Consider the following 55,739-nt stretch of genomic DNA (forward strand, 5'->3'; position numbering starts at 1 on the left):
TCTGAGCGTATCGAGCGCGTGAAACAACGAAAAGAGCACCACGCCGCAGGGTGTGGAACCTGCGACATCAAGAGGCCCACGACCATCCAAGCCATCGTCAGAGCGTGTCGGCGGTCCCGCCATGGGGCTGACCGGAGCAGATCGAAGACCCGGCTGAATAGAATGACGGCGTCCCCATCGGTGCGTTGTTCTTGTGTCATCGCAGCTCAAGAATGCCCCGACGGGGGCATTCTCATCTGTTTTGTCAGTCCCTCAGCCTCACAGCTTTTTCAGGCAACCCCTATAGTCGTGAGGATAAGGCAAATAAACTGGGAGACAGGAGTTGCCTTCTGTCTCCCCTAACAGCTCTCTAAGCTGCGTTCGATCAGCTCAGCCCTTCCGCTGTGCCAGCAACTCTTCCAACCTGTCCACGTACCCGGCCAACGTGCGGAAGGTGGCCTGCACCGGCTCTGGCGAGAGCATATCCACGCCCGCCGCTTTCAGGGCGTCGATGGGGTCGAGGCTGCCGCCGGATTTGAGGAAGGTCAGGTAACGCTCGCGGGCAGCGTCGGGGTCGGTATCGAACTGGCTGAGAAGCTGGTGGGCCGCGCTGATGCCTGTGGCGTACTGGTAGGCATAAAAGTTGGCGTACAGGTGCGTAGAAAACTGCGCCCAGAGTATGCCGCTGCGGTCACGGTCCATCGTCACGCCGTCGCCGTAGCCCTCGGCCAGCAGGTCGGCGGTGAGGGTGTTCAGATCGGGGGCGCTGAGGCTGCCGCCTGCTTCGACACGGCGGTAGGCTTCCAGTTCAAAGGCAGCCAGCGTGGGCATGATGAAAAAGTAGCGGTGGAAGTTGCCCAAGGCTTCCTCGATCAGGGCCACTTCCATCTGAGTATCACCTGCTGCACGGGCTTTTTCCAGCAGGTATTGGCGCACCATCGCCTGATTGAAGTTGCTGGCGACCTCGGCATGAAACAGCGTGTAGCGCGGCACGCTGAAGGGATGCTCGCGGGCCGAGAGCAGCGAGTGCATGGAGTGGCCGATTTCGTGGGCGAGGGTGGAATAGCTGGCGAGCGTGCCGTTCCAGGTCATGAAGATGTACGGCTTGACGCGCCCGCCGCCGTTGGAATACGCCCCCTGGCGTTTGCCGTCGTTCTCGGCGTAGTCCACCCAGCGCTCGGTGGTCAGGCCCGCCCGCATCTCGGTCACGTAGTCGGCTCCGAGCGGGGCCATGCCCTCGGCCAGCCATTCCACGGCCTGCGCGTAGTCCACAGGTACAGGCGGCACCAGGGAGGCTTTGACATCGTATTCGCGCAGTTCGGGCAGGTTCAGCCACTCGCGGCGCACCTTCCAGTAGCGGTGCCAGGTGGGGGTATGGGCGCGGTAGGTGTCCAGCAGGGTCGTGACCACATCGGTGGGAATGCGGTCTGGGGCGAGGGTGGCCGTGATCGCGTCGGGGTAGCGGCGGGCGCGGGCCAGGAACACGTTCTGGCGCACGTTGGTCGAGTAGGCAGCGGCCTGCGCGTGCTGCACTTCCAGATGTGCGTCGGCGTAGCCTTCCCACGCCTCACGGCGCACCTCGCGGTCAGGGTCGCTGGTCAGGCGGTCCACGTTGCCCTGAGTCACGGGCGTGCCCCCTGCCGTGCCGAAGCGCAGATCCATGTTTACCAGCGCCGGGTGAATGCCACGTTCGGAGGCGAAAGGAGCCTGCACTGCCCCCAGGAGTTCTTCGACCTCGGCACTCCGCACATGGGGTTGTTGGCGCAAAATCCGCTGAAGGCGAATGCGGAAGGGTTCCAGTTCAGGCTGCGTCATCCAGGTGGTCAACATCGCCTCATCCAGCGCCAACAGTTCCGGGCGGGCAAAAGCTGTGACGCTTCCGTAGCGGGCGGCAATGCCACTGGCGCGGTCACGGCGGGCGGCAGCTTCCGCGTCACGTCCGTCCACGCTGGCGTTCATGCTGGCATAGGAAAAAAAACGGGTCAGACGCAGTTCCAGTTCCGATTCGGCCTTCAGGTAGGCCAGCAGCGCACCTGCACTCTGTCCCAGGGTGCCCGCGTAACCTCCCAGCGCGTCTATATCAGCGGGCAGCGCAGCAGCGTCGGCCTCCCAGGCCTGGGGGGTGGCGTACATGGCCTCTATGTCCCAGGTCTGCTCGCGGGGCACTTCATGACGTTTGGGGAGGCTCTGGCCGGGCTGAATTGTGGTCATGGCGAGAAGGCTAACACGCGGGCCGGGCGCAGGTTGTTAAGGTTTGGGACAACTGAGCGGAGCTTGAGGAGCGGTCTGGGAGCCGAGCGGCTCAATGCTCAGGCAAGAGTGTTGCCCTGCTCGTCATGTTCTGCGGGCTGTTCCGTGACTGTAAGAAACCAAAGCAGCAAAAGCCTTGGGCAGGCGCTGGAACCTGTTCTGATCTGGACTGGCCCTGATTCCCGTTCATCCGGGAAACTGCCGAATGCCCAGCAAACGCCGTCACTCCTTCCGTCTTTTTTGCCACTCGCTTTGCCCTGCTCCTTGCGCTCTACAGGTGCAATGATGCTCGCGAATTACTGCCGTTCAGGGTTGGACCCCTCTGGCCCCTGAACGCCTTCCCCACTCACCGGAAGTCTCCCGGTTCGCTGACCAGCGCTTCGAGCAGGCGCACCGCTTCTTCCATACGGTGGCTCTGGACTCGGGCAGCGGCGCGGGCCTGACGCCATTCAAAGCGCACGCGGGCCAGGCTCAGTGGATCGCCGCCACTGGCATTGAGATGGACGGCGCGGGTTTCCAGGGATTCCACCGTGTGGGCCAACTGGCGCAGGGCCGATTGATGTGCGCGGGCGGCCTCCAGAGTGGTGTGGAGTTGTGCGCCTGCCTCGGCTTCGGCCTGGGCCAGATGGCGGCGGGCATCGGCAACGGCGGCGGCCTGGTTGGCCTGTTCTCCGGCCTGCCACTGGGCGTAATTCAGGCTGTAGCGGGCGCGGAGCACATTGGGATGCAGCGGCACACCCAGAGAGAACCGGGCGTTATCGAGGTTCATGTCCAGCATGGTCAGGGGCGTATCGGCGTCTTCTTCGGCCACCAGCGGGGCAAACGCATCAAGGAACGAGGTGGTCTGGGTCAGCATCAGGCGGCTGTGGGCCAGTTGCGCGGGCGTGGCCTGCTCACGCCCCTTGCCCGCCTCCAGTTCCGAGAGGCGCAAAAACAGCAGTTCGGCCTGAGCACGGGCGGCAGCCACCTGATCGGCCACCTCTATTCGCGCATGGTCAGCCCGCAAGTTGGTCAGCATGTCTTCGGTTTCCCAGCGGCGCACCTCGGCCTGGGTGGCCTGTACGTCCCATTCGGCGGCTGTTTCCAGGGCCGACAGATCTGGATTAGACCGGATCGCACCCAGGCTCCGCAGGGCAATTTCGGCGTGAGAACGGGCCAGAAGCAGGGCGAGGTCATGGGCGCGGCGGCCCCAGCGCAGGGCACGCGGCGCACTTTCGATAAAGGTGGGCGTGACAGTCGGCACAGGAACCGTTTCGGCCAGCCGGGCCAGATCGTTGGAGGCCACCTCCAGCCATTTGTCGGCACGGCCCTCTCCCATCTGATCGCGCATCACGCGGTACACGTCTTGCAGCACGGCCACCACGTCGCGGGGGCCGAGCGCCCGAACCGCCGTCCAGCCCCGGCGTTGCACCGCGCCCTGAATGGTCATTTCGGCCTCACGCACTCCCATTTCCTGGCCCAGCCGTTGCCGCAGCCAGTCGCGGTAGGGGTCACTCGAAGGGCCAGGGGTCGGGTGGGTCATGGCAATACCTCTGAAGGAGACGGTGAGGATGAAGCCTGGGACGAAATGCTGCGGCGCTGGCGCACACATTCGAACAGGACCAGTGCAGCGGCGATGGACACGTTCAGGCTATCGGCTCCGCCCGGCGCGGCGTGCATGGGAATCCCCACGCTGAGGCTGGACGGACTCTGGGCGCTGCGCCAACTGGCAGGCAGGCCTTCATGCTCGGTGCCCATCAGAAGGGCCACGCGTCCAGTCAGGGGGGCGTCCCAGTAGGCCTGGGGCGCGTCGGGCGTGCAGGCGACGGTGGTAAACCCGTAGGCAAGCAGCCAGTCCCAGGCTTCTTCTTCGCTCAGGACTGCGGTGGGCACGCGAAAGACACTGCCCTGAGAGGCGCGGATCACGTTGGGGCCATACGGGTCTGCGCCGCGCCCCAGCACCAGCACCGCGTGTGCCCCCGCTGCATCGGCGCTGCGGAGGATCGCGCCCACGTTGCCGGGCTTCTCCAGACCGTGCAGCACGATGACGACCGCGTGTTCGGGTGGGTCAGGCAGGACCGGTGTGGGCGTGGGCGCAAGCATCATCAGGCCGTCTGGATTCTCGCGGCCACTGACTTTTTCAAAGGCGGCGCGGGACAGTTCTACCCGCTCGCCGGGCAGGGTGTGCGCCACCGCCAGGGCTTCGGGGCTGTACAGGGCCGGACAGGTCACGATCAGGCTGGGATGCACGCCCGAGGCCAGCGCCCGCGTGGTTTCTCTGGCTCCCTCCAAGACCACGACGCCGTCCAACTCGCGCTCCCGGCGGGTACGGAGGCGAACCAACCGCTTGACAAGGGTATTTTGAAGGGAAGTGATTACGTCCGGCGCGGTCATCGGGGTTCATTATGCTCGCCGGGTGACTCACTTTGGCGGTGTTTCCGACCACACCCGTCGACACCGCCCCCGTACCCTCCTGCCGCACTTGCACTACCTTGACGCTATGCCGCTCGCCTATCCGCCGTTCAAGTCCTGTCCGTGCGGGTCGGGCCGCAGCTACGGCGCGTGCTGCGGGCCTGCCCACGACGGCACCCGGCCCCCCGCCACCCCCGAAACGCTGATGCGGGCGCGGTATACGGCCTACGCGCTGGGCAACGTGCCGTTCGTATTAAAAACCTGGCACGCCAGCACCCGTCCCAGCCACCTCGATCTGAACGACGGCACGCGCTACGTGGGCCTGCGCGTGCATGCAGCAGCGGGCGACACAGTGGACTTCACGGCCTCGCTGAAGTTGCCGGGCGGCGAACGCTACAGCTTCCGCGAGCGCAGCCACTTCGAGCAGGTGGGCGGGGCGTGGGTCTATGTGCAGGGCGAGGAAGTGGAGGGTTAGGCCAACCCCGGCAACTCTGCCCCGCCGGGCCGCGTACACAGGAATATGACCGACAACACCACGCCGGGCGATACGGCTGACAATGAGGCAAGCAGCGACACCAAGCGCACCCGGTCCTTTCCGAAGATCAGCAATGATCCGCCCATCCCACGCAGGCCCCCTTCAAGCCGCCTGCTGTGGACGATTGGCGGTGTGGTGGCCGCAGCCCTGCTGATCGGCCAGAGCATCAAGGTCGTTCCGGCAGGCTACGTGGGCGTGGTGTTCAGTGCCCTCAGCGGCGTCAAACCCAGTTCTCTTCAGGAAGGCGTGCATTTTGTGACGCCGTTCGTGGATCAGGTCAATCTGTATGACGCCAAACTGCAAGAAATTACGCTGGCCCATACCGAAGAAACCGGCGGCGAGGACGGGGCCATTCGCGCCCGCAGTCAGGAAGGGCTGGACATCACGGCAGACGTGACGGTGCAGTTCCGCATAGACCGCACCAAAGCGGCCATCTTACATAAAGAGTTGGGGCGGAATTACGTTCAGACCGTGATCAGCCCGCAGATTCGCTCCAAGGTGCGCGACGCGATCGGGCAGTTCAGCGCCGCCGACATCATCAGCACCAAGCGGCAACAGGTCGAAGCCAGCATCACGGGTGCCCTGCGCGAGGTGTTTACCAAAAATAACCTGCTGCTGGACGCCGTATTGCTGCGCGAACTGCGGATTCCCGACAGCATCGCCAAGGCCATCGAGCAAAAGCAGGCCGCCGAACAGCAGGTGGCCGTGGAGCGCAACCGCTTGCAGCAGGCCACCATCAGTGCCCAGCGTGAGGTCGTGGTGGCCGAGGGCGCGGCCAAATCCGCCATTGCCAAAGCACGCGGCGACGCCGAAGCCCTGACGCTGCGGGGGCGTGCCCTGCGCGAAAATCCGCAGCTCATTCAACTGACGGTGGCCGAGAAACTGGCTCCGGGCATCAATACCGTGATGCTGCCCGCCGACGGCAACTTCTTGCTGGACTTGAAGAGCCTGCAGACGGCGGCGAGCACGGCCAAACCCTGAGCAGCCCCACCTGAAGCTGAGAGGATGGGAGATTGGATAGGATGACCATATGATTGCCGTTTTGATTCTGATCGTGATCTTTGGGGGCATTGCCCTGATTACGTATGTAGACAACACGACCAAGGCGCAGCGGCGGGCCTGGCGTCTGGAAGATGCGGCGGCCAAGGCGGGTCAGGCCCTGCCCTCGGCGGCGGCCAAAGCGGTGGCGGCCCTGCCTCACGCCGCAGCCCCGGCCCCCGAAGGGCCAGAAACACTGATTCTGCGCCTGCCCGACGATGCCAGAGCACGGGCTTGGGCCTTGCTGTGTACGGTGGCCGACGCCCAGCAGGGCAAGGGAAATCCAGATACCCGCACGGCGTATCTGCTCCGGCAAACGCGGGAATCGTATCTCCCCGACACCCTGCGGGCCTACCTCGGCCTCACGGACGGAGCGCGGCGGGCGCTGGAGGCCCAGGGACAGTCGCCGGATACGCTGCTGACTGAACAGATCGCGCTGATGGAAGACGGCGTGCGCGAAGCCCTGCGCCACGACCACGCCGCGGCAGACCGCCTGCTGACCCAGGGCCGATTTCTGCGCGAACGCTTCGGCACCGCCGAAGGTGGCCTGAGCCTGAGCAAAGTGGAGGGCCTCTGAGAGCCGCATCACCTGAAGCTGCGAAGAAACTGAGTGCTGCTGCAAGTCCGGGTTGAATCCCGAACCCAACAGGATTCAATCCTGACTTAAATCTTGACTTAAAGGAAAAGGAAAGGACGGATTCCGTTCGTCTCCTGAAATCTTTAGGAAGCCACAAAAGTCTCTCTCAGACGGTAAATCCGCTCCAGCACTTCAGAGCCTCCCCCTTTTGTCTCTCCATCATCCCTCTACCCCAGAGTCCACTCCCCAATCTCAAACATTGAACCCAGTCCAGAAAGGCGGACAGCAGACGACAGAGCCGCTAGTCTGCCAGAATCTATGACTCTCACTACTGCTTTCTTGGGCCTCGGCGCGATGGGCACGCCGATGGCTGCACACCTGACCCGGCATGCACAGGCCACAGGCGGGCGTTCGTTGGTGTGGAACCGCACAGCGGCGCGGGCCGAAGCACACGCCCAAACATATGGCAGCGAAATTGCCACCTTAGACCAACTGGCCGAAGCCGACGTGCTGTTTTCCTGCCTGCCCACCAGTGCCGATCTGGATGAGGTGCTGGCCGCCCTGCCCGCCCTGAAACGCGGCGCGGTGTGGGTGGACTGTACCAGCGGGCACCCCGACGCCGCACCCCGGCAGGCGGCAGAATTGGCGGGGCGCGGCGTGGCTTTTCTGGATGCCCCCGTCAGCGGCGGCACGGGCGGCGCAGAGTCAGGCCAACTGACGGTGATGGTCGGCGGCGCGGAAGCTGATCTGGAGCGGGTGCGTTCCCTGCTGGACACCCTCGCCGGGCGGGTGATTCGGGTGGGCGACACAGGCGCGGGCTTCGCGGTGAAGGCCATCAACAATGCGCTGTTGGCGGTCACGCTGTGGGCCACGGGTGAGGGCCTGGCCGTGCTGGGGCGCAGCGGCGTGAATCTGGGTGCGGCGCTGGACGTGATCAATGCCAGCAGCGGGCGCAGCAATGCCAGCCAGAACCTGATTCCGGCGCGGGTGCTGACGCGGGAATTTCCGGCCACTTTCGGGCTGGGCCTGCTTGCCAAAGATGCGGGCATTGCGCTGGATATGGTGAATAGCACGCACAGCAGCGCCCCGGTGTTGGCGCAGACGGCGGCCATGATGCGAGCGGCGGCTAACGTGATCGGCAGCGACGTGGACCATACGGCGGCCCTCAAACTCATCGAGCAAATGAATAAGGTGGTGATCGAGTAATGACTGAGCAGACACAGACCAAAGCCGCACAGTTCGGAGTCGTGACCGATGGCGGGCTGGACGCCTACGCAGAGCTGAACAACAAGGTGCCCATCGCGCCGTTCAGCGTGAATTTCGGCAGCGTCAGCAGGCGCACGCATGAGATCAGCCGCGAAGACCTGCTGCGCGAGTTGGCGACCAACCCCGAACATCCGACCAGCAGCCAGCCCACGCCGCAGGACTGGGCCGACGCCTACCGGGCAGCGGGTACGCCGGAAGTCCTGGCCGTGACCATCAGCGCGGGCCTCAGCGGCAGCCGCAACGCCGCCGAGCAGGCCACCCAGGTGACGGACGGCGTGAAGGTCACGCTGCACGATTCACGGACACTCAGCGCAGCGCAGGCTTTTCAGGTTCACGCCGCTGTGACTGCTGCCCAGCGCGGCGAGAACATCCAGACCGCCATCGCCTGGATGAAGGCCGTCGAGCAGGAGACCGAACTGTATTTCACGATTGAGACGCTGGAATACCTGCGGCGTGGCGGGCGAATTGGGCGGGTGCAGGCCACGGTGGGCGGCCTGCTGAACCTCAAGCCTGTGATTACGGTGGACAAGGCCACGGGCGCGTATACCAATCTGGCCCGCGTGCGCTCTTACCGCTCGGCCATAGAAGCGATCGCCACGCAGATCACCACCCGTTACGGCGAGGGAACGCCGCTGCGGTTGGGCCTGCTGTACGGCAGCGAGCGGGCCGATGCGGACGCCCTGCTGAAGGCGGTGCAGGCGCGGCATCCGGTGGTGTGGGCGGGCTTTGCGGGCGTGAATCCGGTGCTCAATATCCACACGGGGCCAAGAACCGTGGGCATAGCTGTAGCACCGGGCGCGTGGCCCTGGGAACGATAGAGCCGGGGTCACTGGTTTCGGGGACAGAGAGCAGGCGAACAGACCTGAGAAGTGACGCAGGAGGGCGAGTACCGAAGAAGGTACGTCGCCCTCTGGACGTTCCCGCCCCTCAGCCGCGCATGTGGAAGTAGCGCACGAACTCTCTGAATCCCAGCCTTTCGTAGAAGGGAGCCACGTTCGTCCAGTCGATTGCCATCGCCTGTGCCCCCCGATTTTGCAGGTGGGTCATGGCGGCCACCATGAACGCGCTGCCGACGCCGCCCCCGCGCAATTCCGGGGCAATCCCGATGGGGCCGAGGCCGCCCACCAGCCCGCTGACACCCACGGCGTGGCGCAGGGCCTCTGGAAAAAAGAAGGATGGCAACACGGCGGCGTCGGTTTCCACGCCTGTCAGGGCGAATCCGGCCACCTGTGGGCCGTTCATCAGCACCAGCACCTGAGAGGGGTCGCGGGCGATGACAGCAGAGGCGTCATGGGTCCAGCGGGGGCCGAAGGTGGCCTCGGCAAAGGCCAGTAGTGGGGGCACTGTTCCCTCTTCGGCAGCGTTGGTCAGGCGCATTCCGGCGGGAATGACCGCCGCAGGCAGCGGCAAACGCAGATCACAGGCCATATCCGAACTTTCGCGGCCTGTACGGACAAAACCTAGGGCCTCAAAAAAGGGCACGCTTTGGGCAGTGGGAGCGGGTAAAAAGTGTCCGCGTTCCTCTCCCAAAGCCAGCACGACGGGGCCGAGGCGCTCGCGGGCTTCTGAGACGAGGGAGCGCCCCAACCCCTGACGCCGGGCCTGCGGATGCACCAGCACCAGGCGGATGTGGGCGTGGGCATAAGCTTCAGGCGGGCGCAGAGCAAGGGCTGCCAGCAGGGTGCCGTCGGGGGCGCGGCGATACAACAGGTGGGCCGGGTCGCCCAGGCGGTGGGCAAAGCCGCGTGGGTGCGGCACCAGTTCGGGCCAAGCCTGCGCCCAGAGTGCGTGCAGTTCGTCAGCGTTGGGCACGGCAACGGGGGCGGTCATGCGCTGACCTCGCCAAAGGGCAGGTGTCCGGACAGGGCACGCTGGCCGCCCAGCCAACCCACCAGAGCGGCGCGGGCCTCGGGGCGAAAGCCGAAGCTCACAACAGCAGGAGCGTCAATGTCCAGCACGGCATAGGGGTTGTAGAGGGCCAGATGTAGATCGGGCTGCACGCCGCGCAGGGCGCTCTGGCGGTGGCGGGTGGTGGTGGCGAGAATCACAGGAAGGCCGACAGCGCGAATGGCCGCCCAGTCCAGTTCTTCGGGGGTGTCGTAGGCGTGGAGTTGCACCGAATAGACACTGCCGAGTTCTTGGGCAAGCGTGTCGGCGTCCACGCTGGCCTCGCTGACGTTTTCGCGCTGTACTCGGCGTTGGGCGACCAGCAGGACTCGGGAACCGGGGGGCGGCGGGGTCGGAGTTTGGGTTGTACTGGGGGAATAGGCGCTCAGGCCGCGTGCCCAGGCTTCGGCCAACAGAGGCGCGTCGGCGGCTGGATTAAAGGGAGTGGCGGCAGACGGATAGGCGGCGGCCAATGCGTGTAGGCGGCGCAGGGAGGCATCGAGTTCGGTGGGGTTCAGGGTGGGCAAAGCCGTTTGCATGGCCTTCAGGGTGGCTTCCTGGGCTTCTCGGCGGCCCAGGGCCATGACCAGATCGGCTCCGGCGCGGAGTGCGAGGACGGCGGCTTCTCCACGGCCATAGTGGGAATCGATGGCCTGCATCCCCATACTATCTGTCAGAGTTATTCCTTCGTAACCCCACTCGGTGCGGAGCAGGTCGGTCAGGATCGGGCGCGAGAGGGTAGCGGGGTAAACAGAATCGAGGGCGTCATAGACGATATGCGCGGTCATGATGGCGGGTGTGACGGGCAGCAGATCGCGGAAGGGAGCAAACTCGGTGGCGTCCAGCTCGGTGCGGCTTTTGTTCACACGCGGCAGGGCTTTGTGGCTGTCGAGGTGGGTATCTCCGTGGCCCGGAAAATGCTTGACGCAGGCGGCGACTCCCTCAGCGGCATGTCCGGCCAGAGCTGCCCGCCCATGCCGGGTGACAAGGCCCGCGTCTGCGCCGTAGGCCCGCTCACCGATCACCGGGTTGGCCGGGTTCACGTTGACATCCAGCACCGGGGCAAAGTTCCAGTTGATGCCCACAGAGCGCAGTTGGCGGGCCAGTGCCGCGTTCACCGCTTCGGTCAGGGCCGGGTCGTCTGCCGCGCCGAGGCTCATGGCCGAGGGCGCGAACGGCCAGAAGGTGGGCCGCAGGATCGCGCCGCCTTCGTGGTCGAGGGCAATCAGGGCGTCGTCGCCCAGCACGTCCCGCAGATCGGCACACAGGCGGGCCAACTGCTCGGGCGATTCGATGTTTTTGCCGAACAGACAGACGCTACGGACGCCGTGCCTTGTCAGGTGCGCGGCAGTTTCTGCGTCTAGCACAGTTCCGGGAATGTCTACCATTGCCAGTGCGCCGTGCAGCGGGCGGGATGATTGTGTGGTCACGGGAGGTAGGGTAAAGGATCGGCGGCCCCTTGAGCTACCGGAAGCGTGGCCCGCGCCGATGCTTTGGCCTTCTATGCTCTAGCCTGCCGTCCATGACCGAACAGCTGAATCCTTCTGCTCTGCCCGCCGCCCTGACCCGCCTGCTTGGGCAACTGGTGGTGAGTGTGCAGGCCGACGACGGCAGCCCTCTGCGTGAGGTGGCGCATATCGTGGCAATGAGCCGAGCGGCGCTTCTGGGAGGGGCGGCGGGCCTGCGTCTGCGTTCGGCAGAGGATATTCGGGCGGTACGGGCCATCACGGGCGTTCCCATTATCGGGCTGACCAAGCAGGCGCACCCCGGAACCGACGTGTATATCACCGCCACGCCGCAGGAAGTTCACGAGGTGGCCGCCGCTGGAGCCGACATCGTGGCCTTCGACGGCACCGATCTGCCGCGTCCGCACAGCGTGGCAGAACTGGTGGCGGCAGCGCACGCGGCGGGCGCGTTGGCAATGGCCGACATCAGTACGCTGGCCGAGGCGCGGGCGGCCTACGCGGCGGGCGCAGACATCGTGGGCACCACCATGAGCGGCTACACGCCTCACAGCCCGCAGCAGGCGGGGCCGGATCTGGCCCTGATGGAAGCATTGGCGGCGGCTGGCCTGCCGTTTGTGGCCGAGGGGCGGATCAATTCGCCGGAACTGGCCGCCATCGCCCTTCAGACAGGGGCGCTGTGCGTGGTGGTGGGCAGCGCGATTACCCGGCCCGACCATGTGACGCGCTGGTTTGCCGAGGCTCTGGGAATCAGATGACCAGGCGCATGAGAGGCAGCGGCGCATTTCTCAGGTTGCCGTTAGATTCACACGCTACTCTGAGCGCAATCTCAACATGACCTCAAGGCCAGTCCGCTAGGATCAATGACCGGGCCAGCCGATCTCAAGGAGTCTTATGACATCAACCTACAAAAAAGCACTGCTGACCGCCGCCCTGATCCTCTCTTCGGGCGCAGGTGCACAGAAGACCCAACTGGAATTCTGGACCATCAGCCTGGCCCCACTGTTCAACGATGAGATGAACCGTCTGGTATCTCAATTTGAGAAAGAAAACCCCACGGTGGATCTGAAATGGGTAGACGTGCCCAGCAACGCCATAGAGCAGAAGCTGCTGGCCGCTGTCGCTTCTGGCCGCCCACCTGCCGCTGTGAACCTCAGCAGCGATATGGCCGTGAAACTGGTGCAGCAGGGCGCACTGGAAACCCTGACCCTCAGCGACGCGCAGAAGAAGAGCTACTTCGGCAGCCCGCTGAGCACTTTCACCTTCGAGGGCAAGACGATGGGCGTGCCGTGGTACTGGGCACCCAAAGTCGTGGCCTACAACACCGACATCTTCCGCAAGGCGGGCCTGGATCCGGCCAATCCTCCCCGCACCATTCAAACGCTGATCGCCGCCGCCAAGCAGATTAAAGATAAGACCGGCATGTACGGCTTCATGCCCAACATCAACAACATCAACATGCTGTTTATGTTTCAGGAAGCGGGCCTGCCCATCTTTGACAAGAGCGGTAAAAAGGCAGTCTTTAACAGCCCCGAGCATGTGAAGTTGCTGCAAACCTACGTGGATTTGTATAAGGGTGGCTACATTCCTGAAGACACCATGCGCCGGGGCTTTGTGGCCGCCACCGAGCTGTATTCCAGCGGCAAGCTTGCCATGTTGATTACCGGGCCGCAGTTTATTCTGCGCGTTGCCAACGACAACAAAGCCATCTATGACCTGACCAAAGTGGCCCCCTACCCCATCAATATCGCCGGAAATGTCATTCATACGCCGCTGATGGGCTTTACGGTGCCCAAAGGTGTGAAGGACAAGGCCCTTTCGCAGAAGCTGGCCCTGTTTCTGACCAACGATGTGAATCAGCTGCAATTCAGCAAGGTCACCAAAACGACCTTCCCCAGCACCGTGAAAGCCAGCACGGACAAATTCTTTAAGCAGGGCGGAGCCAATGCCGTTGATCAGGGCAAATTGGTGAGCAGCACCGAGCTGAAGAAGGCCAAGGACCTGACTCTGGTTTACCCGGATGCCAGCAAACTGAATAAGGTTTTTAAAGACAATGTAGAAGCGGCGATGGCAGGCCAGAAGAGTGCAAAACAGGCGCTCGACGACATCGTGAAGGCGTGGAACGCGAGCCTGTAAGGGTGAATTCACGGGCAGGCAGGGTCGTCTTGATGGCGGCCCTGTTGTTGTCTGGGACGGCGGGGGCAGACAAACCGCATAGGCCGCCCCCACCGTTCTCCATGCCCTATCAGCCTGCCTACCGCCCGGACGACCAACCAGAATTCCCACTGACTTCAGAGACCGACGAAACCCGGATTGCCCCCGACATCTGGGATACCCCACCGGACTTGATTGGAGAAACGCGAGTGGGGGTGTTTGCCGACGATGGGGTGAATCCGGGCTTCCTGTTTATCGGGGCCAACGAATCGCGCATTGGCGAGGATTATCTGGTGCTGCGCTGCGTGGCTGGGAGCGAGTACGAATTCCGGCTGGTGCTGGGGCAACCGCTGCTGCTGACGCAAGCGTACCGCCTGGAAGGGGCTTGGGCCGGACGCACACGCACGCTGAAGCCCGAGCCTGCCGACCCGGAAACCGCAGACGCTGTGCTGCTGGCAGAAGCTGACGCCGCTGCTCTGTTTGGAACTCTCTTACAAGGCCAGACCCTAAAACTGACCATGCGGCCTTTATCCGGCTCTGGCGCACTGCTGCTGGCCCTGACCTTTAACGGCACGGGCGCGGCGCAGGGCTGGGACAGGATCAAGCGGTGCCAGCCCTGAGCAGTTCAGACAGCATCGGATTCAGGTCAGGCCTTTGCATAAAGGTGATTGAAATGCGATTACAGGGGGGATTCGTCTCATTTAAACTAAAAATACTCGGCTACCAGTTTCCAGAGATGGGGTCTGATCCTTATGATTCCGAATGGCTCGACATCCAAATTTCTATCCGTCATTCAGAAGGACGTTGGCAGGATTGGGTGAACATTGACCCCTCTTTAGAGACGGTTGACGTGCAACATCTCATCGAATGGCTGCACGAAGTGGCTTCCCACAGCACCGTATTCAAACATTGGCGTTCTACACGCTTGGAGAGCCGGATCTTCTTTACTGAACCCAATCTGGGTTTTGAAGCCCATTCAGATGTATACGGAGAGCAAGAACTGGCGCTCCGAGTCTATCTGGCCGCCGAGAATCTTCCACCCTTCAAGAAAGACCTTCAGCATATTGAACTCGATAAGAGAGAAGAGATTTCGGAAGTCTGGATAGATTTCCCAGTTAATGCGAGTGATCTTGAGCAAGCTGCCCAATCGCTGACAGAACAACTGGCTTCCTTCCCCATACGAACCAACAGAAAGCGTCTTCCTATCATTTCAGATCAAGGAGTTTAAATGTCTATTTCCAAACTCATCTCTCTAAAAATGCTGCTTCTTGCTGGGGGATTACTCGCTGGCAACAGTCTGGCCGCCCCACTGCAACTCTCCCCCATCCCCGATGCCCGCGCCCTTGCGCCGTTGGGAACGCTGGTGCCTGCGCCCAAGCAGGCCAGTTTTCCGGCGGGAATGTTGCCCCTGACGGGCCTCGGCGTGCGCGTGGTGGGCACAGCCCCGGAACTGGGCTGGGCCGTGCGCGACCTGCGGGCCGAGTGGAGAACGCGGCTGGGCGCAGAGTTGCCGGATGCAGGCAAGGTCTTGATTACGGTGGGCACGCTGGCCGACGCTGGCCTGGCCGCCAAGGTGAAGGCAGCGGGCCTGACGGCGACGGGCGCGGAAGGCTACGCGCTGTGGGTGGAGGCGGGCGGCGCGTATGTGGTGGGCGCAGACGCACGCGGGACCTATCTGGGGGCGCAGACGCTCCGGCAACTGCTGACCACCACGGGCCTGAAATTTGCCCGCATCAGCGATTCGCCCGCGCTGCCGCAGCGGATCGCCATGATTTATCTGGATCAGTACAGCGCCGCCGTGAACGACAAACTCATTCCCATGCTGGCGGCCCTGAAATACAACAGCGTGCTGGTCATGAGCAACTACGTGCAGTGGGACGCGGCCAGGGCGGGCGGCTGGTCCCATCCGGGCGGGGCCACCAAAGCAGAGGCGGCGCGGGTGGCGGCTCTGGCCCGCTCCTACGGCCTGGAACCCATTCCGCTCATAGAAACGCTGGGGCATGTGGAATGGATGTACTACGGCGGCAAAAATCTGGACCTGCGCCAGGACCCAGATAGCCAGAATCCTTTTTCGTACGACACGCTGAACCCGGCCACCTATTCGCGGGTCGTCCTGCCGATCCTCAAAGAAGCCGTGGACGTGTTTAAGCCCAAAGTCATTCATATCGGGCACGACGAGATCAGAAACCGTGACCGCTTTCCGGCCCGCGAAAACGGCAAGGCGCTGGGCTTCGAGAAGCTGTTTGTAGGCGACGTGCTGAAGCTGCACGACTTCCTGAAAGAGCAGGGCGTGGCAACCATGATCTGGCATGACACGGCCTTTGCTGACTCCGTGATCGGTACGCTGCCCGCGCAACTGCCCAAAGATCTTCAGGTGGCGTACTGGAATTACGCCCCCGGCAACAGCTTTGGGCTGCTGGGCCGCATCAAGGCGCTGGGTTTTCCGGTGCTGGGCGCTTCCTGGGATGAGGTGGGCAATGCCGAGGGCTACGCCAGAGCCGCCGCGCAGGTGGACGCATCCGGCATGATCCAGACGCGCTGGACAGGCTATTTTGGCAACCCCAGCATCTGGGATGGAGCCGCCGAGCAGGGCGTCGCATTCGTGCGGGCCGCCAATTCATTCTGGAATCCAGCGGCGGGCAGCGTGCCCAACGCAGAGGGAATTTACCGCACCACCTATCAGCCCGACGCTTACCGGAGTGCGGCAGGCACGCTGGTCAATCTGGCCCCTCTGGTCACGCGCTCGCTGACCGACAACGATGAAAAAGGCTGGATTCTGAAGGGCGCAGACATTGATCTGCGGAATCTGAAGACGGGCATCAACCGCTTTGGGGCGTACAAATTCAACGTAACGGGCGCGGTGATGCTCAGAGGTTCACGGCCCGCCGCCAAAGACCTACCCGAACGGGTCACGGTGGAACTGGGGCGCAAGGCCAGCTCCATCGCCTTTCTGCACACCACTGGCTGGCCCGCCGCCACCGCCCGCGAGGTTATCGGGCGCTACGAGGTGCGCTACGCCGATGGCAGCATGGTCAGTCAGCCGCTGGAATACGGGCGGCACATCCGCGCCTGGACAGATACGCTGACCACCTCCATGATTCCGGCCCCCGCCTGGGCAGGCAAAACCAGAGATGGTCTGGAGGTGGCCGTGCCCGTGCTGGACTGGATCAACCCCAAACCCGACAAGGTGATTTCCTCGGTCACGCTGGTCAGTGAAGGCAAAAATGCCAACCTGACGCTGATCGGGCTGACGTTGATTGGGGAAGGGAAGTAAACTCAGAGCAGTAAATCAGGCGTTTGGGGACTGTAGGAAAAGGGCTATGGGTAGCTCTCAATCAGCTCCCCATAAGATGTCAGGATGCCAAAAGAGAAAACAGCAATCTTCTGGATTGTTTTTGAAGCGCGTCACGTCAGTGGATCTGTTGAGATTCGCGGCGTCCCCGATAGTGACGCGTCTTTTCTTTACATGGATGGTTTTGAGCGAACCGAGGACGGCTATAAGCTCCACTTCCGAAAGGGACTGAAAAAGCGGTGGGAAGACCGTGTGGCTAGCGAGGTACTCAACATTCTGCGGTCTGCGGTGGACATTTACGGCGTCACCCGCTGGTGGGCAGGAAATGATGAGGCATATACCGCAGCAGAACCTGATTTTCAAAGTCAGATGCGGCACTGGCACAGTGAGAATCAGTGACCTATCCTTTGCCCACACCCCATAGCACGCCCAAATAAAGATCATCTAGAGCCAACTTGCTCGGACGAATCCCACTCTACCCGCTGCCCACATCGCGCTTCACCGGGCTGCTTTCCTCGGCTTGCAGATATTCCTGTACGCTCATGGGTTGCGGGGCGGGGGCGCTCATGGCTCTATGCTGCCCCTGCACATGCAACAACAACCCACCCTCAGGCTGATGGCCGATTATCAATGTTTTCCGCTCTGGCAGCACGGCGGAGACAATATTGACCCCTCTGTGCTGGCCCTGCCCACCGAACTGGTGGCGCGGCTGGAGGCGTGGGCCGACGCGCTGGATTCCACCCTGAATCTGGCCGACCCGCTGTCGCCCGTGCCAATGCGGGCAACCTTTTTGCGGGACGGTGAGAATGAGGACGCCGCCTTCGAGCGAGAAGGCCATGCGCTGTGGTGGGCACTGCGGGCGGCCCTGCCGGGGTACAGCATCAGCTATTTCAGCACACTGCTGGGAAGGCTGGTTGACGCTGGCGACGATGAATTGCTGGATCAGTTGGACGGTACCGGAGAGGTCACGGGCGTGCTGTGGCGCTCGGTGTCGGACGGCGTGAGGGGCGTACGGGGCATCAACGCTTTCTTTCGGAATTGGGCGGGGCAACTGCTGTTTCCGCGCCGTGCCGCGCACAAAACCCGCTGGCCGGGGGCGCTGGATTTTAGCGTGGGCGGCTACACACTGGCGGGCGAATCCTTTGACGACTCGTTTGTGCGCGAGGCCCGTGAGGAACTGAACGTGGATTTAACCGCCCCCGCCGAACAGACACCGGGTTGGCGGGTGCTGGCCGATCTTTCGCCGTTTGAGACAGGCGTGAGCTGCTTTATGCGGATCTACGAGGTGGACGCCGACGACCTGCCCCACCTGAACCCCGACGACTTCAGCGGGGCAGAATGGCTGACGCCGCAGCAAGTGCGCGAGCGAGCGGCACAGGGCGAGTTACTCAAACCCGATCTTCTGAAGGTTATCAACCTTGTGTATGCAAGGCAGTAACAGTCTTTGACCATACATTTGTAAACAGGCGGGCCACTTGGCGGGGTGTTTTGTGCTGAACTGGGCAGCATGGCTTCATCTGATCAGGGCACTGGACATATCAACGCTGGGCAACTCAGCGTGGCAATCGTGGGCGGCAGCGGGTATGCGGGTGGAGAATTCCTGCGGCTGGCGCTGGGGCATCCGCATCTCAGGGTGACTCAGGTCACGAGCGAGCGTAGCGCGGGGCAGCCTGTGGCGCTGGTTCATCCCAATCTGCGCGGGCGCACCAATCTCAAGTTCCGCAAGGCCGCCGATCTGGAGGAAGCCGACATCATCGTGCTGGCGTTGCCACACGGCAGCGCAGCGGGCCGAATTGCCGAATTCGAGGGCAAGGGCCGCGTGATCGTGGATCTCAGCGCCGACTTCCGGCTCAAAGACCCCGAGGTCTTCCGGCAGGCTTACGGAGAGGCGCACCCGGCCCCCGACACCCTGAGCAGCTGGGTCTACGGCAATCCCGAACTGCACCGCGAGGAACTGAGAACCGCCACCCGGATCGCCTGCGCGGGATGCTTTGCCACCTCCGTGATTCTGGCGCTGTATCCGCTGCTGAAGCTGGGGGTGCTGCTACCCAAGGACATCATCGCCACCGGACTGGTGGGCAGCAGTGCGGCGGGCGCGAGCAGCTCGGATGCCTCGCACCACCCGGAGCGGGCCGGAAGCCTGCGCGTGTACAAACCCGTGGGCCACCGCCACACCGCCGAGGTGCAGCAGGAACTTCCCGGCCATTTCCCGATTCACCTGACCGCCATCAGCACGCCACGGGTACGCGGCATTCTATCTACCATTCAGGCGTGGATTCCCGACGGCTACAGTGACCGCGATGTCTGGAGCGCCTACCGCGAGGTGTACGCCGCCGAGCCGTTTATCCGCATCGTGAAGGTGGCACGCGGCATTCACCGTTACCCCGATCCGATGCTGTTGGACGGTACCAATTACTGCGATCTGGGCTTCGAGATGGACATGGATTCGGGCCGCGTGGTCCTGATGAGCGCCATCGACAATCTGGTGAAGGGCACGGCGGGGCACGCCATCCAGTGCCTGAATATCGCGCACGGCTGGGAAGAAACCACCGGGCTGGAATTCGCGGGGCTGCACCCGGCCTGAACTGAGGGACTACCCCGGCCCGGGCGAACGCACAATGCTGAGCATGTAGCGGCCCAGCGCATGAATGGCGGCGTAGAACGTATCGAACTCGATTGGTTTGACCACATAGCTGGCCGCGTGCGCCTGATAGGACCGCAAAATGTCCTCGTCGGCGGCGCTGGTGGTTAGCATGATGATGGGAATGGTCATCAGGTTGGGGTCGCGTTTGACAGCCGACAGGACTTCCAGGCCGTTCATACGGGGCATATTGATGTCCAGCAAAATCACGTCGGGGCGCGGAACCAGGCTATATGGCCCCTGACGGCGCAGAAATTCAAGGGCTTCGACGCCGTCGCGGGTCACGTGCAGATTGTTGGTCACTCCGACTTCGGCAAAAGCTTCTTGCGTCAGGATGATGTCGGGTTCACTGTCTTCGACCAACAGGATTTCTATGGGCGTGGTCGTAGACGCAAGGGGTTTTGGGTCGGACTGGGGGGTCATTTGGGCTTCTCCTGCCTACAGGTGGTCAGACGTTCTGACCGAGAGTTCTTCCTGAACTCCAGTGTGGCAAAGGGTTCTGCGTGCAGCATGACCGCAGCTTTACCGTCTGGAAAGCTGGCCTTGACACAGTCTTATGGCCGCGCTTGGGAGGTGTTTATGTGGGCCGTTCATCCACAGGCGCTAGCTTGACTCCATGAATCTGTTGCAGGCCTCATTGGGGGGAAGCGCCGCCTTCCGGGAACCAGACTACATTCTGGAGAATCTGACCTATGCCGGAGCAAGCACGGGCGTGCCGGGGCTGCCCTATACCATTGCCGATGTGCTGTACCACATCAGCGCCACCATGCGGGCCAGCCTGAATCTGGCTTCCGGTAGAGCCTCCGATTGGCCCGAAGGATTGGAAGTGTGGCCCGATACGCCGCCCTCTACCGAGGAATATGCAGGCATCCGGCTGGACATCGGGTTGGCCCTGGCCGAAGCGGTCATGCTGGCCGAGGACCCCTCCGAGCGGGCGCGTGAGGTTCTGACCGACCTGGCCGTACACAATGCCTACCACTGGGGGCAGGTCGCCCTGCTCCGGCGCTTGCAGGGCGACTGGAGCGGCGAAGACCCGGTGATCGGCGGATGAGGTGGGTCGTGGTGGGCAGCCGGAATCCGGCCAAAGTGCGCCCGGCACAGGAGGTCTTTGCCCAGTTGCAACCCAGCGCCACCGTCGTGGGCCGCGACGTGCCCAGCGGCGTACCCGATCAACCCCTGGGTGAGGAAGAGACGCGCCGGGGTGCGGTGAATCGGGCGTGGGCAGCTGTGCAGATCGCAACCATGCAGATTGCGGAAACCGGGCAGACCGGTGAAGCCTGGGGCATAGGGCTGGAGGGCGGCGTCAGGATAGACGGCGGCGGGGGCGGCTGGCTGTTTGGGATAGTCGCGGTGGCCCATGCAGGCCAACTGGAAACCGTTCGCACCGCCGAAATGAGGTTGCCGCCACCCGTGTTGGCCCGTGTACAGGCAGGCGAGGAGCTGGGCAGCGTGATGGACGACCTTCTGGGCACCGTGGATGTCAAGCGCGGCGTGGGGAGCGTAGGCATCCTGACCGCTGGGCTGGCTGACCGGGCTGATGTCTGGAGACTGGGACTGGCGCTGGCCCTGGCTCCGTTCCTGAATGCAGACCTTTACCGTGCTGGACCAGAATCCATAGGTTAAAAGTACTTAAAATCTTCCATGCTTTAAGCTCTGGCATGACTGCCAACGAACCCACACCACCCACCGAAGTCCACAACAACGAAGCCGAGCGGCGCTATGAACTGAAGCTGGCTGGGCGCGTAGTAGGCGTTGCCGAATACCGTCCGGCAGGAAAGTCGCTGATGTTTACGCACACCGAAATTGAGGAAGGACATGAGGGCCAGGGCCTGGGCAGCACGCTGGTTCGGGCCGCCCTGGATGATGCACGGGCGCGGAAGGTCGATGTTGTCCCCATGTGCCCATTCGTGGCCGCCTTTATCCGCGAACATCATGAATATTTGGAACTGGTACAGCCTCAGCAGCGCGGCATGTTTGGGCTTTAAGGCCAGCCAGAGGTAACAAAGAGCGACATCGGCATGAACTGCGTTGTCGCTCTTTCAGGTAGGCCACAGTTCATCTTGAGAATACCCAAGCGAAACAGGTTCCGAATAAAGGACATTGCACTGAGAATGGAGGGATTCCGGTCATCTCCCAGAAGCGCACAATGCGAGAGGCTTGGTCCAAGTAACACCCCTGATCAATACGGTAGGTGTGGTGTATTTGGATCAATTGACCAGCAATCCACTATCTTATGTTAGATCTGGAGCATTCGTGCGATATTGTACATTCATACTGACCAGCCAGAAACATATCGGCGGCAGAATAAAGTGATGAAGAGTGCCCTCGATATCCTTGCCAGCCTTTTTGTGGCCTGGCAGGTGGTCTGGAGTATTGCTGCCTTTTTTGCTATCTGGAACGATAAGAATTCAGCGATTGGACACCGGTGGCGCACACCGGAAGACAAGCTGCACAACTATGAACTGTGGGGCGGCTGGCTGGGATCAGGGCTGGCCCAGCGGATCTGGCGGCACAAGACATACAAACAGGCGTACCAACAGGTCTACAGACGCATTGCTCTGATCTGGTCGGTGGCATGTCTGCTGGTACTTTTCGTGTGGATAGTAGCTCGCCTGAATGCTTAACATGTGCTAGGTTTGCACGCATGATTGTTGTGAAGGTCGGCGGAAGTGCCGGAATAGATTACGACGCCGTCTGTGCGGATCTCGCTGCCCGCTGGAAGACCGGAGAACGGCTGATTCTGGTGCATGGTGGCAGCGGCGAAACCAACCGAGTGGCCGAGGCTCTGGGCCATCCCCCCAAGTTTGTGACCAGCCCCAGCGGTTATACCTCCCGCTTTACAGATCGCCAGACGCTTGAAATCTTCGAGATGGTGTACTGCGGCAAGATCAACAAGGGCATCGTGGAACGGCTGCAACGCCTCGGCGTGAACGCGGTGGGCCTGAGCGGGCTGGATGGCCGGATTTTTGAGGGACGGCACAAAGACAGCGTGCGGGCCGTGGAAAATGGCAAGGTCAAAGTCTTGCGTGGCGACCATACCGGCACCGTGGAGCGCGTCAACACCGGCCTGATTGACCTGCTGCTGAACGCGGGCTACCTGCCCGTGCTGACGCCGCCCGCCGCCAGTTATGAGGGCGTGGCAATCAATGTAGACGGCGACCGCGCCGCTGCTGCCCTCGCCGTGGCCCTGAAAGCCGACGCCCTGCTGCTCCTGAGCAATGTTCCGGGCCTGCTGCGCGAGTATCCCGACGAGGCCAGCCTGATCCGGGCGATTCCTGCCGCTGACGTGGAAAGCTACCTGGAATTTGCCCAGGACCGCATGAAAAAGAAGGTGTTGGGGGCCGCCGAAGCTGTACAGGGCGGCGTCAAGCGCGTGATCTTTGGGGATGCCCGCGCCGGAATGCCGATCAGTGCGGCGCTGGATGGGGCTGGAACGGTAGTGAGCTGAACTGGGTCGTGGGAAAGGCGTCTCGGGTTGAGGCAACGTACTGACCCAACCCCAGCACCCTCCCAACCTGCTATCTTTCCTGCTCCATGTCGGCCTCTGCCTCTGCCATTCAACCCATCACCGCCTCTGCGCTGCTGGACTTTCTGGCCCTGCGTGGTGGTCAGGAATTTCGGGTCACCGCCTGCGTTTCGCATGGCCGGGGCCGCCGCCAGGAGGTGCGTGAGGTGGGAGCCTACCGGTTCACGGTGCGCGGAGACGCGGTGCAGGCGTGCGGGCCAAGTGGACAAACCCGCCAACTTTCGCGGGCGGGGTATCTGGAAATCTTTGGTGGATATGGTTTCAGAGGCGCGGAGGCCACCGGGAACATGACCGATCTGGGGCCACTGTTCTCCTGAACGCCCAAATCAGTTTTATTCGGTGGTGGGCAGCGTGAAGGCCTGCAATTTCACAGTCACGTCGCGCTTCTGACCGTTCCGCTGCACTGTCAGTTTGATGCTGTCACCGATGCGCTTGCCGAGAATAAAGCGGCGCAGGTCCTCGCCCTCGGTAATCGTCTGATTGTCGATGGCCGTGATGATGTCTCCGTCTGTAGACACCGATTCTGCGGCCTGACCGGGAGTATTCAGGCTCAGGCTGTTGCCTGTTCCGGCCCTGAGGCCAGCGGCGGCAGCAGGACTGTTGGGGTACACGCGCTGAAGCAGTGCGCCGGTGGCGGGGAGCTTGGCCTGCTGGCGGTCTTCGGCACTCAGGACACTCAGATCGGTGAACTGGATGCCCAGCGTGGGCGTCTGCACGACCTTGCCGCCTGCCGCCTGAAGCTGGGGCAACAATTTGGTGACGGTATTGACCGGGATAGCAAAGCCGACGCCCGCGCTCTGGCCGCTGCCGCCCGTGAGGATCTGGGTATTCACGCCGATGAGTTGGCCTGCGCTGTTCAGAAGTGGGCCGCCGGAGTTGCCGGGATTGATAGCAGCGTCGGTCTGAATGACCTGCTGATAGACCTGCCGAGTTCCCACAGGTGCAGTACGTTCCAGGCTGCTGATGATGCCCTCGGACACACTGAAATCCAGACCGAAGGGTGCGCCCATCGCAATGGCTTTCAGGCCCACGTCCAGTTTGGTGCTGTCGCCCAGCGGAATCGGCTGGATGGCTCCGGCAGGCAGACCCTCAGCGCGGATCAGGGCCAGGTCGAAATCAGGAGCGCGGCCCACCACTTTGGCCTTGTAGGTCTGCTTGGAGCCGTGCAGCCGGATGGTGATCTCGCTGGCGCCCTCGACCACATGATTGTTGGTGATGATGTCGCCCGCCGCATTCACGAAAAATCCGCTGCCCGTGCCTGTTGTGGGCTGAGCACCACCGCCGCTGCCGCCCGGAAAGCCGAACTGATCTTGCAGGCGCTGGCGCATCTGGGCCTCGGCGCTGTTGTCGGCCTCTTCAGTCACGCTGATGTAAACCAGTCCATTCTGGCGCTGCTTCACGACCTGTACGGTATTCGCCTCGGCCTCGGTGCGGGCGCGTCCGTTGTCATAGGTGGTCGCAGAGGAATTGGTCAGGGAGGTTTGAACAGTGGTGGGAGTCGTGGCGGCCTGAGTGGTGGGGGCAGTCTGCGCGGTGCTGCGTTCATTCAGGCCGTAGCCCACGAACCCGCCCAGCGCAAGGGTTCCGGTGAGGGCCAGCAGGGAAAGGTTACGTTTCATAGGCAGAGCATGGCGTAAAGCGGTTATACGACGGTTAAAAGAAGAGTGCCTTCTCTTTAAAGGCTGGGGCGGTCAACTGGCAACCGGAAGGCATTAGCTTGACACTCTATCCCCGCACCCCTACCCTAAGCGCACGCTTGTATCTTTTATCCGCCATTCACGTTCGGACGTTCCCCTCAGGGGGCGGCGAAGGTGTGGCGGGATTTTTGGAGGTTTCATGAAGAAAGTACTCTTTAAGAACGTGCTTCTGACCGCAGCGCTGGCTCTCGTTCCTTCTGCCGGAGCCGCCACACTGGTCTTCGGGGCCAACGGCGATCCCGTATCGCTGGAAAGCGCCAACATCACCGACGGCATCAGCATTCTGGTGCAGCGCCAGATTTACGACACCCTCGTGGACTTCAAGAACGGCACTACCGACCCCGTACCCGGCCTCGCCACTTCCTGGAAGAGCAACGCCAACGCGACCCAGTGGACGTTTACGCTGCGCCGCAACGTGCGCTTCCATGACGGCACCCCTATGAACGCCGACGCCATCATCTTCAACCTCAGCCGCTGGTGGGACAAAGCACACCCCTACGGCTTCCGCGATCAGGGTCGCACCTTCGAAATTGTGGGCGAACTCTTGGGCGGCTACAAAGGTGATGCCAGCGCCGTCATCAAGAACATCGTGAAAGTCAACGATTACACGGTGCGCGTGGATCTGAACAAGTCCAGCAGCGTATTCCCCAACGTGATCGGCAGTGGCTACTTCGGCATTGCCAGCCCCACCGCCATTCGCAAGGACGGCGCGAAGTACGGCACGCCCGCCAGCAAAGCAGTGGGCACCGGCCCTTTCATTTTCCAGAGCTGGCGCACGGGTGACCGCGTGGTCTTGCTCCCCAACAAGCTGTACTGGGGCGAGAAAGCCAAGGTGGATCAACTCGTCATCCGCTCTATTAAGGACGCTTCGCAGCGCCTGAACGAGTTGAAGGCCGGAACCATCGACTTTACCAACGACCTGACGCCCGACGCCCTGCGGAGCGTGCAGAGCGACAAGAACCTGGTGGCCGTTAAGCGCCCCAGCTTCAACGTGGGCTTCATGAGCCTCAACAACCGCAACCAGTACCTCAAGGTTGCCAAGGTGCGTGAAGCGCTGAGCATGGCAATTAACAAGAAAGCCATTGCTGAAGCTTTCTGGAACGGCCTCGGCGTCAGCAATGCCAGCTTTGTGCCGCCTGTATTGGCCTGGGCCAACTCCAGCAAAGTGCCTTCCGACTACAAATTCGACCCCGCCGCCGCCAAAAAGATGCTGGCCGACGCAGGCTACCCCAACGGCTTCTCGCTTGACCTGTGGTACATGCCCGTTTCTCGTCCCTACTTCCCCACACCCAAGCCGATTGCTGAGGCCATTGCCGCCGACCTCAGCGCCATCGGCGTGAAGGTGAACCTGAAGACCGAAGACTGGGCCAAATATCTCGAAGACCGCAACAAGGAACCTGGCTTCGACATGTACATGATCGGCTGGACGGGCGACTACGGCGATCCCGACAACTTCTACAGCGCCTACTACGGCCCCAACGCCTCCGACGACATCAACTGGAATCCACCCGAACTTCAGAAACTGCTGGAGCAGGGCCGCGCCGCGACCTCGCAGGCCGACAAAGCCAAGGCCTACGCGCAGATTCACGAGATCACCTACAACGCCAACTACCGCATTCCGATGGTTCACAGCAACCCGCTGTCGGCGGCCCGTACCTACCTGAAGGGCTGGGTTCCCAGTCCACTGGGCAGCGAAGCGTACAACACGATTTCGCTGGTCGGCAAGAAGTAAGTCTGTTGCGGTAGCACGGCGATTTGCTGCGCTGCCCGAATAAAACGAGTGGACTGATGCTGTTCTAGAGGTCAGGACAGGCGTTCAAAATAAGTCGATGGGGGTGGGGCTGGCCTATACTGGCCGACTTCACCCCCTTTGGCGTGGCCGAATGAGCCGGACTCAATGATCCGGGGGAGAGCAGGGCGGTTAAACTGACCCTGGCCCCCATCCTGGCAAGCCATCCAACCGTTTCATCCGAGTTCTCTATTCTTTTCCAAGAGTTTTTACTTCTAGAGGGGGCTTTTCCTTGGGCAGTTACCTGATTCGCCGTATTCTGAGAACCCTGTTGGTTATGATTGGCATTAGCCTGCTGGTCTTCGTGTTCGTGCGCTCTATTCCCGGCGACCCGGCCACGGCCATGCTGGGCGAACGCGCCACACCGCAGGCCGTGAAAAACCTCCGCACCCAACTGGGACTGGATAAACCGTGGTTCTTCAATCCGGCCAATCCGCTGGACGCGCAATATCCGAAGTATGTGGCGGCGCTGGCAAAGGGCGACCTCGGCAGCGGCATCAAGAGCAATATTCCGGTGCGCGATGAACTCGGCTCGCGCTTTCCGGCCACCGCCGAACTGAGTTTGGCCGCGCTGTTTTTCGCGTTGGTGATCGGCCTTCCGGCAGGCATTCTGGCCGCCCTGCGCCGCAACAGCGTCTGGGACAACCTCGCCACCACCATCAGTCTGGTGGGCGTGAGTATGCCCGTGTTCTGGCTGGGGCTGCTGCTGTCCTACTTTTTTGCCGTAAAACTGGGCTGGCTGCCACCCAGTGCGCGGCTGGGCAACGAATCCACGCTGGAGCCGCTGACGGGATTTTATGTACTGGACGGCCTGCTGCGCGGCAAACCCGCCGAAGCCTGGGACGCCCTGCGCCACCTGATCCTGCCCGCCATCGCGCTGGGCAGCATTCCGCTCGCCATCATCGCCCGGATTACGCGCAGCAGCCTGCTGGATGTATTGGGCCAGGATTACGTGCGAACTGCCCGCGCCAAGGGACTGTCCCAGCGCACCATTACGCTCAAGCACGCGCTCAGGAATGCGCTTTTGCCCGTGGTCACGGTGATCGGCCTGCAAGCCGGAGCTTTGCTGGGCGGCGCAGTGCTGACCGAAACCATCTTTTCGTGGCCCGGAATCGGCTCGTGGGTCTACGAGGCCATCAGCCAGCGCGACTACCCGATTATTCAGGGCGGCGTGATTTTTGCGGCGCTGGTGGTCAGCGTGACCAATCTGCTGGTAGACCTCAGTTACGCCTCTCTTGATCCCCGGATTCAGTACAGGTGACCTCTGTGACGCTCTTTTCATTCACTGGGGGGAACTCATGACCACTGCTTCTCCCGCCGCCGCCAAAACCAAACGGCAGCCCAGCATTTTCTCGCGGCGCTTTCGGCGCAGTACCCCCGGCAAGGTCGGCGCGATCATTGTGGCGATCTTTGTTCTGCTGGCGATTCTGGCCCCAATTCTCAAGCCTTACGATGCCTCCAGTGACCGCAATTACCGCCTGAACCTCAAGCCGCCCAGCATCGCTGCCCTCTGGGACAAAGAGGTGGCCGAGGAATACCGCGACCCCGTAACTGGTCAGGTCAATCCCTGGTCACATCCATTCGGCACCGACAACCTGGGCCGCGACGTGCTGACCCGTGTATGGCACGGCACCGCCATCAGCCTGAAAGTGGGCGTGGTTAGTACGATACTGGCCCTCGTCATCGGCACCCTGGTCGGCGTGCTGGCCGGGTATTTTGGCGGCTGGTTCGATTCCATCACCGGTTACCTGTCGGACGTGATGCTGGCCTTCCCCAGTATTTTGCTGGCTATCGGCTTCGCCAGCATTTTCAGCTCGGACAATCCACCGTTGCTGATCAGTGCTATCAACAAATTATTTGTGCTGGGCAGTCCGCAACTGGTCACGGCAATGCTGGCCGTCTCGCTGGTGCAGATTCCGGTGTATATGCGCCTGTCCCGCGCCGTGGTGCTGGGCCTGCGCGAGCGCGAATTTGTGCAGGCATCGGGCGCACTGGGGGCCACCCAGATTCGCACCGTGTTCAAGCATGTGCTGCCCAACAGCCTATCGCCGCTGATCGTGCAGGGCGCACTGAGTATTGCCACCGCCACCATCGAGGTCGCCGCGCTGGGGTTCCTCGGCATCGGCGCTCAGCCCCCGCTGCCGGAATGGGGCACCATGATCAGCGATTCCCGGCAGTATTACGTGGATTCGCCGTGGACGATGATTTTCCCCGGCCTCGCCATCTTCCTGACCGTGCTGGGCTTCAACCTGCTGGGCGACGGCCTGCGGGATGTGCTGGACCCGCGCAGTACGCAGTAGAGCTGAAACTCTGAGAAACAAAAAGAAGGGACGCAGACTGAAACTGGTCTGCGTCCCTTCTGGTTTAAGTCTTTAGGTCTTCATGGCCCAGAGCTTCTGGCCCCTCAACCCCGCCCTTTCTGCCTGTCCCACGCGGCAAAGGTCTTGCTCTCGTCGGCCAAAGTTTTCAGCAGCGGCGCGGGCGTCTGGCCGTAGCGTTCCAGTGCGGCGGCCACGCTGGGCAGGCCCATCTCGTCGGCGTACTGCATGGGGCCACCCCGGTAGGCGGGGAAGCCGTAGCCGTAAATGTAGATCACGTCGATGTCTCCGGCACGCTGGGCAATGCCTTCTTCCAGAATCTTCGCGCCCTCGTTCACAAGGCTGTAGGCCAGCCGCTCGGTGATTTCCTGCGGGCTGATCTGGCGGGTCTGAAGCCCTTTCTGGGTGCGGTAGGTGGCAATCAGATCAGACATTTCGGCGCTGGGCACGGGCTTTCTGCCGTCGGGGTAATCGTAGATTCCGGCCTGCGTTTTCTGGCCCTTGCGCCCCTGCTGCACGATCCGGTCCAGCCAGCCGTCGGGGGCAGACTCGCCGCGCACCTTGGCCTGATGCTGCCGGATGGAATAGCCGATGTCCAGCCCGGCCATATCGGACATTTCAAATGGCCCCATCGCCAGCCCCAGCGCGTGCATGGCGGCGTCCACGTCCTGCGGGTTCGCACCTTCCTCAACCAGTTTGCGGGCCTCGTCGCCGTAGCGGTGAACCATGCGGTTGCCCACGAAGCCGTCACACACGCCCACCACCACGCCCACTTTCTTGATCCGGCGGGCCAGCGCCATGCTGGTTGCCAGCACCGACGCGCTGGTTTTCTCGGCCCGCACGATTTCCAGCAGTTTCATCACGTTGGCGGGGCTAAAAAAGTGCAGCCCGATCACGCTTTCTGGACGCGAGGTCACGCTGGCGATTTCGTTGACATCCAGAGTGCTGGTGTTGCTCGCCAGAATCGCTCCAGGTTTGGCAATTCCGTCCAGGCGCGTGAAAATCTCCTTCTTCACGTCCATATTCTCAAAGACCGCTTCGATGATGATGTCGGCGTCTTTGAGGTCGTTCATATCGAGTGTGGGGGTCAGCAGGGCCATTCTCGCCTCTACATCGTCCATGCTCAGGCGACCTTTTTTGGCGGTGTTCTCGTAGTTGCGCCGAATAATGCCGATGCCCCGGTCCAGGGCGTCCTGAGCCGTTTCGACGATGGTAACGGGAATGCCCACATTCAGGAAATTCATGGCAATGCCGCCGCCCATCGTGCCCGCCCCGATGATGCCCGCAGTGCGGATGTCGGTCAGGGGCGTGTCTTTGCCGATGCCAGACACGCGGGCGCTCTCGCGTTCGGCAAAGAAAATGTGACGCAGACCACGCGACTGGGGCGAATCTTTGGCCTGCAAAAACAGCCCGGCTTCAGCATTCCAGCCTTCCTCGAAGGGGCGGGTGGCAGCAGTTTCGGTCAGGTCTACGATCATGCTGGGCGACAATTGGCCCCGGTGGGTTTTGGTCAGACCGGCGCGGGCAGCAGCAAACAGCTCGGGGCTGGCTCCTTCCACGCCGCGCTCACTGACGCGGGGCAGCGGGCGGGCCTCGGCGCGGGCGCTGGCAAAGGCGACGGCAGCAGTCCGCAATTCGGCCTCGGTCTTGCCCTGCACCAGTTCGTCGATCAGGCCCAACTGTGCGCCCTCGGCGGCCCCGATGGGATTACCCGAAAGCATCATTTCCAGAGCTTTTTGTGCGCCCACCACGCGGGGAAGGCGCTGGGTACCGCCCGCACCGGGGAAAATGCCCAGCTTGACTTCGGGCAGACCCAACTGAGCGCCCGCCAGCGCCACGCGATAGGTGCAGGCCAGCGCCACTTCGAGGCCGCCGCCCAGCGCCGTGCCGTGAACAGCCGCCACGGTGGGCTTGGAAAAGCCGTCCAGCCGCGTGATGAAGCCTCGCAAGTCGGGGGCCTGCTCGCGGGGCAGATCGAAGGTTTTGATGTCAGCCCCGGCAATAAAGGTGCGCCCACCGCCGATGATGACCACGGCGGCGATACTTGCGTCTTGTTCGGCCACGTCCAGACCCGCGTGCAGGCCCTCGGGCACACCGGGCGAAAAGGCGTTGACAGGCGGATTGTTGATCGTGAGAACCAGAATGTCGCCGTCGCGGGATTGGTCAACCATTGGGGTGGAAGGGGTGGTCATGGGTAGGGCCTCCTCAAGAAAGAAGTCGGGACAGACTGCGGGGTTGGTGCGTCATGCTGTCACGCCTGACCCGCTCCGGTCAAATACGTCAACGTTCAGAATGTCCGTACACGTTCACTTTCAGGATTCAGTCAGGTATGCTCGGGGCATGAGCGATACAGCGCAAGGTGAGGCGGCAGCACAGACGATGAGGGCCATTGTGGTGGAAAAGCTGGGTGCGCCCGACGTGATGGAGGTGCGCGAAGGCGTGCCCGTGCCGCAGCCGGGGGCCGGACAGGTGCGCCTGAAGGTAGAAGCGGTAGGCATCAACTTTGCCGACGTGCTGAGCGTGGCGGGCGAATACCTGACGCGAACCCGCGTGCCCTACACCCCCGGTATGGAATTCGCCGGAACCGTGGACGCACTGGGCGAGGGCGTGACGGGCGTGCAGGTGGGCCAACTGGTGGCGTGTCTGGGCGGAAGCGGCAGCCTCGCGACCTACGCGGTAGCCAATGCGGCGGCCCTGATTCCGGTGCCTGCCAGCCTCACGGCGGCTCAGGCGGCGGCATTTCCGGTGTCGTATTTCACGGCCTACCACGGCCTGAAAACGTTGGGGTACGGCCAGCCGGGGCAGTGGGTCTGGGTACAGGCCGCAGCGGGCGCACTGGGCACGGCCAGCATTCAGCTTGCCAAGGCGATGGGCATGAACGTGGTCGCTACCGCCAGCACCGAAGAAAAACTGGAACTGGCCCGCAAGTTGGGCGCAGACGTGACCCTGCTGCAAGACGACCCCGAGCGTGTGCAGAAAATCCGCGCCGCCGCTGCGACGGACTCTAACCCCAAAGGCGGCGTAGACCTCGTGCTGGAAGTCGTGGGCGGGCCACGCTTTCAGGAGAGCCTCGACGTGGTGGTCAACCGGGGCCGCATCATCGTGATCGGCAACGCCAGCCGCGAACAGGCCAACCTGCGCCCCGTGGAACTCATGAAGCGCAACGTGACCGTCACGGGCCTGTGGCTGACCAGCCTGATGGGTGACGCCGAAGCCACCCGCGAAGCCGCGATGGCCCTGACGCCCCTGATCGCCAGCGGACAGGTGACGCCGCAGGTGGGGCCAACCTACGCGCTAGACGAAAGCGTGCGGGCCTTTCAGGACATTCTGGACCGCAAGACGACGGGGAAAGTGGTGATCGAACCGCAGAGGTAAAGGGCGCTTAGATCGTAGTGGGTGGATTGTGGAACGTGGGAAAAACGCAGGTGGGCATGAGCATCAGAGTCTTGGGCCTTGAACTTTGGCAACGGACCTAAAGATTCATTTCACAGCTCCCACGATCCACGGTCCACAGCTTTTAACTGAACAGCCGCAGCAGAGGCCGCCACCACGGAATAGACATCAGCAAGATCAGCAGCGTGACTCCGGTCCAGAGGGCGGCCACCCGGAACTTGGCCTGGTCGGTGGGGGCACGTTTGCTGCGTCCAGTGGCAAGGGCGGCGGTCACGGCAGCGATCAGACCCACCACAATGTGTTGCCACTGAAATCCCGCGCCTCTTTCCGCGAACGCTCTGGCTCCCTGCGATCCCAGAAAACCGAACAGCAGCAGACCGAGTACCACCTGCAGATGGACGCTGCCTGCAAAAATCACCACGGGGCGGCGGTCTGCGGCGGTGAAATTTCTGTTGCCGCCCAGCGCCGGAACCGTGCGGATCAGCGCCCACACGCCCGCGATCAGCACCAGCCAACGCGTGATGTTGTGAAGGGTGAGCAAAATGACATAGAGGGTCGCCATAGTGCAAGCGTAAGGGATTGGGGTGGGAGGGTTGGCCCGCCGAAGCCGAAGCTCTATGTAGGGGTCTATGCCCCCGTTACAGCACGTCTTCTTTGCTGCCCCGTTTTTTCAGGTTGTTCTGCGTTTTGCGCCAACGCAGGGCCTTCACGATGGCGGGGGCGGCGGCGTTCAGGTTCAGGTCGTAGGCGGGATACCAGACGCGCTGCTCGCTGAATTTCAGCTTCATCTTGAACACGCCGAACGAATGCTTTTCTTCGTCGAGCTGACGGGGAATGCCCCAGAAATCAAACAGTTCGTAACCGCGCTTCTTGGCGTCCAGCATGGCGTTCCAGTAAAAAGCGTCGGGGGCTTTGACATCCTTGCGGGGTTCGCCGGACTCGGTGGGGCGGTCATCGCGCACGCTGCCACCGAACAGGTAATACGCGCCCTTGCCCATGCCCAGAAAGAACCCGCCCGCCAGCGCCTTGCCCTCATGCCGCGACAACACGATGTAGGCTTCGCCGCCGTAGGCGTTGCCTTCACGCAGCATGGTTTCGTAGTAGGCACGGGGAAAAGCGCCCAGTTTGGCCCGCTCGTTGGTGGCTGTAAAAATCTCCCAGAAGGCTTCAAAGTCGTCGTCCCGGCCTGCGACCACACCCATTTTCTGGGCGGCACGCACGTTGCGGCGGGCCATGCTGTGCAGGTCAGCAAACATCTGGTCTTCGGTACGGGTCAGGTCGGCAATGATGGTGTGTTCGGGCTGCTCGGTTTCGGCGCGGTGAAAAGGGCCGTAAGCCTCGGGCACTGTCACGCTGTCGTCGGCGGGGATGGGCAGGGGCGGCTCTATTTTCAGCAGGGCGTCGGTGGGCTTGGCAACTTTGCGCAGGGCCTCGGCCACAGCAGGTAGCAAATCCAGTGATTCGAGGGCGGGGCCACGCGGCGCGTACAACGTGGAAAACCCCGGCACGAGGCGCTTGCGGAGCAGTTGCACCGCGCCCACCGTGCGGCCCTCAGACTTGATGAGGTAGCGCACGGGCGTTTGACCCAGCACGCGCCGCGCCTCACCGTAGCCCCAGCCCTGAAGGGCACTAGTGATAGGCAAATTGCTTACAGCATCGTCATAGACGCGGGCATCGGTGGTTTCTTCCAGAGTCAGGCGCACGGGGGGGATTGTACGACAGGCCGGGGTTCATGTGTCCCTCAGCGTGCTTGCCCGCCGGAACGCTAGAGTGGTGGACATGAAATTTGCTGGATATCCTGCGGCCCGCCTGACGATGCCCCTGCTCAAGAGAACAGTGCTCACGGGTACGCTGCTGATGGGCGCTGCTTTTGCCCAGACCACCCCTGCACCCACTCCAGCACCCACCCCCGTGCAGACCCCGGCCCAACCCGCTGCGCCCGCTGCGGCTCCGGCGACTCCTGCCGCCGACCCGTCCACCCTGGTCGCCACCATCGGCACCGAAAAAGTAACGCTGGGCGAGTTCGATCAGGCTTTCCGCATCGCCGTCGCCCGGTTGGTCAATTCTCAGGGCGTGCCGTTCGAGGCGTCCTACCTCACCGAATTTGCCGACGCCCGCCGCGACTTTCTGACCCAGTACGTGCGTGACCGCGCCGTGTACCAGATTGCCCGCGCCGCCAACAAGCCCGACGCCGTCGCCATCGACGCCCAGATTGCCAAAGCCCGCGAAAACTTCGCCACCGACGCCGAATTCAGCGAAGGACTGGCCCAGACGGGCTTTACGACTCCTGCCGAATTGCGGGCAGAGCTGGAACGGCAGGCCGTGGTCGCCGCCTACCTGGACAGCGTCAAAAAGCGTCTGACCTTTGGCAGCGCGGTGGTGGCCGGTTTTTATAACCTCAACAAAGCCTCGTTTACCCGTGAGGCCGAAGCCTGCGCCAAGCATATTCTGGTTAAGACCCAGCCCGAAGCGCAGCAGGTTCAGAAAGACCTGGTGGCAGGCGGCGACTTTGCAGCCATTGCCAAAGCCAAGAGCCAGGATCCCGGCAGCGCGGCTGACGGCGGCGATCTGGGCTGCTTCGGCCCAGGCCAGATGGTTGCCGCCTTCGATACCGCCAGCTTCAAGGGACCGCTGAACACACCCCAGTTGGTGCAGACCGAGTTCGGCTGGCACGTATTGCTCGTGACCGCACGCACTGATGCAGGCCTCGCGCCCCTGAGTGTGGCCGAGCCGCTGATCCGCGAGCAGTTGGCCCGCGACGCCTCGCAGAAATACGTGAATTCTCAGGTGGCCCGCCTGAAGGTAGAAAGCTTTGCCGATGTGGTGGGAGCCGCACCGACCAAGTAAGGGACAGGTGAAATGCAGGGCGGAGGCTACGGCTTCCGCCCTCTTCTTTTGGTGTGCTGGAGAGCGTGGGCAGCTTCTGAGGGTCGGTGCGCTGAGGAAAGGCAGTGGCCGCCCCGATTACACCGTCCTCTGCACCCGCTTTCCTACTGCTCCCATCAGGTCATCCAGCGTGCCGAACGAGCGCATCTGGGCGGCAGACAGCCACTCCTGAAGTGTGCCGTCCGGCTGCACCTCGAACGCAGCAGGCAGCGGCACACCGTCCAAGCCATATTCGGCGCGGAGTTCATCGCGGTGCAGGAAGCGTACGTTCGGCCCCAGTCGGCGCACGAAGTCGCGCCACTCGCGTTTCATTCCCAGCGGTCCGTAGGTGACGGCACACAGTTGGCAATCGTAGTCCTGTGGACGCACCGTTTTGACCCAGAGGTCTTTGAGGCCGTTCAGCAGGCCGCCATCGGCGTTGTACACAAAGATGAGGGGAGCAGGCCGGTTCATGACTTGAGGGTAGAGGAGCCAGCATAAATACACTGCATGCCGTGACCAGATTGTCATCAACCGTGCTTTAACACACGTTACTTACAGTGAACCCAGAAATCAGGAGCACACGAGGAGACCCCATGAACCAGCACCCGAATGTCAATCCCGCACCCGACGAAGACAACGATGATGAGATGGTGGGCACGCTGCTCAGCCGCAGGCGGGCGCTGAGGCTGCTCGGACTGGGTGGCGGCGCAGCATTGGCGGCAGGCAGCGTTCTGGCCCAGCGGAATCCGCCCCCCGGCGGGCAACCCGGAGGCATGGGGGCCAGCGGCACCAGCGCGGGAACCAGCGGCGCGACCAGCCTGCCCGGATGTGTGGTGCGCCCTGCCCAGACCGAAGGCCCGTACTTTATTGAAGAGAAGCTGAACCGCAGCGATATTCGCAAGGATTCCAAGACGGGCAAGGCTCGCCCCGGCATTCCGCTGACCATTGATTTCGTGGTGTCGAAGGTGACGGTGGGCAGTTGCACGCCGCGCAGCCGGGTCCTGATCGACATCTGGCAGTGTGACGCCCTCGGCGTGTATTCGGACGTGTCAGGCAATACCGACGATTTCCTGCGCGGCTCGCAGGTCACCAACGCTCAGGGCAGGGTCAGCTTTACCACCATCTATCCCGGCTGGTACACAGGCCGGGCCGTGCATATTCACTTCAAGCTGCGCCCGCTGGACGCCAGCGGCAAGGCCACCGGGGAATTTACCTCGCAACTGTTTTTCCCCGAAACCGTGACCGACGCGGCGCACGCCGTCGCCCCTTACAGCAGCAAGGGCAAACGCAACACCCTGAACAGCACCGACAGCATCTACCGCAACGGCGGCAATCAGTTGATGCTGAACCTGACGGGAACTCCACAGAAGGGCTACCGCGCCACCTTCGATGTGGGGCTGAATATCGGGTAACAGGAAGTTCGTCTGTCTCTTCAACTCCAGCCTGTGCCCGACCGCGTCAACGGAATCCTGACACCACGGGGATTCCGTTGAGATCTGGGCTGAATTGGCAAGCCCCTGATGCTTAAAGCTCCTGGCCCAGAGCCTTCTCAGCGTACACGCACTCCCTTCGTGGGCGGCTGCTTGCTGATCCAGGCCACAAAACGTTTCACGTCTTCATGGCCCAGCAGCGCGTCTACCGATGAATATTCTCCGGCCAGTTCGGCATTGGTAAACGTGCGGTGCAGAAATTTATGGCAGGGCGGGCACAGCAAGACCGTGGGCAGAGCGTGGATTTTCACGCCCTGCCGACGCCCCTGTGATTTGGGAATCAGGTGATGCTCGGTCAGGTGCGGCACGGCGCGGTCACACAGGCCGCAGCGGTCGGGGTCGCGGGCGGGAGGCGGCCAATCGGAGGCAGGCAGGCGGCGGGCCATCAGGTCAGTAGGCTAGGGGAAGGGGACACAATCAGCGTGAGGGGCGTGTTGCAGATTCATTGGCCGTCAACTGGGCTTGCGTCAATTGGGCTTGCAGGGCCGCCAGCACACCGGAGCGCAGATCGAGACTCAGGTTGGTTGCCAGATGGCGGGCCAACTTCAGGGCGGCGTGGCAGGCTTCCGCAGCGGTTCCGCTGGTGGTTCGGCTCAGGGCTGCCACGACTTCCGGTGGCAGATCGCGTTCAGCATTCCGTGCCGGAGCCTGGGGCTGAGGTGCACCGTGCAGGGTCCGGGCCAGGCGCAACAGGCCGCCTCTGACCCAGTTCAGCAACTCCCAGGCCCGCAGTTCCTCACCGCGCAGAGCGACAGCAGAGGCAAAGAGCAGCCAGTTCAGTGTGTTGTCGTATTCAGTCTGGGAGCCGGGCAACGTGGACGCGAACGGCGGCCCGGATGCCCAGGCTTCCAGCAGGGCTGCCAACCGCCCACCCTGATCCTTGATCCACATCTGCGCCGGGTGACCGCCTCCATTGGGCCAGCCGCGTACCTGATCCAGTGCCGATTCCGCCTCCACATGCAGCTCTACGCGCAACAGATCGGGCGTCACGATATTGGGTGTGCCGAACGGATTGACCACTTCCAGCGCCACAGGAGTCAGGGCACGCAGAAAACCGGACGCGTCCAGAGTCTGTCCAGAACGCACGAAGGCGTAATATTCAAGGTCGCTCCAGGCATCAGAGGCGGGCGAACCATCGGCGCGGGTCTGGGTACGGCTGCCATACGCCAGAGCGTAGGCCACACGGTCATCGGCCAGCAGCGCGGCGCGGATGCGGGTATCCAACGTGTCGGCAGCCATGAGGCGGGCAGCAGGATTCATGGGGCAAGCATAGAACCCTGATCTTCTGAACGGAGTTGCCCCGATCTGCCTCACGAGATCATTGCTGTGCGTCTTTACCCGCTTCCAGACCGTCTGAAGCGAACGACGATCACCGCAAGAGCCTTCCTCACCAGAGGCGGGCACCCCGTCAGATGAAGGCCCGTCAGACAATCAAAGTCGCCGCTCATGGACGGCGGTTAGCATAGGCATCATGCGCTTAACTTCCCTCTCCGCCCGTGCTCCGGGCCTGTTGCTGTTGCCTGCCCTGCTGCTATCTGGAATCGGTGCGGCCCAGACTGTTCCTGCACAGCCTGCCACTCCTGCGCCTGCCACGGCTCCGGCCACCGCCCCTGCACAGCCTGCCCGCGCTCCCCTGCCCGGCGCAGCTTCGGCAGCCACAGCCCGCACCGCAAGTGCCGTGGCGGTAGAGGTTGGCGGGGTCATCAAGGGCCAGATCGTGGCCTGCCCCGCCGCCCTGAAACTGAGCGTGCAGGCCGTGTGCCTGTATTCCAAAAGCAGCCCTGCCAGCCTGCGGCCCCTGATTCGCGGCAAGTTGGCGGGCAAGGCACTGGGAGACTGGAAGACCACCGGAACGAGTAGCACGCTGCTGGCCTCCGAAACCGTGAATGGCCCAGTGGGCGCGTTCGTGTTGCTGCGCGGACTTTCGACCACCGAATCGCTGGTGGCAGTTGACGCCGTGACCGCCGCCCCCAGCACCGCTCCCCGCCCTGCTACGCCCGCTGGAGTGGTCAAGGGGCAGCCGTACGTGCTGGGCCGCGACCTGATCGGTGTGGTGAACGTCACTGCGTTGGGAGGCAACAAGTACCGCCTGAACGCGGGCGATTCGGCCCTGACGGTCACAGTGGGAGCCAAAAACGCCCAGTTGAGCGGCGGCCAGACCACGGCAGGCAATGTAGAACTACCCTTCGTGCCTGCCAGCGACGGCAAGAACCTGATTTTCCCGCTGCTGGGCCTGCGCTCGCTGGGCTGCACGGTCACGCCTGCCGGAGCAACGGTCACAGTGGCCTGCGGTCAGGCCAGCATCGGTCTGCGCCCCATCGTGTTTTAACGGTCCACACGGCTTCTGCATTCTTTTCTGCTTGCCGCAATCATACTGAGCTCCAGAACTGCGGAATCCAACCAGAATCTTCATAAGTTTTAAACAACCCCATACAACAATTCTAGACCCGCCACAGCTTTGGTTGAACTGAATCAACCAGCTGATCCGGCGGGTTTATGTTATGCAGCAAAACTCAGAAAAAGTGGCACTGGCTTGACAACAGATCAGAATGATTAAATATAGACCAGTAAATTCCGGACGAATGAAATACAGAACCATAAGCGGAAAACTCAATATTGGCAGAGTTTAAAGAATTTCTCATGCTTAGGTGTATAGTCAGACACCAAAGTGAGTTTGTATCAGGCGGATGTAGGGCCGAAACCACGCTTGTCAGGGGTACGGGCGGAAACAGAAGCGATCCAGAAGATCATCAAAGGAGAAGCCTATGACTCATAGTGCCCGTCCCATGATTCCAGAGCCGTACCTTACTCAAGTGCTGTTTGCCAATCCGCGCCTCGCGCCGTTATGGGCCATTCTGCGTGTCTATGTGGGCTACGAATGGCTGACGGCAGGCTGGGCCAAGATCACCAATCCGGCAGGCGTCTGGGTCGGAGAAAAGGCAGGCACCGCCGTGACCGGATTCCTCAAGGGTGCACTCGCCAAAACCACTGGCGAGCATCCCGACGTGCCCGGCTGGTACGCCTGGTTTGTTCAGCATGTCGCGCTGCCCAACGCCACCGTGTTCTCGTATCTGGTGGCTTACGGAGAAGTGTTGGTGGGCATCGCCCTGATTCTGGGCCTGTTTACGGGCTTGGCGGCCTTTTTCGGGGGGTTCATGAATGCCAGCTACCTGTTGGCAGGCACGCTCAGCACCAATCCGCTGCTGTTTATTCTGGCAACGTGGCTGGTGCTGGGGTGGCGGGTAGCAGGCTACTGGGGGCTAGACCGCTGGGTGCTGCCCAGGGTAGGCGTCACTATTCCCACGGCCAGAACAGAAGGCGGAGAACGGCTCAAATCCACCTGAACAAATCACCCTAAACGACATCCGGCCAGCCCCAGCAAGAGGGTTGGCCGGATTTTTCATGCCCGTAGATGCTGGCTTTTCCCTTCAGCCTTACAGACCTTGCAGAACCAGGCAAGACAAGCAGGGGGGTGATGGTAAGGCTGCCCAGCAGAGGGGGACTTCGCTGTTCAGTCAGAGACTGTGTCTGATTCCGTATCAGACAATCCAGCCCTTCATCCTGCCGCTGCCGCCCGCACCTGCGGCTGCCGGGTGACACCCAGGGCCAGCCCCGCAGCCAGCACTGCCAGCACTCCGGCAGCCAGAAAAGCCGGGCCATATGTGCCCAGGGATTCACGGGCCAGACCGCCGAGCGCCGTGGCCGAAGCTGCGCCCAGTTGATGAGAAAAGAAGACCCAGCCGTACACCGTGCCCACGTTGGCGGTGCCGAAGGTCCGGGCCGTGAGGGCCACAGTTGGCGGAACGGTGGCAATGTAGTCCAGCCCGAACAGGACAGCGAAAAACACCAGCCCTGTACCGGGCGGCAACAGCGGCAGCGCCAGCAGACTCAGTCCCCGGAAGGCGTAGTAGCCCGCCAGCAACAGGCGCGGATCGACCCGGTCGGTGAGGTAGCCGCTGCCCAGGGTGCCCACGAAGTTGAAGGCTCCCATCAGGGCCAGCATTCCGGCGGCGTAGCCCGCAGTAAGGCCCAGATCGCCGCAGTAGGCGATGAAATGCGTGCCGATGATGCCGTTGCTGGTGGCTCCACAGACCAGAAAAGTAATGCTGAGCAGCCAGAAATCCCGCGAACGCAGCGCCCGGCGCATGACGCCCGCATCGGGTTTAGGGGGCACGACCACCGGGGCGGCAGGGTCCAGTGGGCGTCCATCCATGCCCAGACCCACTTCTGCCGGACGGTCGCGCAGCAAGGCCCAGAACAGGGGCGTCAGCAATAGCGCCAGCAGGCCGATGCCCGCACTGGCCCAGCGCCATCCAGCCCCCTGTGCAGCCAGCGTGAGCAGCGGAATGAACATCAGTTGTCCGGCGCTCGTGGCGGCCCCGAACACACCCGTAATCAGGCCGCGCCGCGCCTGAAACCAGCGGGCCGCCACCGTTGCCCCCAGCACACTGCCCACCAGACCCGTACCAAGGCCGCTCAGCACGCCCCACAACACAAACAGGTGAATTTCGGTGCGAATCAGGGCACTCAGGCCAAACGACAGGGCGACCAGCAGGAGGCCCACCGTCGCCACCCGGCGCGGGCCATGCCGGTCCATCAGAAAGCCGCTGAGGGGTGCGCCCAGGCCGAACATCAGCAGACCCACGCTGACAGCGGCGCTGAGGGTGGTCAGGCCAAAGCCGGTGCCCACTTCCATCGGCTTGAGAAACACGCCGGGGGCGGACCTGGCTCCGGCAGCGAGGAGGAGCGCGGCAATGGTGATAGCCACGACGACTCCAGCCCTGCTACCCATTCTTGGGCCTCCGGGTTTGTCCGCCCCTGCATTGGTGGTCATGCCTTGATTTTACCTTTATCTTCTGGCTCTATCTTCTGGACGCATGGTCAGCCCCGGAACCACGGGCGGCGCGGGTGCGTAATGATCACCGGGCCACGAATCAGTGTATAACTCGGCAATCAACCTTTGCCGCACGACCCTCAGGAGGCACCACCTATGACTATTCTTGACCGCCTGTCCCGCCTGCTCCGTTCCAACGTCAACGACCTGATCAGCAAGGCCGAAGACCCCACCAAAATCATCGAGCAGGCGTTGCAGGATATGCGGGCCGCCTACACCGACGCCCGCAGCGAAGTGGCCGGAGCCATGAGCCAGAATGCCAAACTGGAGCGTGAAGCCAGCACCAACCAGAAACTGGCCGCCGAGTACGAGAAGAAAGCAGAGGAAGCCCTGCGCGGCGGCAGCGAAGACTTGGCCCGTGAGGCCCTGCGCCGCGCCCAGAACCACAAAGATCTGGCCGCCGGATTTGGCGAGCAGGTGGCCGTACAGAGCAGCACCGTGGACGCTCTAAAAACCCAGTTGCGTGCGCTGGAAGCCAAGATCGACGAGATGGAATCCAAGAAGACGCTGCTGGCCGCCCGCCAGAGCACTGCGCAGGCCGGAGCGACGCTTGACCGCGTGTCGGGCTTCGACAAAGCTGGCGGCGCGATGGACGCCTTCGAGAGCATGGAAGAAAAAGTGGCGAGCATGGAAGACCGCAACAAGGCGATGGGCGACCTCCGCAAGGAAAACGACTTTGATGCCCAGTTGAAAGACCTGGGCCGCGACAAGGATCTGGACGACGCGATGTCGGCCCTGAAAGCCAAAGTGCAGGGCGGCCAGAACCTGAGCAAGACGAATCTGGAGTAAAGACAGAGCTGAAGGCACCACAGATGTAAAGGAGGCGGCGACGATGGAGGTTGCCGCCTCGTTTTGATTTTTGGTCAGGGTAGAAGGTCAATCCCCGGTGCTGTACAACGCCCGCCCTATAGGTGAGGAGACTGCTCCTTTCGCTGCCCTCTGGCGAGGGAACCTGAGGAGCGGCACGGGCAGACCGGGGGACACGGAACGCCACCAGACCTGCAAGCCAACCTGACCCGGCCTTCATGCTCTGGCGTGTGCAGCTTTTGAGGGACGCTTGACCCAACACAGGGGCAGACAATGTGGGTGACAAAGGACGGAACGTCATGAATGCTGACAGAATGCTGGTGATGCCGAGCTTTAGCTTGAAGGCCATGTCTGGCCATATGCCAATTCGTTCTTCTGCCGTGTGGAGTCTGACGGCCCTGACGCTGATGCTGGGAGCCTGTGCGCCCGCACCAGCACAGGTTTCCCCGCCAGTCCAGTCCAGCACCGTGCCCGCCAGCGTGTCCTTCTATCCGCAGGAAACGGGCCTGAACTGGACCTACGTGCCGGAAGGAGAAAGTACCGCCAGTGCGCCGTATCTGCTGCGGACCTTGGGGCCGACGGTTTTTGAGGGCCAGACCGCTCTGGCCTTTCAACTGACCGGGCGCGGGGCCGACCAGACGTGGTACAGGCTGATCAATAGTTCCGGCGTCAGGCTCCTGGGCTTCCGCAAACCCGGAGTCACGGTCACGCTCAGTCCGGCCTGGACCGAAGCGCCTGCCGAGGGGGCGTGGCGCGTGGGCCTGAGCTGGGAAGGCACGACCACCGCCCGTGTCAGCAGCGATGACGGCAAGGTTCAATCGGAAGGGACCCTGCGTTACCGCTACGACGTGCAAGACCGCCGCCGCGTGAATACGCCGGGCGGCAGCTTCGATGTGTGGGTGATCACGCGGCAAATTTCGGGCGAACTCGGCAGTCTGTTTCCGGCGGCGCAGCAGATCTGGTTCGCGCCGTTCGTGGGCGATGTCCGCACTCCCGAAGCCCTGCTGCTGACCGCCCGCAACTTTGCCAGTCCGGCACCTACTTCCACTGGAGGCCAGCCATGAGCCGCACGCCCGAACAATCTGCCCCCGCCACCACCGAGTTGGTTTCTGCACCCACTCTGACGCCGCTGCTGGACCGCGTGAACAGTCCTGCAGACCTGAAACGGCTATCGCGGGAGCAGTTGCCCACGCTGTCGCAGGAACTGCGCGACGAGATTACGCGGGTCTGCTCGGTGGGTGGGCTGCATCTGGCGAGCAGCCTGGGCGCAACCGATCTGATCGTGGCCCTGCATTACGTGCTGAACTCGCCGCGTGACCGCATTCTGTTCGATGTGGGGCATCAGGCTTACGCCCACAAGATGCTGACCGGGCGGCGCGATCAGATGCACACGGTGAAGAAGGAAGGCGGGCTGTCGGGCTTTACCAAGGTCAGTGAAAGCGAACACGACGCCATTACGGTGGGCCACGCCAGCACCAGCTTGGCCAACGCGCTGGGCATGGCAATGGCCCGCGACGCGCTGGGCGAGGATTACACGGTGGCCGCCGTGATCGGAGACGGCAGCCTGACCGGGGGCATGGCACTGGCCGCCCTGAACACCATCGGAGACGTGCAGCGCAAAATGCTGATCGTTCTGAACGACAACGAGATGAGCATCAGCGAAAACGTGGGGGCCATGAGCAAATTCATGCGCGGCCTTCAGGTGCAGAAGTGGTTTCAGGAGGGCGAGGGCGCAGGTAAAAAAGCCGTGCAGGCGGTCAGCAAACCGTTGGCCGACCTGATGAGCCGCGCCAAGAGCAGCACCCGCCACTTCTTTGATCCGGCCAGCGTGAATCCCTTTGCGGCGATGGGCGTGCGCTACGTGGGACCAGTGGACGGCCACAACGTGGGCCAACTGGTCTGGCTGATGGAGCGCCTGATTGATCTGGACGGCCCCACGATCCTGCATGTGGTGACGCGCAAGGGCAAGGGCCTGAGCTACGCCGAGGCCGACCCGATCTACTGGCACGGCCCCGGCAAATTCGACCCGGCCACGGGCGACCTGTCCAAGGGCGGAAAACCCACCTATTCGTGGAGCGCGGCCTTTGGCGACGCTGTGACCGAACTTGCCAAACTCGATCCCCGAACCTTCGTGATTACGCCCGCCATGCGCGAGGGCAGCGGGCTGGTGGGCTACAGCAAGGCACATCCCAAGCGGTATCTGGATGTGGGCATTGCCGAAGATGTGGCCGTGACCACGGCGGCAGGAATGGCGTTGCAGGGCATGCGGCCCATCGTGGCGATCTATTCCAGCTTTTTGCAGCGGGCCTACGATCAGGTGCTTCATGACGTTGCCATCGAGAATCTGAACGTCACCTTTGCCATAGACCGCGCCGGAATCGTGGGCGCAGACGGCTCCACACACAACGGGGTCTTTGACCTGAGTTACCTGCGGAGCATTCCCAATGTGCGGGTAGGGCTGCCCAAAGATGCCTACGAACTGCGCGGCATGCTGAAGGCCGCGCAGGAAACCCCCGGCCCCTTTGCCATCCGCTACCCCCGTGGCAACACCGAACGCGTGCCCGAAGGCACCTGGCCGGATCTGAAGTGGGGCACCTGGGAGCGCGTGCAGGCTGGCTCGGACGTGGTGATTCTGGCGGGCGGCAAGGCGCTGGAATACGCCCTCAAAGCCGCCGCCGATCTACCGGGCGTGGGTGTGGTCAATGCCCGCTTCGTCAAACCGCTGGATCTGGAGATGCTGCGCGAGGTGGCCGCGAGCGCCCGCACCCTGATTACCGTGGAAGACAACACCGTGCTGGGCGGCTTCGGCAGCGCCGTACTGGAGGCCCTCAGCGACATGGGCCTGACTGTGCCGGTGCGCGTGCTGGGCATCCCCGACGAGTTCCAGGATCATGCCACCGTGGAAAGTGTGCACGCCAGATCGGGCATAGACGCGCAGGCGATTCGGACGGTGTTGGCAGAGCTGGGCGTGGATGTGCCGTTGGGGGTGTGATACCAAATTGCGATGATTCGTGAGAATCATCCGAGCAGAGCGAGTAGCAAAAAGTACGGGAGGAGTGGCTTGCTCAAGCGAGTCCGTTCACGACGAGGGCTGGCGGCGATGGACGAACATCTGGTGCTTTCCCGGATGTTCGGGAATCAGAGCAAGTCCGTATGAAAACGGTTGTGGACCGTTGGTTGTGGGTTGTAGGAACAGGCTGAACTTCCTGTTTTTCCCACCTCTTACGACCTAGCGCCTACAGCCTCAGCGCGGCTGACTGCTCAGGACCACCACATACGACGTTCCCCGCGAACCCTGCACGATGCTGGCTCCGGCATGGGTGTAGCGGGCCTCGTTCATCCAGAAGCAGTGGACGGGAGAATGCAGCCACCACTGAATGGCCGCTTCAGGGTTCAGGCCCGTACCCATAAAAATGATCTCCGTGACACTGACGGCATTGACGCCCGTGCTGGCCGCACGGATTCGCGGCGTCGTTCCGTTTGTACCCGTGTGGGTGATGCGCCCACTGGAGGTCATGTAATTGGCCTGAATACGGGCAGCCTGCGCGTGCGTATTGCTGAACGCAAGCGCTCCTGCCACAGGGCGGCGGCCACTGCCGGGGCAGGTGACTCCCTGTGCCCGCACCTGATTCAGGCGGGCCAGCAACTGCGACTCTGCGGAGGTCTGGGCAAAAGCAGTGGCGGAGGCAGCCAGCGCAACAACTCCCAGAACGTGCCGAAAGGAAACCTTAAGCATGTGAAAGGATTCTAAACGCTGGGGCCGTGTGCAGGCTGTGAGCAGCTGGATCAGCAAGATGAGAACAGGCGGCGCTGCTCCGGGCAGCGCCGCCTGCATCGATAAAATCTGCTGTATAGACCCTAGCTACGGGCCGCAGCCCATGAGATTCAAATGATCCAGCACAGTTGACATCAGAAACCGTTGGAATTCACAGCTGGTAGATGCTGAGCCGCAACTTTATGCCTCAAGGAGTCCGCTGCGGCGCAGCAACGCGTCGGGGTCTGGGCCGCGCCCCATGAACTCCTGGTACAGTTGCGCAGCTTCGGCACTGTTTCCCCGGCTCAGGACGGCGTCCACGAAGGCGCGGCCCGTTTCACGGTTGAAAATCCCCTCGGTGGCGAAGCGCGAGAAGGCGTCGGCGTCCAGCACTTCGGCCCATTTGTAGGAGTAGTAGCCTGCGCCGTAACCTACCGGACTGCTGAACAGGTGCCCAAACTGCGCGGCACGGGCGTAATCCTGGGCCAGAGGGTAAGGGTAAAAGCGGGCCATGACATCACGGGCCAGCGCGATAGGATCCTGGTCGCCTTCGGGGTCGAACTCCACATGCAGCGTGAGGTCCATCAGGCCGAAGGAATACTGCCGCATGGAGGTATTGGCGGCGCGGAAGTTGCGGGCGCGGGTCATGCGCTCAAACAGATCAGCGGGGAGGGGTTCACCGGTCTGCCAGTGGGCGGCGATCAGGTCGAGGGCGTCCCTTTCGGCCACCCAGTTTTCCATGATCTGGCTGGGCAATTCCACGAAGTCCCAGGCCACCCGCGTTCCGCTGAGGCTGCGTACCGGCACCTTCGAGAGGGCGTGGTGCAGCAGGTGACCGAACTCGTGGAACACAGTCTCCACTTCGCGGATAGACAGCAGCGCGGGCGTGTCGCCGCTGGGCGGGGTCATGTTGCCGCACATCAGGCCCAGATGGGGTTCCACGCCTTGCTCGCCTTCAACACTGGCGCGGGGGCCGCCTGTGATCAGGCCGTTCATCCAAGCGCCGCTGCGTTTGGTATCGCGGGGGAACCAATCGGTATAAAAGCTGGCGATGTGCGTGCCCGATTCATCGTGAATATCGTAGAAACGCACTTCAGGATGCCACACAGGGGCGCTCGATTCCTTGACCGTGACGCCGAAAATGCGGGTCACGATGTCGAACATGCCGTTCATCACGCGGTCAAGCGGAAAATAGGGGCGCAGGGCTTCTTCGTCGAAATCGTATTCGGCCTGGCGCTGCTTCTCGGCCCAGTAGGAAATGTCCCAGCCCGCCAGTGCAGGGGCGTCCTCTCCGGCATGTTGGCGGTAAAAGGCGTCCAGTTCGGCGTTTTCGCGCTCGAAGGCAGGACGGGTGCGGGTTTCCAGATCACGCAGGAATTTCAGGGGAACCTCTCCCCCACCGGCCATGCGGTCTTCCAGCACGTAGTCGGCAAAATCGCGGAAGCCCAGCAAGCGGGCCTGCTCGCGGCGCAGTTTCAGGATTTCGCGCACCAATGGGCGGTTGTCGCGGCCCTCCTGCACGCCGGTACTCTGCGACGCCTCCCACAACTCACGGCGCAGTTCCCGGTCATCGGCGTAGGTCAGGATCGGTTCCACCACCGGCATATGCAGCGTGAGGCGGTGGCCTTCCTTGCCGTGCGCCTCCGCATCGGCGCGGGTGGCGTCCAGCACACGCGTGGGCACGCCTGCAAGACGTTCTGCGGGCACATACAGCTCAAAGGCGGCAGTGGCGTCCAACACGTTCTTGGAAAACTCGTTGGTGATCTGGGCCAGGCGGGTATTCAGGGCCATCAGACGGTCCTTCTGGTCTTGGGGCAGGTCGGCTCCCTCACGCCGGAATTCATCGATGGTCAGCTTGAGATGACGCGCCCGTACCGGGTCCAGGGTGCGGCCCGCCTCGGTCTCGGCATAGGCTTTGACGGCAGCCCACAGGCCCGGATGCAGGCTGAGCTGCGTATAGAACTCGCTGACCTTGGGAATGATGGCTTTTTTGGCCGCCTGCCAGGACTCATCACTGATCACGCTGTCGAGGTGATAGACGATGGTGCTCACGGTTTGCAGTTGGGCCGTCAGATCGTCCAGATCGGCCATGAAGCCCTCGAAGCCGCGTTCGCCCGCCGCTGCCAGATGCTCCAGCCGGGTTTGCGTGGCGGCGATCAGTGTATCGATGGCTTCTTCGGCGTGTTCGGCGCGAATCTGGTCGAAGGGAATACGGAAACCGACGTTCAGCAGCGGATTGCTGCTCTGCACAAGTGCATCAGCGGAAGGGTTCATCCGCTGAGTATAGACAGCCGGAGTGAGGTCAGTTCAAACACCGAAAACAGGCCGAATGGCAGATGTGCCGGGGGCGGGGCCGTGCTGTGCTGGTGCATGGTTGACCTGCCTCCCAAACTGACCTGGCACACGCCCACCGACCTGCACCGCCTGGCCGAATTTCTGAGCGCCGCCCACCCCGACGCGCCCACCGCCGCCGCCGAGCTGGAACGGCTGGAGCGCGGCTACCTGCCCGAAGAAGTGCACAGGCGCGAGGTTCTGGAGGAAAATGGCGTCTGGGTGGGGCTATATGGGCTGGATACGCCCCGCAGCGACTCGCACGCGGGCTGGCTGAGCATTTCGGTTTTTACTCTGCCCAACCACACGGCATTGGGGGAAATCCTGCTGGCGCGGGCCGAGGCGCTGGCTGCCGAATACGGCGCACAGACGCTGCTGAGCCGTGCGCGGGAAGGCTGGTGGGAATTGGCCTTTCTACAGGCACACGGCTACCGCGAACATGACCGAATGTGGAGCAGCACGCTTGACCTGACCACACTGGACTTTGCCGCCTTTGCCGCGCAGGAGCAGCGGGCGCAGGCTGCCGGAATCCAGATTCGCCCCCTCAGCGACCTGGGGCCATTTGATGAAGCCCAGCAGTTTCGGCTCTATACCCTGATTGCAGTGCTGCTACGCGACGTGCCCAGCAGTTCTCCGGTCAAGGTGTGGCCCTTCGAGATCTGGCAACTGCGGATCGTGGATCAGATCGACCCGGCGGGCCTGTTTGTGGCCGTGGCCCCGGACGGCGAATGGGTGGGCGTGAATGAACTGTATATCGTCAGCAGTACCAGCCCGCACACGCTCCGCAATGGCTTGACGGGGGTGCTGTCCCACTGGCGCGGGGTTGGCGTCGCCTACGCCCTCAAGCTGGCTTCGGCCCGCGCTGCACTGGCACGCGGTTTCACCCACGCACGCACGGGAAACCACAGCATCAATGCGCCAATGCTGGCTATCAATGCACGGCTGGGCTTCGTGCGGGAGGCGGCGTGGGTGAGCGTGAGGAAGGGAGGGTAGAGGGTGGATCGTAGAACGTGGGAAAGGCGGGGTGGGCAGGAAGCTCAATTTTTTGACTCTGAACTTTCGAAACAATCCTAAAAATTAATTTCACATCCTCCACGATCCACGATCCACTCAGTCCTGCCCAGCACGCTCCAGGATCATCGCGTCTCCTAGCGAATAGAACCGGTATTCCCCTTCCAGCGCGGCAGCGTAGGCGGCCTGAATGCGCTCCACACCCGCGAAGGCCGCCACCAGCAGCAGCAACGTGCTTCCGGGCAAATGCAGATTGGTGATCAAGAGGTCCGGCACACGCACAGGCTTTCCGGGCATGATGAAGATTTGGGTGTCTCCCTCACCTGCTTGAATTTCTCCAGCAGCGTTCACCGCACTTTCCAGCGCCCGGACGGTGGTGGTTCCCACTGCGACGACGCGCCGTCCTTCTGCCCTGGCTGCATTGATGGCCTGCGCCGTGGCCGCGCTGATGGCGTAGCGCTCGGCGTGCATCACATGGTCGGCCACGCTGCCGGAAATGGGCCGGAAGGTGCCCGCGCCGACGTGCAGGGTGATGGCGGTGCGCTCCACACCCATCTGGTCCAGTTCGGCCAGCAGTTCGGGCGTGAAATGCAGGCCCGCCGTGGGGGCCGCCACGCTGCCGGGATCGCGGGCATACACGGTCTGGTAGCGTTCTCGCCAGCGTTCGTCGTTATCACCTACATCGATGTAGGGCGGCAGTGGCAAACGTCCGATGCTGTCCAGATGCGGCTTGATGTCGTAATCAAAGCGCAGCAGCCGTGCGCCGTCGGCAAGTTGGCCCACGATTTCGGCCCGGTGCGGGGCATCGGGTGGGCCAAGCAGCAGTTCGGGACCAGCACGCTTGGCAGGTTTCAGATAGGCCGACCAGAGGTATGCCCCCAGGTCGGCGCGGGCCTCCTCGCGCAGCAGCATGACTTCGACTGCGCCGCCGCCAAAACCGTTTTTCAGGGGCTTGCGGGCCATCACCCGCGCCGGAATCACGCGGCTTTCGTTGAATACCAGCAGATCGCCGGGACGCAGCAAACCCGGCAGATCGCGGAAGGTCAGATGTTGGAGCGGCTCGCCCACCACCATCAGGCGGGAAGAGTCACGGGGTTCTGCGCCAGCTTGGGCGACGCGGTCTGGGGGCAACGTAAAGGAAAGCTGCTCCAGGACCGCATCCGGGTCAAGGTGAGGATCAGGCATCGTCTGGCAGTCCGCCGATCAGGGCTCCAGCGCGGGCGCTTCTTCGGCGCGGGCGGGCTTGTGGCGGGCAGGCATCAGGCCACCCTCGATGTCGGGCAGGTGCATGAAGCGGTCTGCGGCGTCGATAAGCTTCTGGGCCGTATGCTCGCGGAAAGAGATCACTTCTACCCGCTTGCCGCGCTCCTGAAGCACTTCCACGATATCGGTGAAATCGCCGTCGCCGCTGCCCAGCACGATCACGTCGAGGTGATCGCACAGGCGCACCATGTCGGCCACGATGCCCATATCCCAGTTGCCTTCGTAAATAGCCTTGCCGCCCTCGGTCACGTGGTGCAGCGTGAGGTTCATGCGGCGCACCTTGAATCCCAGCGTAGACAGCTTGTAGATAAAGGGCCGGGCGGTGGCTTCGTTTTCACGCTCCACGGTGTAGGCGATGGCGTGCACCAGTTCACGGTTGTCGGTACTGACGCGCATCAGCGTTTCAAAATTGACGGTACGCTCCAGCAGGTCGCGGGCCGAGTGGTACAGGTTCTGGGTATCGATAAACACACCGACTCTGGGACGGGAAACGACGTATTGCATTGGGATTCTCCTGTTAGGGGCCACACAGTGCAGGCAGCACGGGGTGACGGAAAGAAAGGTGAGAGGGAAAAGGGCAGCAGGAGCCGAAATAGAGAGAAGTGAACAGGTACAGATAAAACGTCATTGACTGAACGCGGCAAGAAGCATAGGCTCACTGCCCCCGCACGGATGTAATAAAATTAACAAAAAATGAATTCTGAGTGCGCTTTTCTGGCAAACCTGTCCAGAGGAGCCACCTGTTGCGGCGGCCCGCTCTACATAACCCGCGACACCTCGCCCCTCAGACCGTTACGCTAGGGACATGACAACGGACGCGACCATTCCAGCCCATTCCGCCTCGGCGCAGTCGGGCCTGGCGCAGGCACAGGCAGCTTACGCAGCGTTGCAGACGCAGAAGCTGAAGCTGAACATGCAGAGGGGCCAGCCCAGCGACGCCGATTTTGACCTGTCGAACGGCCTGCTGACTGCGCTCGGAGCGACCGACACCCACCAGGACGGACTGGACCTGCGTAACTATCCGGGCGGCGTCCACGGCCTGCCCAGTGCGCGGGCGCTGTTTGCCGACTATCTGGACGTCAAGGCCGAAAATGTGCTGGTCTGGAACAACTCGAGCCTGGAGTTGCAGGGTCTGCTGCTGAGTTTTGCCCTCCTGCACGGCGTTCGGGGTAGCACTGGCGGCTGGGTCAAACTGCTGGACAGCCAGAAACCCAAAATGATCGTGACCCTCCCCGGCTATGACCGTCACTTTCTGCTGCTGCAAACGCTGGGCTTTGAACTGCTGACCGTGGCGATGCAACCCGACGGCCCCGACGTGGACGCCATTGCGCGAATCGCGGGCCGGGACGCCTCGGTCAAGGGCGTGCTGTTCGTGCCCACCTACTCCAATCCGGGCGGCGAGAGCATCAGCGCGGCCAAAGCAGCCAAACTGGCCGGAATCAAGGCAGCGGCGGCAGATTTCACCATCTTTGCCGACGACGCCTACCGCGTGCATCACCTCTCGGACACCGAGCAGGACACTCCTGTCAACTTCGTGACGCTGTGCCGCGACGCCGGATTTCCTGACCGCGCCTTCGTGTTTGCCAGCACCAGCAAGGTCACTTTTGCCAGTGGCGGCCTCGGCTTCGTGGCCAGCAGCGAAGACAACATCGCTTGGGCGGCCAAGTACCTGAACGCCCAGAGCATCGGCCCCAACAAGGTGGAGCAGGCCCGTCACGTGCGCTTTCTGGCCCAGTACGAGGGTGGACTTGCGGGCCTGATGCGAGACCACGCCCGGTTGATCGCGCCCAAGTTTCAGGCGGTGTACACCACGCTGGCACAGGAACTGGGCGAGTCGGGCCAGTACGCCACCTGGACGAAACCCAGGGGCGGCTACTTTATCAGCCTGGACACCACCGAACCTGTGGCAGCGCGGGTCATTGCGCTGGCAGACATGGCCGGAGTGAGCCTGACCCCCGCCGGGGCCACCTATCCGGGCGGCAAGGACCCCACCGGGCGCAACATTCGCCTTGCCCCTACCCGCCCCCCCGAGGCCGAAGTGGTCACGGCCATGAAAGCGGTTGCCACCTGCATCTGGCTGGCGACCGAGGAATACCGGGCAGGCAAGACGGCCTGAAGTCCTCCTCAGTTCTCACGTCTGGATCAAGCACAAAAAGAAGCTGGCTGCGCTGAGTTTTGGCGTTGCCAGCTTCCTTTTTCAGCTTCGGGACTGTAGCCGACAACCGCACCCCCCCTCCGCCACCGGGCATTCCGGCTTGATTTTCTGACCGCTGACCCCGAGGATGACGCCTATATGCCCACCCGTTACTCTGGAACGCCCGAGGAGCGCCGGGCGCTGGAGGCGTACATCAAGCTCTGGCGTGCCGCACACGCTGTAGAAGTGACTGCCAACCGCCACCTCTCTGCCTACGACCTCACCATCAGCCAATTCGGGGTGATCGAGGCTCTGTATCATCTTGGCCCCCTCAGCCAGCGCCAACTGGCCGATAAAATTCTGCGCTCCAGCGGCAACCTGACCATGGTCATAGACAATCTGGAGCGCGACCAACTGGTGCGCCGTGACCGTGATCCGGTAGACCGCCGTGTGGTCAACGTGTCGCTGACGCCGCAGGGTGAAGCCCTGATCGACAGCGTGCTTCCCCAGCATGTGCGCGGAATTCACGACCTGTTTGCCATTCTGACGCCCGAAGAACTTGTTCAACTGGCGGCCCTGACGCGCAAATTGGGCCTGGGCCTTGCCGCAAAGGAAAACGAGGCGCAGCAGAAGACCCGCAAACGGAACACGGCTGCCGCAGAGTAGGTCAGAGCCAACCCATAAGGGCAGGTGGAGCGCAAACGTGACCTCTGGGTGCACTGTCCCGCTCCGCATCTGCTGCCCATCAACTCCGACCTACAGCCGGTTACGAGCGTTGCGCCTGAAGTTCTTCGGCGGCCCGCGCTGCCTTGCCGTCGGTGATCAGTCGTCCGCCACGTGCCGTAGATCCGACCACCAACGCCGCCGCAACAATCACGAAGTTTTTGATGATGTACTGGCCTTCCAGGGTGGGAACCAAAGGGAAGACTTTGAAAGTCTCGGCAGGGAAAAACAGCAGGGGCAAAAAGGTTCCAGCCATCTGCGCGAACAACAGGAACAGGGTGGCCCGCAGAAATCGCCCGGACAACAGGCCCAGCCCGATCAGGCATTCCCACGCAGCCAGTACAGGCAAACTGACGCTGGCAGGCACCAGGCCAAAGGTCAGCGTAGAAATGGTGCGGGTCGCCAGATCCTCGGCCGTGCTGAGGCCAGGAAAGAATTTCAGCGCACCGAACCAGAAGAAAATCAGGCCAAGTGAGAGGCGAAGCAGCGTGATGCCGTGCCCCCCGAACCAACCCACGATGGATGCATCCAACTGGTTGAAGCGTGCCGCCAGCGTAAGCGGAGAACGGGCATTAGGCTTGTCAGTCATACAGAGTCCTCCCAGCGCCCACGCATGACCTGACCGGGCCAGCTGGGGGCCTGTACCTCATTCTGAAGACTGCACACCAGACTTCTGCCCTGACCGGCCCGTGCAAGCCGCTCGGCCCCTGAACGGATTCTTCAGCATTCGTTCAGAGTGTCAAGGCAGCGAGGGCAGATGCTCTTCAAAATCGTTCAATGTTAAGTTACTCTAGTGGCATGACTTCTTCCACTTCTTCTTCTGCTGCGGGCACTTCGCCTGTTCAGGGCCTTCACCACGTCACCGTGATGGCACAGAACCCTCAGCGCAACATCGACTTCTATTCGCAGACGCTGGGGCAACGGCTGGTCAAGGTGACAGTGAATTTTGACGATCCGGGGACCTATCACCTGTATTACGGCGACCACACCGGGCAGCCCGGCACGATCATGACGCACTTTCCGTGGCCCGGAGCCAAAAAAGGCGTGCGCGGTAACGGTGAGGTGGTGGCAACGGCCTACAGCGCCCCGCGTGCCTCGGAGAACTACTGGCGGGCGCGGCTGACCGCAGAGGGTTTTGCCCTGAAAGAAGAACAGCGTTTCGGTGAACGCGTGTTGACACTGGAAGACCCGGACGGAACCTGGGTGGAGTTGGTGTTCGACGACGGCCAAGCTGTGCAGCCCTGGCCCGCCTCGCCTGTGCCCGCCGAACATGAACTGCGCGGCTTTCATTCGGTCACGGCCTGGGTGGAAGATACCCAGCCTGTGCGGAAGCTGTTGGTGGAGCAACTGGGCTTTGTAGAGGAGGGCACCGAGCCGAGCAGCGCAGGAGGCCAGCGCACCCGCTTCCGGGGCAGCGGCAGCGGCGTGGGCCTGTATGTGGACGTGGTGGCGCGGCCCGGTCAGCCACGCGGCACCTTCGGGGCAGGTAGCGTGCATCACGTGGCCCTGCGCACCCGCAACGACGCCGAGCAGTTGGCCTACCTGGAATCGCTGACGGCGGCAGGGTTCCGGCCCACGCCCGTGCAGGACCGCCAGTATTTTCATTCCATCTACTTCCGGGAACCCAACGGCGTGCTGTTTGAAATCGCCACCGACGCCCCCGGTTTCCCTGACGACGAACCCGTGGAAGAACTGGGCAAGCACCTGAAATTGCCTGCCTGGTACGAGGCCCAGCGGCCCACCATCGAGGCCAACGCACCCAGAATCGTGAGCCGCGAATACGGCGTCACCATCGGCAACCGTGACCTGAATGCCGGGCAGGATTCAGCATCAGCGGAAGTACCCGAATCAGAAGAAGGCGGAGTACAGGTCTATGCAGCAGGCCGCCCACTGGCACAGGCGCGGGTGGCGATGGTGCTGCTGCACGGGCGCGGCGGCACGGCGGCAGACATCCTCACGCTGGCCGACGACCTGAACCTGAGTGCCTTCGCCTACCTCGCCCCGCAGGCCGAGGGAAATACCTGGTATCCACAGTCGTTTTTGGCTCCGGTGGCACAGAATCAACCGTATCTGGATCAGGCCTTGGCAACGGTGGGCGCGGTCATAGACGCACTGGGGGAACAGGGAATCGAGCCGCAAAATGTGGTGCTGGGCGGCTTTTCCCAGGGTGCATGCCTGGCGCTGGAATATGCCAGCCGGGCCGCCTCACAGGGAACGCGTCTGGGCGGCGTGGTGGCCCTCAGCGGCGGCCTGATTACGCTGGATCAG

The 55,739-nt window shown here is 62.5% G+C and carries 53 protein-coding genes (1 of these 53 running past the window's edge); 34 read left to right on the forward strand and 19 right to left on the reverse strand.

What is annotated here, in order from left to right:
• Window positions 1-369: 369 nt before the first annotated feature.
• The 3 genes from pepF to F561_RS0109005 form a co-directional block, all read right to left on the reverse strand.
• Window positions 370-2,190, reverse strand: coding sequence for an oligoendopeptidase F (gene pepF, locus F561_RS0108995; protein ID WP_019009626.1), 1,821 nt, complete (start codon window positions 2,188-2,190; stop codon window positions 370-372).
• Window positions 2,191-2,575: 385 nt separating this feature from the next.
• Window positions 2,576-3,751: a hypothetical protein gene (locus F561_RS0109000; RefSeq protein WP_019009627.1), complete on the reverse strand. Its 1,176-nt coding sequence runs from the start codon at window positions 3,749-3,751 to the stop codon at window positions 2,576-2,578.
• Window positions 3,748-4,602, reverse strand: coding sequence for a TrmH family RNA methyltransferase (locus F561_RS0109005; RefSeq protein WP_019009628.1), 855 nt, complete (start codon window positions 4,600-4,602; stop codon window positions 3,748-3,750). The genes F561_RS0109000 and F561_RS0109005 overlap by 4 nt, the downstream gene beginning before the upstream one ends.
• 22 nt (window positions 4,603-4,624) lie before the next feature.
• On the opposite strand from F561_RS0109005, the gene F561_RS0109010 reads away from it, so the two are divergent.
• The 5 genes from F561_RS0109010 (at window position 4,625) to F561_RS0109030 (ending at window position 8,854) form a co-directional block, all read left to right on the forward strand.
• Entirely contained in the window at window positions 4,625-5,095 is a 471-nt protein-coding gene (locus F561_RS0109010; protein ID WP_342662274.1) for a YchJ family protein, read from the forward strand.
• A gap of 45 nt (window positions 5,096-5,140) precedes the next feature.
• Complete coding sequence (locus tag F561_RS0109015) at window positions 5,141-6,136, forward strand: prohibitin family protein (RefSeq protein WP_019009630.1); 996 nt, start codon at window positions 5,141-5,143, stop codon at window positions 6,134-6,136.
• 49 nt (window positions 6,137-6,185) lie between these two features.
• Window positions 6,186-6,770, forward strand: a complete 585-nt coding sequence (locus tag F561_RS0109020) for a hypothetical protein (RefSeq protein ID WP_019009631.1) — start codon at window positions 6,186-6,188, stop codon at window positions 6,768-6,770.
• 318 nt (window positions 6,771-7,088) lie between these two features.
• The gene (locus F561_RS0109025) at window positions 7,089-7,976 is read left to right on the forward strand and encodes an NAD(P)-dependent oxidoreductase (protein ID WP_019009632.1); all 888 of its coding nucleotides are present in this window, start codon (window positions 7,089-7,091) and stop codon (window positions 7,974-7,976) included.
• A complete protein-coding gene (locus F561_RS0109030) occupies window positions 7,976-8,854 on the forward strand; it encodes a DegV family protein (protein WP_019009633.1) in 879 nt (292 codons plus the stop codon). Before F561_RS0109025 ends, F561_RS0109030 begins: the two co-directional genes overlap by 1 nt.
• 109 nt (window positions 8,855-8,963) lie before the next feature.
• On the opposite strand, the gene F561_RS0109035 is transcribed toward F561_RS0109030, so the two are convergent.
• Both F561_RS0109035 and F561_RS0109040 read right to left on the reverse strand, forming a co-directional pair.
• On the reverse strand, window positions 8,964-9,866 hold the full coding sequence (locus F561_RS0109035; protein WP_019009634.1) for a GNAT family N-acetyltransferase: 903 nt from the start codon (window positions 9,864-9,866) through the stop codon (window positions 8,964-8,966).
• Window positions 9,863-11,353 carry a glycoside hydrolase family 3 protein gene (locus F561_RS0109040; protein WP_245556478.1) on the reverse strand — a complete coding sequence of 497 codons (1,491 nt, stop codon included), beginning with the start codon at window positions 11,351-11,353 and terminating at the stop codon, window positions 9,863-9,865. Before F561_RS0109040 ends, F561_RS0109035 begins: the two co-directional genes overlap by 4 nt.
• Window positions 11,354-11,445: 92 nt before the next feature.
• Here F561_RS0109040 and F561_RS0109045 point away from each other — a divergent pair, with 92 nt between their 5' ends.
• The 8 genes from F561_RS0109045 (at window position 11,446) to argC (ending at window position 19,416) form a co-directional block, all read left to right on the forward strand.
• The gene (locus tag F561_RS0109045; protein WP_019009636.1) at window positions 11,446-12,144 is read left to right on the forward strand and encodes an N-acetylmannosamine-6-phosphate 2-epimerase; all 699 of its coding nucleotides are present in this window, start codon (window positions 11,446-11,448) and stop codon (window positions 12,142-12,144) included.
• A gap of 136 nt (window positions 12,145-12,280) precedes the next feature.
• Window positions 12,281-13,522 carry an ABC transporter substrate-binding protein gene (locus F561_RS0109050; RefSeq protein ID WP_019009637.1) on the forward strand — a complete coding sequence of 414 codons (1,242 nt, stop codon included), beginning with the start codon at window positions 12,281-12,283 and terminating at the stop codon, window positions 13,520-13,522.
• A 101-nt stretch (window positions 13,523-13,623) separates the two neighbouring features.
• On the forward strand, window positions 13,624-14,160 hold the full coding sequence (locus F561_RS0109055; RefSeq protein WP_019009638.1) for a hypothetical protein: 537 nt from the start codon (window positions 13,624-13,626) through the stop codon (window positions 14,158-14,160).
• Window positions 14,148-14,768: a WapI family immunity protein gene (locus F561_RS28790; protein ID WP_157451696.1), complete on the forward strand. Its 621-nt coding sequence runs from the start codon at window positions 14,148-14,150 to the stop codon at window positions 14,766-14,768. Before F561_RS0109055 ends, F561_RS28790 begins: the two co-directional genes overlap by 13 nt.
• Window positions 14,769-16,814 carry a glycoside hydrolase family 20 zincin-like fold domain-containing protein gene (locus F561_RS0109065; RefSeq protein ID WP_245556479.1) on the forward strand — a complete coding sequence of 682 codons (2,046 nt, stop codon included), beginning with the start codon at window positions 14,769-14,771 and terminating at the stop codon, window positions 16,812-16,814.
• A gap of 84 nt (window positions 16,815-16,898) precedes the next feature.
• Complete coding sequence (locus F561_RS0109070) at window positions 16,899-17,231, forward strand: hypothetical protein (protein ID WP_019009641.1); 333 nt, start codon at window positions 16,899-16,901, stop codon at window positions 17,229-17,231.
• Window positions 17,232-17,421: 190 nt separating this feature from the next.
• Window positions 17,422-18,270 carry an NUDIX hydrolase gene (locus tag F561_RS29490; protein ID WP_169389503.1) on the forward strand — a complete coding sequence of 283 codons (849 nt, stop codon included), beginning with the start codon at window positions 17,422-17,424 and terminating at the stop codon, window positions 18,268-18,270.
• Between the two features lie 69 nt (window positions 18,271-18,339).
• Window positions 18,340-19,416 carry an N-acetyl-gamma-glutamyl-phosphate reductase gene (argC, locus tag F561_RS0109090; RefSeq protein ID WP_083922393.1) on the forward strand — a complete coding sequence of 359 codons (1,077 nt, stop codon included), beginning with the start codon at window positions 18,340-18,342 and terminating at the stop codon, window positions 19,414-19,416.
• 9 nt (window positions 19,417-19,425) lie between these two features.
• Here argC and F561_RS0109095 read toward each other — a convergent pair whose 3' ends face one another.
• A complete protein-coding gene (locus tag F561_RS0109095) occupies window positions 19,426-19,896 on the reverse strand; it encodes a response regulator (RefSeq protein WP_019009645.1) in 471 nt (156 codons plus the stop codon).
• Between the two features lie 193 nt (window positions 19,897-20,089).
• Here F561_RS0109095 and F561_RS25175 point away from each other — a divergent pair, with 193 nt between their 5' ends.
• The 6 genes from F561_RS25175 (at window position 20,090) to F561_RS0109125 (ending at window position 23,316) form a co-directional block, all read left to right on the forward strand.
• Window positions 20,090-20,524, forward strand: coding sequence for a hypothetical protein (locus F561_RS25175; RefSeq protein ID WP_019009646.1), 435 nt, complete (start codon window positions 20,090-20,092; stop codon window positions 20,522-20,524).
• Window positions 20,521-21,096, forward strand: a complete 576-nt coding sequence (locus F561_RS0109105; protein ID WP_019009647.1) for a DUF84 family protein — start codon at window positions 20,521-20,523, stop codon at window positions 21,094-21,096. Before F561_RS25175 ends, F561_RS0109105 begins: the two co-directional genes overlap by 4 nt.
• A gap of 35 nt (window positions 21,097-21,131) precedes the next feature.
• Window positions 21,132-21,458, forward strand: a complete 327-nt coding sequence (locus F561_RS0109110; RefSeq protein WP_019009648.1) for a GNAT family N-acetyltransferase — start codon at window positions 21,132-21,134, stop codon at window positions 21,456-21,458.
• A 327-nt stretch (window positions 21,459-21,785) separates the two neighbouring features.
• A complete protein-coding gene (locus F561_RS25180; RefSeq protein WP_019009649.1) occupies window positions 21,786-22,097 on the forward strand; it encodes a DUF1294 domain-containing protein in 312 nt (103 codons plus the stop codon).
• Between the two features lie 20 nt (window positions 22,098-22,117).
• The gene (locus F561_RS0109120; RefSeq protein ID WP_019009650.1) at window positions 22,118-22,921 is read left to right on the forward strand and encodes a [LysW]-aminoadipate kinase; all 804 of its coding nucleotides are present in this window, start codon (window positions 22,118-22,120) and stop codon (window positions 22,919-22,921) included.
• Between the two features lie 86 nt (window positions 22,922-23,007).
• Window positions 23,008-23,316 carry a hypothetical protein gene (locus F561_RS0109125; protein ID WP_019009651.1) on the forward strand — a complete coding sequence of 103 codons (309 nt, stop codon included), beginning with the start codon at window positions 23,008-23,010 and terminating at the stop codon, window positions 23,314-23,316.
• Window positions 23,317-23,331: 15 nt separating this feature from the next.
• Here F561_RS0109125 and F561_RS0109130 read toward each other — a convergent pair whose 3' ends face one another.
• Window positions 23,332-24,618, reverse strand: coding sequence for a S1C family serine protease (locus tag F561_RS0109130; protein WP_019009652.1), 1,287 nt, complete (start codon window positions 24,616-24,618; stop codon window positions 23,332-23,334).
• Window positions 24,619-24,835: 217 nt separating this feature from the next.
• Here F561_RS0109130 and F561_RS0109135 point away from each other — a divergent pair, with 217 nt between their 5' ends.
• From F561_RS0109135 to F561_RS0109145, 3 genes are all read left to right on the forward strand, one after another.
• Window positions 24,836-26,428, forward strand: a complete 1,593-nt coding sequence (locus F561_RS0109135; RefSeq protein WP_019009653.1) for an ABC transporter substrate-binding protein — start codon at window positions 24,836-24,838, stop codon at window positions 26,426-26,428.
• A gap of 289 nt (window positions 26,429-26,717) precedes the next feature.
• Entirely contained in the window at window positions 26,718-27,746 is a 1,029-nt protein-coding gene (locus F561_RS0109140) for an ABC transporter permease (RefSeq protein WP_019009654.1), read from the forward strand.
• Between the two features lie 37 nt (window positions 27,747-27,783).
• Window positions 27,784-28,785 (forward strand): ABC transporter permease, encoded by a 1,002-nt coding sequence (locus F561_RS0109145; RefSeq protein WP_019009655.1) that lies wholly within the window; start codon window positions 27,784-27,786, stop codon window positions 28,783-28,785.
• Window positions 28,786-28,889: 104 nt separating this feature from the next.
• Here the strand turns inward: F561_RS0109145 and F561_RS0109150 are convergent, their stop codons facing one another.
• Window positions 28,890-30,995 carry a 3-hydroxyacyl-CoA dehydrogenase NAD-binding domain-containing protein gene (locus F561_RS0109150; RefSeq protein ID WP_026298744.1) on the reverse strand — a complete coding sequence of 702 codons (2,106 nt, stop codon included), beginning with the start codon at window positions 30,993-30,995 and terminating at the stop codon, window positions 28,890-28,892.
• A 148-nt stretch (window positions 30,996-31,143) separates the two neighbouring features.
• Between F561_RS0109150 and F561_RS0109155 the strand changes: the two genes are divergently transcribed.
• Complete coding sequence (locus F561_RS0109155; protein ID WP_019009657.1) at window positions 31,144-32,178, forward strand: NADPH:quinone oxidoreductase family protein; 1,035 nt, start codon at window positions 31,144-31,146, stop codon at window positions 32,176-32,178.
• Window positions 32,179-32,320: 142 nt separating this feature from the next.
• On the opposite strand, the gene F561_RS0109160 is transcribed toward F561_RS0109155, so the two are convergent.
• Both F561_RS0109160 and F561_RS0109165 read right to left on the reverse strand, forming a co-directional pair.
• Window positions 32,321-32,758: a hypothetical protein gene (locus tag F561_RS0109160; RefSeq protein ID WP_019009658.1), complete on the reverse strand. Its 438-nt coding sequence runs from the start codon at window positions 32,756-32,758 to the stop codon at window positions 32,321-32,323.
• A gap of 76 nt (window positions 32,759-32,834) precedes the next feature.
• Window positions 32,835-33,899, reverse strand: coding sequence for a lipid II:glycine glycyltransferase FemX (locus F561_RS0109165; protein WP_019009659.1), 1,065 nt, complete (start codon window positions 33,897-33,899; stop codon window positions 32,835-32,837).
• 76 nt (window positions 33,900-33,975) lie between these two features.
• On the opposite strand from F561_RS0109165, the gene F561_RS0109170 reads away from it, so the two are divergent.
• Window positions 33,976-35,043, forward strand: a complete 1,068-nt coding sequence (locus F561_RS0109170; protein ID WP_019009660.1) for a peptidylprolyl isomerase — start codon at window positions 33,976-33,978, stop codon at window positions 35,041-35,043.
• A gap of 117 nt (window positions 35,044-35,160) precedes the next feature.
• On the opposite strand, the gene F561_RS0109175 is transcribed toward F561_RS0109170, so the two are convergent.
• Window positions 35,161-35,535 carry a hypothetical protein gene (locus F561_RS0109175; protein WP_019009661.1) on the reverse strand — a complete coding sequence of 125 codons (375 nt, stop codon included), beginning with the start codon at window positions 35,533-35,535 and terminating at the stop codon, window positions 35,161-35,163.
• Window positions 35,536-35,657: 122 nt separating this feature from the next.
• Between F561_RS0109175 and F561_RS0109180 the strand changes: the two genes are divergently transcribed.
• A complete protein-coding gene (locus F561_RS0109180) occupies window positions 35,658-36,476 on the forward strand; it encodes an intradiol ring-cleavage dioxygenase (protein WP_019009662.1) in 819 nt (272 codons plus the stop codon).
• 137 nt (window positions 36,477-36,613) lie between these two features.
• Here the strand turns inward: F561_RS0109180 and F561_RS0109185 are convergent, their stop codons facing one another.
• Window positions 36,614-36,940 (reverse strand): hypothetical protein, encoded by a 327-nt coding sequence (locus F561_RS0109185; protein ID WP_019009663.1) that lies wholly within the window; start codon window positions 36,938-36,940, stop codon window positions 36,614-36,616.
• Window positions 36,941-36,971: 31 nt separating this feature from the next.
• Entirely contained in the window at window positions 36,972-37,814 is an 843-nt protein-coding gene (locus tag F561_RS0109190; protein WP_019009664.1) for a hypothetical protein, read from the reverse strand.
• Window positions 37,815-38,025: 211 nt separating this feature from the next.
• Between F561_RS0109190 and F561_RS0109195 the strand changes: the two genes are divergently transcribed.
• Both F561_RS0109195 and F561_RS25185 read left to right on the forward strand, forming a co-directional pair.
• Entirely contained in the window at window positions 38,026-38,883 is an 858-nt protein-coding gene (locus F561_RS0109195; RefSeq protein WP_019009665.1) for a hypothetical protein, read from the forward strand.
• A gap of 436 nt (window positions 38,884-39,319) precedes the next feature.
• A complete protein-coding gene (locus F561_RS25185; RefSeq protein WP_040380288.1) occupies window positions 39,320-39,898 on the forward strand; it encodes a DoxX family protein in 579 nt (192 codons plus the stop codon).
• A gap of 212 nt (window positions 39,899-40,110) precedes the next feature.
• Here the strand turns inward: F561_RS25185 and F561_RS0109205 are convergent, their stop codons facing one another.
• Window positions 40,111-41,388, reverse strand: a complete 1,278-nt coding sequence (locus tag F561_RS0109205; protein ID WP_083922385.1) for an MFS transporter — start codon at window positions 41,386-41,388, stop codon at window positions 40,111-40,113.
• Window positions 41,389-41,544: 156 nt separating this feature from the next.
• Between F561_RS0109205 and F561_RS0109210 the strand changes: the two genes are divergently transcribed.
• The 3 genes from F561_RS0109210 to dxs all read left to right on the forward strand — a co-directional run bounded on the left by F561_RS0109210 (window position 41,545) and on the right by dxs (window position 45,247).
• Window positions 41,545-42,237 carry a PspA/IM30 family protein gene (locus F561_RS0109210; protein ID WP_019009668.1) on the forward strand — a complete coding sequence of 231 codons (693 nt, stop codon included), beginning with the start codon at window positions 41,545-41,547 and terminating at the stop codon, window positions 42,235-42,237.
• A gap of 365 nt (window positions 42,238-42,602) precedes the next feature.
• Window positions 42,603-43,319: a hypothetical protein gene (locus F561_RS0109215; protein WP_040380326.1), complete on the forward strand. Its 717-nt coding sequence runs from the start codon at window positions 42,603-42,605 to the stop codon at window positions 43,317-43,319.
• Window positions 43,316-45,247, forward strand: a complete 1,932-nt coding sequence (gene dxs / locus F561_RS0109220) for a 1-deoxy-D-xylulose-5-phosphate synthase (protein ID WP_019009670.1) — start codon at window positions 43,316-43,318, stop codon at window positions 45,245-45,247. Before F561_RS0109215 ends, dxs begins: the two co-directional genes overlap by 4 nt.
• Window positions 45,248-45,499: 252 nt before the next feature.
• Here the strand turns inward: dxs and F561_RS0109225 are convergent, their stop codons facing one another.
• Entirely contained in the window at window positions 45,500-45,991 is a 492-nt protein-coding gene (locus F561_RS0109225) for a CAP domain-containing protein (protein ID WP_157451697.1), read from the reverse strand.
• Window positions 45,992-46,210: 219 nt separating this feature from the next.
• Complete coding sequence (locus tag F561_RS0109230) at window positions 46,211-48,283, reverse strand: M3 family metallopeptidase (protein WP_019009672.1); 2,073 nt, start codon at window positions 48,281-48,283, stop codon at window positions 46,211-46,213.
• A 96-nt stretch (window positions 48,284-48,379) separates the two neighbouring features.
• Here F561_RS0109230 and F561_RS0109240 point away from each other — a divergent pair, with 96 nt between their 5' ends.
• Window positions 48,380-49,333: a hypothetical protein gene (locus tag F561_RS0109240; RefSeq protein WP_019009674.1), complete on the forward strand. Its 954-nt coding sequence runs from the start codon at window positions 48,380-48,382 to the stop codon at window positions 49,331-49,333.
• A 117-nt stretch (window positions 49,334-49,450) separates the two neighbouring features.
• On the opposite strand, the gene queA is transcribed toward F561_RS0109240, so the two are convergent.
• Both queA and F561_RS0109250 read right to left on the reverse strand, forming a co-directional pair.
• Entirely contained in the window at window positions 49,451-50,536 is a 1,086-nt protein-coding gene (gene queA / locus F561_RS0109245) for a tRNA preQ1(34) S-adenosylmethionine ribosyltransferase-isomerase QueA (protein WP_019009675.1), read from the reverse strand.
• Between the two features lie 18 nt (window positions 50,537-50,554).
• Entirely contained in the window at window positions 50,555-51,118 is a 564-nt protein-coding gene (locus tag F561_RS0109250) for a LabA-like NYN domain-containing protein (RefSeq protein ID WP_019009676.1), read from the reverse strand.
• A gap of 301 nt (window positions 51,119-51,419) precedes the next feature.
• Here F561_RS0109250 and F561_RS0109255 point away from each other — a divergent pair, with 301 nt between their 5' ends.
• Window positions 51,420-52,730, forward strand: coding sequence for an aspartate aminotransferase type Ic (locus F561_RS0109255; RefSeq protein WP_019009677.1), 1,311 nt, complete (start codon window positions 51,420-51,422; stop codon window positions 52,728-52,730).
• Between the two features lie 177 nt (window positions 52,731-52,907).
• Complete coding sequence (locus F561_RS0109260) at window positions 52,908-53,414, forward strand: MarR family winged helix-turn-helix transcriptional regulator (RefSeq protein ID WP_019009678.1); 507 nt, start codon at window positions 52,908-52,910, stop codon at window positions 53,412-53,414.
• Between the two features lie 100 nt (window positions 53,415-53,514).
• On the opposite strand, the gene F561_RS0109265 is transcribed toward F561_RS0109260, so the two are convergent.
• Window positions 53,515-54,060 carry a DoxX family protein gene (locus tag F561_RS0109265; protein ID WP_019009679.1) on the reverse strand — a complete coding sequence of 182 codons (546 nt, stop codon included), beginning with the start codon at window positions 54,058-54,060 and terminating at the stop codon, window positions 53,515-53,517.
• Window positions 54,061-54,269: 209 nt separating this feature from the next.
• Here F561_RS0109265 and F561_RS0109270 point away from each other — a divergent pair, with 209 nt between their 5' ends.
• Window positions 54,270-55,739: the 5' portion of a VOC family protein gene (locus F561_RS0109270; RefSeq protein ID WP_019009680.1), read on the forward strand. It continues 213 nt past the right edge of the window; the window shows 1,470 of its 1,683 coding nt (coding positions 1-1,470); its start codon is at window positions 54,270-54,272; its stop codon lies off the right edge, out of view.

The sequence above is a fragment of the Deinococcus aquatilis DSM 23025 genome, from assembly GCF_000378445.1.
GTDB classification, from domain to species: Bacteria; Deinococcota; Deinococci; order Deinococcales; family Deinococcaceae; genus Deinococcus; species Deinococcus aquatilis.

What these genes read in the sequence shown, in the direction of transcription:
- F561_RS0109260 (WP_019009678.1), top strand. Translation starts at nt 52,908, where the DNA reads ATGCCCACCCGTTACTCTGGAACGCCCGAGGAGCGCCGGGCGCTGGAG.
- F561_RS0109065 (WP_245556479.1), top strand. Translation starts at nt 14,769, where the DNA reads ATGTCTATTTCCAAACTCATCTCTCTAAAAATGCTGCTTCTTGCTGGG.
- F561_RS0109005 (WP_019009628.1), bottom strand. Translation starts at nt 4,602, where the DNA reads ATGACCGCGCCGGACGTAATCACTTCCCTTCAAAATACCCTTGTCAAG.
- F561_RS0109255 (WP_019009677.1), top strand. Translation starts at nt 51,420, where the DNA reads ATGACAACGGACGCGACCATTCCAGCCCATTCCGCCTCGGCGCAGTCG.
- F561_RS0109185 (WP_019009663.1), bottom strand. Translation starts at nt 36,940, where the DNA reads ATGGCCCGCCGCCTGCCTGCCTCCGATTGGCCGCCTCCCGCCCGCGAC.
- F561_RS0109000 (WP_019009627.1), bottom strand. Translation starts at nt 3,751, where the DNA reads ATGACCCACCCGACCCCTGGCCCTTCGAGTGACCCCTACCGCGACTGG.
- F561_RS25185 (WP_040380288.1), top strand. Translation starts at nt 39,320, where the DNA reads ATGACTCATAGTGCCCGTCCCATGATTCCAGAGCCGTACCTTACTCAA.
- F561_RS0109120 (WP_019009650.1), top strand. Translation starts at nt 22,118, where the DNA reads ATGATTGTTGTGAAGGTCGGCGGAAGTGCCGGAATAGATTACGACGCC.
- F561_RS0109070 (WP_019009641.1), top strand. Translation starts at nt 16,899, where the DNA reads ATGCCAAAAGAGAAAACAGCAATCTTCTGGATTGTTTTTGAAGCGCGT.
- F561_RS0109240 (WP_019009674.1), top strand. Translation starts at nt 48,380, where the DNA reads ATGGTTGACCTGCCTCCCAAACTGACCTGGCACACGCCCACCGACCTG.
- pepF (WP_019009626.1), bottom strand. Translation starts at nt 2,190, where the DNA reads ATGACCACAATTCAGCCCGGCCAGAGCCTCCCCAAACGTCATGAAGTG.
- F561_RS0109210 (WP_019009668.1), top strand. Translation starts at nt 41,545, where the DNA reads ATGACTATTCTTGACCGCCTGTCCCGCCTGCTCCGTTCCAACGTCAAC.
- F561_RS0109145 (WP_019009655.1), top strand. Translation starts at nt 27,784, where the DNA reads ATGACCACTGCTTCTCCCGCCGCCGCCAAAACCAAACGGCAGCCCAGC.
- F561_RS0109160 (WP_019009658.1), bottom strand. Translation starts at nt 32,758, where the DNA reads ATGGCGACCCTCTATGTCATTTTGCTCACCCTTCACAACATCACGCGT.
- F561_RS0109190 (WP_019009664.1), bottom strand. Translation starts at nt 37,814, where the DNA reads ATGAATCCTGCTGCCCGCCTCATGGCTGCCGACACGTTGGATACCCGC.
- F561_RS0109055 (WP_019009638.1), top strand. Translation starts at nt 13,624, where the DNA reads ATGCCCTATCAGCCTGCCTACCGCCCGGACGACCAACCAGAATTCCCA.
- F561_RS0109155 (WP_019009657.1), top strand. Translation starts at nt 31,144, where the DNA reads ATGAGCGATACAGCGCAAGGTGAGGCGGCAGCACAGACGATGAGGGCC.
- argC (WP_083922393.1), top strand. Translation starts at nt 18,340, where the DNA reads ATGGCTTCATCTGATCAGGGCACTGGACATATCAACGCTGGGCAACTC.
- F561_RS29490 (WP_169389503.1), top strand. Translation starts at nt 17,422, where the DNA reads ATGCAACAACAACCCACCCTCAGGCTGATGGCCGATTATCAATGTTTT.
- F561_RS0109015 (WP_019009630.1), top strand. Translation starts at nt 5,141, where the DNA reads ATGACCGACAACACCACGCCGGGCGATACGGCTGACAATGAGGCAAGC.
- dxs (WP_019009670.1), top strand. Translation starts at nt 43,316, where the DNA reads ATGAGCCGCACGCCCGAACAATCTGCCCCCGCCACCACCGAGTTGGTT.
- F561_RS25175 (WP_019009646.1), top strand. Translation starts at nt 20,090, where the DNA reads ATGAATCTGTTGCAGGCCTCATTGGGGGGAAGCGCCGCCTTCCGGGAA.
- F561_RS0109095 (WP_019009645.1), bottom strand. Translation starts at nt 19,896, where the DNA reads ATGACCCCCCAGTCCGACCCAAAACCCCTTGCGTCTACGACCACGCCC.
- F561_RS0109050 (WP_019009637.1), top strand. Translation starts at nt 12,281, where the DNA reads ATGACATCAACCTACAAAAAAGCACTGCTGACCGCCGCCCTGATCCTC.
- F561_RS0109195 (WP_019009665.1), top strand. Translation starts at nt 38,026, where the DNA reads ATGCGCTTAACTTCCCTCTCCGCCCGTGCTCCGGGCCTGTTGCTGTTG.
- F561_RS0109215 (WP_040380326.1), top strand. Translation starts at nt 42,603, where the DNA reads ATGTCTGGCCATATGCCAATTCGTTCTTCTGCCGTGTGGAGTCTGACG.
- F561_RS0109230 (WP_019009672.1), bottom strand. Translation starts at nt 48,283, where the DNA reads ATGAACCCTTCCGCTGATGCACTTGTGCAGAGCAGCAATCCGCTGCTG.
- F561_RS0109025 (WP_019009632.1), top strand. Translation starts at nt 7,089, where the DNA reads ATGACTCTCACTACTGCTTTCTTGGGCCTCGGCGCGATGGGCACGCCG.
- F561_RS0109130 (WP_019009652.1), bottom strand. Translation starts at nt 24,618, where the DNA reads ATGAAACGTAACCTTTCCCTGCTGGCCCTCACCGGAACCCTTGCGCTG.
- F561_RS0109205 (WP_083922385.1), bottom strand. Translation starts at nt 41,388, where the DNA reads ATGACCACCAATGCAGGGGCGGACAAACCCGGAGGCCCAAGAATGGGT.
- F561_RS0109170 (WP_019009660.1), top strand. Translation starts at nt 33,976, where the DNA reads ATGAAATTTGCTGGATATCCTGCGGCCCGCCTGACGATGCCCCTGCTC.
- F561_RS0109030 (WP_019009633.1), top strand. Translation starts at nt 7,976, where the DNA reads ATGACTGAGCAGACACAGACCAAAGCCGCACAGTTCGGAGTCGTGACC.
- F561_RS0109135 (WP_019009653.1), top strand. Translation starts at nt 24,836, where the DNA reads ATGAAGAAAGTACTCTTTAAGAACGTGCTTCTGACCGCAGCGCTGGCT.
- F561_RS0109020 (WP_019009631.1), top strand. Translation starts at nt 6,186, where the DNA reads ATGATTGCCGTTTTGATTCTGATCGTGATCTTTGGGGGCATTGCCCTG.
- F561_RS0109250 (WP_019009676.1), bottom strand. Translation starts at nt 51,118, where the DNA reads ATGCAATACGTCGTTTCCCGTCCCAGAGTCGGTGTGTTTATCGATACC.
- F561_RS25180 (WP_019009649.1), top strand. Translation starts at nt 21,786, where the DNA reads ATGAAGAGTGCCCTCGATATCCTTGCCAGCCTTTTTGTGGCCTGGCAG.
- F561_RS0109045 (WP_019009636.1), top strand. Translation starts at nt 11,446, where the DNA reads ATGACCGAACAGCTGAATCCTTCTGCTCTGCCCGCCGCCCTGACCCGC.
- F561_RS0109225 (WP_157451697.1), bottom strand. Translation starts at nt 45,991, where the DNA reads ATGCTTAAGGTTTCCTTTCGGCACGTTCTGGGAGTTGTTGCGCTGGCT.
- F561_RS0109110 (WP_019009648.1), top strand. Translation starts at nt 21,132, where the DNA reads ATGACTGCCAACGAACCCACACCACCCACCGAAGTCCACAACAACGAA.
- F561_RS0109105 (WP_019009647.1), top strand. Translation starts at nt 20,521, where the DNA reads ATGAGGTGGGTCGTGGTGGGCAGCCGGAATCCGGCCAAAGTGCGCCCG.
- F561_RS0109180 (WP_019009662.1), top strand. Translation starts at nt 35,658, where the DNA reads ATGAACCAGCACCCGAATGTCAATCCCGCACCCGACGAAGACAACGAT.
- F561_RS0109035 (WP_019009634.1), bottom strand. Translation starts at nt 9,866, where the DNA reads ATGACCGCCCCCGTTGCCGTGCCCAACGCTGACGAACTGCACGCACTC.
- F561_RS0109150 (WP_026298744.1), bottom strand. Translation starts at nt 30,995, where the DNA reads ATGACCACCCCTTCCACCCCAATGGTTGACCAATCCCGCGACGGCGAC.
- F561_RS0109265 (WP_019009679.1), bottom strand. Translation starts at nt 54,060, where the DNA reads ATGACTGACAAGCCTAATGCCCGTTCTCCGCTTACGCTGGCGGCACGC.
- F561_RS0109175 (WP_019009661.1), bottom strand. Translation starts at nt 35,535, where the DNA reads ATGAACCGGCCTGCTCCCCTCATCTTTGTGTACAACGCCGATGGCGGC.
- F561_RS0109125 (WP_019009651.1), top strand. Translation starts at nt 23,008, where the DNA reads ATGTCGGCCTCTGCCTCTGCCATTCAACCCATCACCGCCTCTGCGCTG.
- queA (WP_019009675.1), bottom strand. Translation starts at nt 50,536, where the DNA reads ATGCCTGATCCTCACCTTGACCCGGATGCGGTCCTGGAGCAGCTTTCC.